General features: G+C 56.2%; 48 protein-coding genes and 1 pseudogene (1 of these 49 running past the window's edge). 19 read left to right on the forward strand and 30 right to left on the reverse strand.

What is annotated here, in order from left to right; genetic code table 11:
* Both QP503_RS07930 and QP503_RS07935 read left to right on the forward strand, forming a co-directional pair.
* Nucleotides 1-580: hypothetical protein (locus tag QP503_RS07930; RefSeq protein WP_285101514.1), on the forward strand; the 580-nt coding region annotated here is incomplete at its 5' end.
* Nucleotides 577-1773 (forward strand): hypothetical protein, encoded by a 1197-nt coding sequence (locus QP503_RS07935; protein ID WP_285101516.1) that lies wholly within the window; start codon nt 577-579, stop codon nt 1771-1773. The genes QP503_RS07930 and QP503_RS07935, both read left to right, overlap by 4 nt.
* On the opposite strand, the gene QP503_RS07940 is transcribed toward QP503_RS07935, so the two are convergent.
* Nucleotides 1763-1987 carry a hypothetical protein gene (locus QP503_RS07940; protein WP_285101518.1) on the reverse strand — a complete coding sequence of 75 codons (225 nt, stop codon included), beginning with the start codon at nt 1985-1987 and terminating at the stop codon, nt 1763-1765. The genes QP503_RS07935 and QP503_RS07940 overlap by 11 nt on opposite strands.
* On the reverse strand, nt 1977-2264 hold the full coding sequence (locus QP503_RS07945) for a hypothetical protein (protein WP_285084264.1): 288 nt from the start codon (nt 2262-2264) through the stop codon (nt 1977-1979). Before QP503_RS07945 ends, QP503_RS07940 begins: the two co-directional genes overlap by 11 nt.
* A gap of 119 nt (nt 2265-2383) precedes the next feature.
* Here QP503_RS07945 and QP503_RS07950 point away from each other — a divergent pair, with 119 nt between their 5' ends.
* The 9 genes from QP503_RS07950 to QP503_RS07990 are packed head-to-tail and all read left to right on the forward strand — an operon-like array spanning nt 2384 to nt 11603.
* Nucleotides 2384-2977 (forward strand): DUF6668 family protein, encoded by a 594-nt coding sequence (locus QP503_RS07950; protein ID WP_195226026.1) that lies wholly within the window; start codon nt 2384-2386, stop codon nt 2975-2977.
* A 2-nt stretch (nt 2978-2979) separates the two neighbouring features.
* A complete protein-coding gene (locus tag QP503_RS07955) occupies nt 2980-3261 on the forward strand; it encodes a hypothetical protein (protein ID WP_195226025.1) in 282 nt (93 codons plus the stop codon).
* A 2-nt stretch (nt 3262-3263) separates the two neighbouring features.
* The gene (locus tag QP503_RS07960) at nt 3264-4037 is read left to right on the forward strand and encodes a DUF8175 domain-containg protein (RefSeq protein WP_195226024.1); all 774 of its coding nucleotides are present in this window, start codon (nt 3264-3266) and stop codon (nt 4035-4037) included.
* 15 nt (nt 4038-4052) lie between these two features.
* Complete coding sequence (locus QP503_RS07965) at nt 4053-5306, forward strand: TrbL/VirB6 family protein (protein WP_285101520.1); 1254 nt, start codon at nt 4053-4055, stop codon at nt 5304-5306.
* Nucleotides 5303-6796, forward strand: a complete 1494-nt coding sequence (locus QP503_RS07970; RefSeq protein WP_285101522.1) for an SCO6880 family protein — start codon at nt 5303-5305, stop codon at nt 6794-6796. The genes QP503_RS07965 and QP503_RS07970 overlap by 4 nt, the downstream gene beginning before the upstream one ends.
* On the forward strand, nt 6796-8259 hold the full coding sequence (locus QP503_RS07975; RefSeq protein ID WP_285101524.1) for a putative type IV secretion/conjugal transfer ATPase: 1464 nt from the start codon (nt 6796-6798) through the stop codon (nt 8257-8259). The genes QP503_RS07970 and QP503_RS07975 overlap by 1 nt, the downstream gene beginning before the upstream one ends.
* Complete coding sequence (locus QP503_RS07980) at nt 8256-9956, forward strand: type IV secretory system conjugative DNA transfer family protein (protein ID WP_285101599.1); 1701 nt, start codon at nt 8256-8258, stop codon at nt 9954-9956. Before QP503_RS07975 ends, QP503_RS07980 begins: the two co-directional genes overlap by 4 nt.
* Nucleotides 9957-9995: 39 nt before the next feature.
* On the forward strand, nt 9996-11171 hold the full coding sequence (locus QP503_RS07985; RefSeq protein WP_285101526.1) for a hypothetical protein: 1176 nt from the start codon (nt 9996-9998) through the stop codon (nt 11169-11171).
* Between the two features lie 18 nt (nt 11172-11189).
* Nucleotides 11190-11603, forward strand: coding sequence for a DUF4913 domain-containing protein (locus QP503_RS07990; RefSeq protein WP_285084270.1), 414 nt, complete (start codon nt 11190-11192; stop codon nt 11601-11603).
* Between the two features lie 13 nt (nt 11604-11616).
* On the opposite strand, the gene QP503_RS07995 is transcribed toward QP503_RS07990, so the two are convergent.
* From QP503_RS07995 to QP503_RS08010, 4 genes are all read right to left on the reverse strand, one after another.
* Nucleotides 11617-13347 (reverse strand): ATP-binding protein, encoded by a 1731-nt coding sequence (locus QP503_RS07995; RefSeq protein WP_285101527.1) that lies wholly within the window; start codon nt 13345-13347, stop codon nt 11617-11619.
* Nucleotides 13348-13356: 9 nt separating this feature from the next.
* Nucleotides 13357-14409 carry a DNA cytosine methyltransferase gene (locus tag QP503_RS08000; protein WP_285101530.1) on the reverse strand — a complete coding sequence of 351 codons (1053 nt, stop codon included), beginning with the start codon at nt 14407-14409 and terminating at the stop codon, nt 13357-13359.
* A gap of 79 nt (nt 14410-14488) precedes the next feature.
* The gene (locus QP503_RS08005) at nt 14489-16246 is read right to left on the reverse strand and encodes a relaxase/mobilization nuclease domain-containing protein (RefSeq protein WP_285101532.1); all 1758 of its coding nucleotides are present in this window, start codon (nt 16244-16246) and stop codon (nt 14489-14491) included.
* The gene (locus tag QP503_RS08010; protein ID WP_285101534.1) at nt 16246-16647 is read right to left on the reverse strand and encodes a MobC family plasmid mobilization relaxosome protein; all 402 of its coding nucleotides are present in this window, start codon (nt 16645-16647) and stop codon (nt 16246-16248) included. Before QP503_RS08010 ends, QP503_RS08005 begins: the two co-directional genes overlap by 1 nt.
* Before the next feature lie 262 nt (nt 16648-16909).
* Between QP503_RS08010 and QP503_RS08015 the strand changes: the two genes are divergently transcribed.
* A complete protein-coding gene (locus QP503_RS08015) occupies nt 16910-17191 on the forward strand; it encodes a hypothetical protein (protein ID WP_285101536.1) in 282 nt (93 codons plus the stop codon).
* 72 nt (nt 17192-17263) lie between these two features.
* On the opposite strand, the gene QP503_RS08020 is transcribed toward QP503_RS08015, so the two are convergent.
* Nucleotides 17264-18601 (reverse strand): glutaredoxin family protein, encoded by a 1338-nt coding sequence (locus tag QP503_RS08020; protein ID WP_285101538.1) that lies wholly within the window; start codon nt 18599-18601, stop codon nt 17264-17266.
* 240 nt (nt 18602-18841) lie between these two features.
* Here QP503_RS08020 and relB point away from each other — a divergent pair, with 240 nt between their 5' ends.
* The 3 genes from relB to QP503_RS08035 all read left to right on the forward strand — a co-directional run bounded on the left by relB (nt 18842) and on the right by QP503_RS08035 (nt 19784).
* The gene (gene relB, locus QP503_RS08025) at nt 18842-19078 is read left to right on the forward strand and encodes a type II toxin-antitoxin system RelB family antitoxin (protein ID WP_285101540.1); all 237 of its coding nucleotides are present in this window, start codon (nt 18842-18844) and stop codon (nt 19076-19078) included.
* Nucleotides 19044-19334, forward strand: a complete 291-nt coding sequence (locus tag QP503_RS08030; RefSeq protein WP_350338044.1) for a type II toxin-antitoxin system RelE family toxin — start codon at nt 19044-19046, stop codon at nt 19332-19334. Before relB ends, QP503_RS08030 begins: the two co-directional genes overlap by 35 nt.
* Before the next feature lie 192 nt (nt 19335-19526).
* Complete coding sequence (locus tag QP503_RS08035) at nt 19527-19784, forward strand: hypothetical protein (RefSeq protein WP_285101544.1); 258 nt, start codon at nt 19527-19529, stop codon at nt 19782-19784.
* Between the two features lie 199 nt (nt 19785-19983).
* On the opposite strand, the gene QP503_RS08040 is transcribed toward QP503_RS08035, so the two are convergent.
* Entirely contained in the window at nt 19984-26412 is a 6429-nt protein-coding gene (locus QP503_RS08040; RefSeq protein WP_285101546.1) for a helicase-like domain-containing protein, read from the reverse strand.
* Nucleotides 26334-26999 carry a hypothetical protein gene (locus tag QP503_RS08045; RefSeq protein ID WP_285101548.1) on the reverse strand — a complete coding sequence of 222 codons (666 nt, stop codon included), beginning with the start codon at nt 26997-26999 and terminating at the stop codon, nt 26334-26336. The genes QP503_RS08040 and QP503_RS08045 overlap by 79 nt, the downstream gene beginning before the upstream one ends.
* Before the next feature lie 296 nt (nt 27000-27295).
* Between QP503_RS08045 and QP503_RS08050 the strand changes: the two genes are divergently transcribed.
* Together QP503_RS08050 and QP503_RS08055 are read left to right on the forward strand one after the other, a co-directional pair.
* Nucleotides 27296-29464 (forward strand): coiled-coil domain-containing protein, encoded by a 2169-nt coding sequence (locus tag QP503_RS08050; RefSeq protein WP_285101550.1) that lies wholly within the window; start codon nt 27296-27298, stop codon nt 29462-29464.
* A gap of 7 nt (nt 29465-29471) precedes the next feature.
* Nucleotides 29472-30548, forward strand: coding sequence for a lytic transglycosylase domain-containing protein (locus QP503_RS08055; RefSeq protein ID WP_285101552.1), 1077 nt, complete (start codon nt 29472-29474; stop codon nt 30546-30548).
* 203 nt (nt 30549-30751) lie between these two features.
* Here QP503_RS08055 and QP503_RS08060 read toward each other — a convergent pair whose 3' ends face one another.
* The 20 genes from QP503_RS08060 to QP503_RS08155 all read right to left on the reverse strand — a co-directional run bounded on the left by QP503_RS08060 (nt 30752) and on the right by QP503_RS08155 (nt 50650).
* Nucleotides 30752-31138, reverse strand: coding sequence for a hypothetical protein (locus QP503_RS08060; RefSeq protein WP_285101554.1), 387 nt, complete (start codon nt 31136-31138; stop codon nt 30752-30754).
* Nucleotides 31139-31140: 2 nt separating this feature from the next.
* The gene (locus QP503_RS08065; RefSeq protein ID WP_285084285.1) at nt 31141-31917 is read right to left on the reverse strand and encodes a ParA family protein; all 777 of its coding nucleotides are present in this window, start codon (nt 31915-31917) and stop codon (nt 31141-31143) included.
* Nucleotides 31914-32345: a hypothetical protein gene (locus QP503_RS08070; RefSeq protein WP_285101556.1), complete on the reverse strand. Its 432-nt coding sequence runs from the start codon at nt 32343-32345 to the stop codon at nt 31914-31916. The genes QP503_RS08065 and QP503_RS08070 overlap by 4 nt, the downstream gene beginning before the upstream one ends.
* Nucleotides 32336-32962 (reverse strand): hypothetical protein, encoded by a 627-nt coding sequence (locus QP503_RS08075; protein WP_285101558.1) that lies wholly within the window; start codon nt 32960-32962, stop codon nt 32336-32338. The genes QP503_RS08070 and QP503_RS08075 overlap by 10 nt, the downstream gene beginning before the upstream one ends.
* 248 nt (nt 32963-33210) lie before the next feature.
* A complete protein-coding gene (locus QP503_RS08080) occupies nt 33211-33582 on the reverse strand; it encodes a single-stranded DNA-binding protein (protein ID WP_285101560.1) in 372 nt (123 codons plus the stop codon).
* A 13-nt stretch (nt 33583-33595) separates the two neighbouring features.
* Nucleotides 33596-34369, reverse strand: a complete 774-nt coding sequence (locus tag QP503_RS08085) for a tyrosine-type recombinase/integrase (protein ID WP_285101562.1) — start codon at nt 34367-34369, stop codon at nt 33596-33598.
* Nucleotides 34370-34385: 16 nt separating this feature from the next.
* Nucleotides 34386-34694: a hypothetical protein gene (locus QP503_RS08090; RefSeq protein ID WP_285101564.1), complete on the reverse strand. Its 309-nt coding sequence runs from the start codon at nt 34692-34694 to the stop codon at nt 34386-34388.
* Between the two features lie 42 nt (nt 34695-34736).
* Nucleotides 34737-36461: an ABC transporter ATP-binding protein gene (locus tag QP503_RS08095; RefSeq protein ID WP_179370194.1), complete on the reverse strand. Its 1725-nt coding sequence runs from the start codon at nt 36459-36461 to the stop codon at nt 34737-34739.
* The gene (locus QP503_RS08100; protein ID WP_218840363.1) at nt 36458-39877 is read right to left on the reverse strand and encodes an energy-coupling factor transporter ATPase; all 3420 of its coding nucleotides are present in this window, start codon (nt 39875-39877) and stop codon (nt 36458-36460) included. The genes QP503_RS08095 and QP503_RS08100 overlap by 4 nt, the downstream gene beginning before the upstream one ends.
* Nucleotides 39874-40689 carry an energy-coupling factor transporter transmembrane component T family protein gene (locus tag QP503_RS08105; RefSeq protein ID WP_179370195.1) on the reverse strand — a complete coding sequence of 272 codons (816 nt, stop codon included), beginning with the start codon at nt 40687-40689 and terminating at the stop codon, nt 39874-39876. Before QP503_RS08105 ends, QP503_RS08100 begins: the two co-directional genes overlap by 4 nt.
* A gap of 81 nt (nt 40690-40770) precedes the next feature.
* On the reverse strand, nt 40771-41493 hold the full coding sequence (locus QP503_RS08110; protein ID WP_179370196.1) for an MptD family putative ECF transporter S component: 723 nt from the start codon (nt 41491-41493) through the stop codon (nt 40771-40773).
* A gap of 129 nt (nt 41494-41622) precedes the next feature.
* Nucleotides 41623-42177: a hypothetical protein gene (locus QP503_RS08115; protein ID WP_257878479.1), complete on the reverse strand. Its 555-nt coding sequence runs from the start codon at nt 42175-42177 to the stop codon at nt 41623-41625.
* 88 nt (nt 42178-42265) lie between these two features.
* Nucleotides 42266-43729: a Na+/H+ antiporter NhaC gene (nhaC, locus tag QP503_RS08120; protein ID WP_103632077.1), complete on the reverse strand. Its 1464-nt coding sequence runs from the start codon at nt 43727-43729 to the stop codon at nt 42266-42268.
* Nucleotides 43730-43752: 23 nt separating this feature from the next.
* Nucleotides 43753-44940, reverse strand: coding sequence for a MalY/PatB family protein (locus tag QP503_RS08125; RefSeq protein WP_103632076.1), 1188 nt, complete (start codon nt 44938-44940; stop codon nt 43753-43755).
* Nucleotides 44940-45608, reverse strand: a complete 669-nt coding sequence (locus QP503_RS08130) for a helix-turn-helix transcriptional regulator (RefSeq protein WP_103632075.1) — start codon at nt 45606-45608, stop codon at nt 44940-44942. Before QP503_RS08130 ends, QP503_RS08125 begins: the two co-directional genes overlap by 1 nt.
* A gap of 36 nt (nt 45609-45644) precedes the next feature.
* Nucleotides 45645-45800 carry a hypothetical protein gene (locus QP503_RS08135; RefSeq protein WP_285067902.1) on the reverse strand — a complete coding sequence of 52 codons (156 nt, stop codon included), beginning with the start codon at nt 45798-45800 and terminating at the stop codon, nt 45645-45647.
* Nucleotides 45801-46056: 256 nt separating this feature from the next.
* Nucleotides 46057-47430 (reverse strand): GntP family transporter, encoded by a 1374-nt coding sequence (locus QP503_RS08140; RefSeq protein WP_285101569.1) that lies wholly within the window; start codon nt 47428-47430, stop codon nt 46057-46059.
* A gap of 7 nt (nt 47431-47437) precedes the next feature.
* Entirely contained in the window at nt 47438-48319 is an 882-nt protein-coding gene (locus tag QP503_RS08145; RefSeq protein ID WP_103632072.1) for an NAD(P)-dependent oxidoreductase, read from the reverse strand.
* Nucleotides 48320-48386: 67 nt separating this feature from the next.
* Nucleotides 48387-49826 (reverse strand): four-carbon acid sugar kinase family protein, encoded by a 1440-nt coding sequence (locus tag QP503_RS08150; RefSeq protein WP_285069503.1) that lies wholly within the window; start codon nt 49824-49826, stop codon nt 48387-48389.
* Nucleotides 49827-49954: 128 nt separating this feature from the next.
* Nucleotides 49955-50650 carry a FadR/GntR family transcriptional regulator gene (locus tag QP503_RS08155; RefSeq protein WP_103631546.1) on the reverse strand — a complete coding sequence of 232 codons (696 nt, stop codon included), beginning with the start codon at nt 50648-50650 and terminating at the stop codon, nt 49955-49957.
* Nucleotides 50651-50896: 246 nt separating this feature from the next.
* On the opposite strand from QP503_RS08155, the gene QP503_RS08160 reads away from it, so the two are divergent.
* A complete protein-coding gene (locus QP503_RS08160) occupies nt 50897-55642 on the forward strand; it encodes an InlB B-repeat-containing protein (RefSeq protein WP_285101571.1) in 4746 nt (1581 codons plus the stop codon).
* Nucleotides 55643-55775: 133 nt separating this feature from the next.
* A pseudogene (locus QP503_RS08165) lies at nt 55776-57072 on the forward strand (IS3 family transposase).
* 272 nt (nt 57073-57344) lie between these two features.
* Here the strand turns inward: QP503_RS08165 and QP503_RS08170 are convergent.
* Nucleotides 57345-57671, reverse strand: the end of a protein-coding gene (locus QP503_RS08170) for a choice-of-anchor M domain-containing protein (protein WP_103631549.1). 2742 nt of this gene lie beyond the right edge of the window; 327 of the gene's 3069 nt are visible here — the last part of the coding sequence; the start codon falls outside the window, past its right edge; it ends in the stop codon at nt 57345-57347.

The following is a 57671-nucleotide window of genomic DNA, read 5'->3' on the forward strand; positions in this document are numbered from 1 at the left end:
AGCGCCTGTGGGGTGCGAGGGTGAGTTTTTTGGTTCGGTTGGGTCTGGTGTGGAAGTCGAGATTGATTCGCCGTTGGTGGAGGCGGATGCGGAGTGCCTGCCACCGCCCTTGAGGGTGTTGGATTCGGGTGGCGCGGATTGGGCGTTTTTAGCGACGGTCTTGCCTGAATCGTGGCTTGACTGGCTCTCTGGCGCTGGCGTGCGTCAGCTTCAGACCCTTGCGGAAAACGCGTGTGCTGGAAGCGGGTGGACTCCCAGTGGCCTGCGCGAGGTGCTGGCTTCGAACCCCTTGCCCCCGTTGTCGGATGTTCGCAATCCAACGGGCTTTCTGATCGCCAGGGTGCGTGATGTTCTCGCTGTTGGAAAGCCTCCAAGTGCCAGCGCAAGGCGCGCCGAAGCCAAGCGCGAAAAGCGTGTTTTCCTCGAAGATGTTGCCTCACAACGCCTAGCCCTCGACTGGGAAGTCTTCAAGCGCATCAATGCGATTGCCCAGCGCGGTTACGATGATGACCCTGACCTGTTTGACCGAGTGCGGGACATGGCTCAAGCCTGGTATGACGAGCAGGAAAAGCGCGCATGACGGCCGTCATGTACGCCTCCTTGGGTGCGTTGAATCTGAGGCTCGCAACGCCTAGCGAAGCGATGGTTTTAGCTCGCCTGGTCTGGCACGCTGACCAAAGCGGGGGTGTGATTATCACCTACGGTGAGCTTGCCGAACAGGCGATGATGAGTCCGCAGGCTGCGCGCGAGTGCGTCGCGAACCTGATTGGCGAATCGGTGTGCGTGTGTGATGAGCCTGTTCGAGGGGCGAGTGAGCTGGGGGCGCGCCAGATTCAGATCGCGCAACACATCGTTGCCAGGCTTGCTCTGACCCGAGTTCCTGTCGTGAACAGCGTATCGACGTCCACGTTGAACACTGATGAGTCTGCCGACAATACCGGCAATGCCGTCTTTACCGGATTTGCCGGTAAAGACGGTAATGCTGGTATTGGGATTGACCCTTTATCTGCCAGGGGCTTGCTTGCACTCCTTGAGGCGTGTGTGAAGTCAGGGTGGGGGGATAACGCGTCTCGTGCTCTTGCTGTTGCCTGTGAGGTTGAGGTTGATGCTCGGCTGGGGTGGATTGTGCGTAGGCGTTCGCATATGTCGAGCGTGGAGGCGCGCCAAGATCTGATTTCTCGGTTGTGGAGCGTGCTCAGAGAGCATACGCAGCAGGTGTTGTCGGCTGAATCGAACCCGTGGGGTTTAGCGGTTTCGATTGTGGTCAGGCAAGTGGGTCACGCGGACGAGATGTTCCTGCGTGAGCTTGCGGTAGACACGATCGGTGAACACAGCGATTTTCGACAGGTGGGCACCGATGACGTGCGTCCTGTTGACCAGGTGTCTTTTGTTGATCTGACTGAACTGTTTTCGCGGGGACATCATCATCTGATCGCTGAGCTGGCCTCGCGCGGGGTGGAGCAAGGCCTGGCCTGGCAGGCGACGAGGCGCATGGTTGAGATCGCAGCGACCACGGATAGGTCACGCCAAATCAAAGTGGCTCGCTCTGATGAGTATCTTGCCTCGCTCGCACTTCCACCGCATGTGATTTCAGCGTGGATGTCCCTTATTTGTGGGACAAGGCGCGGTGGGGTGGACTCATCGTTTGTTCTACGCATTATGCGTGGAGGAACAGGGGTTGAACCTCATGAGGACAAGTGGCTTGCCACGATCGAAAACTGGGCGTTTGAACAAGGACTGCGAGGCGGTGAGAGTAAAGCTGTTAGCGCGTAAGCTCGGTTTTCTCCCAGTTGGTTGTCGTGGTTGTTGAGAGTACGCGCGCACTCCAGAGTGTCATGTTCTCTGATGCTCCGGCGAGTGCTTCTTCGACTGCCTGCCAGGTCGCATAGTAGGTTGCTTCGCTGCTGTATCCAGGGGGCAGTGAGCCTGGAGTGAGTGCATACAGGGTTGCTTCAGTGGTGTCGATTGTGCGAGGTTCACCGCGCATGACGGCTCCTTTTACGAGCGAAGAATGATCGTTTGACTGTAGGTAGGCCACTGACTGTCCCGTCGGGTGCGACTTTGATTGTCCATTTTCCTTCAGGGTCACTCACTTTCACTGTCAGTGTGCGCCCCAGTTTTGTTGCGTATTGGCCGATATAGGCGCTGGCTTTCTGGCGTGCTTCAGCGAGCGTGGGGGCTTCCAGGTAGGTGGTGAGTCCGCTGATGATTGTCTTAATCGTGTGTGATTGGTCGATTTCGACGCTGATGTGTGGCCAACTCACGGTTTCCTGCCTTTGTGGTTGAAAGTGTTGCGTCTCGAATGTGAGCTAAGTGCGCACGTGGCGCACATTCACAGCAGAGAGACACTGCAATTTTTTTCGCATTGGAGAAGCCGGTCAAAATGAGTGAACCGTTTAACCCGTGGGCGACCCCAGATGAGGATAGCCACCAAGAGGCTGAGGTTGCCCCGGCGTGCCCTCATTCGGTTGCGGTTTCTTCTTGGGGAGTGCAAGCGGGTGTTCCTGTGCCCGAAACGGCGTTGTTGGAGTCCCATTATTGTGAGCCTTTGGGGCGTGTGGGTGTTGTTGGTTTGCATGGTGGGGCGGGTACGACCACGTTGGCGAACCTGACCGGCCTTGTTGATTGCGGGCACGTGTGGCCTACGTCGTTTCCTGACGCTAATACGGTCATCTGCGTTGCCAGAACCCACATGAGTGGCTTGCACGCAGCCAGGCGCGCTGCTGCGGAAGTATTCTCTGGCGCTGTTAGTGGCATCCATGTTCTCGGGTGCGTTTTGATCGCTGATGCCCCAGGTAAACGCTTGCCACGCCCGTTGGCTGAAGCCTGCCGTCTTGTGCGAGGCGCTTTCCCGCGCGTATGGACGCTGGAGTTTTCGAGTGCGCTTCGCGTGGGCGAAACACCCTCTAGGTTCCCACGCACATTTGCTCACACCATCACTGAGCTATCAGAGCTCACCGTTGAAAGGAAACACTGATTATGAACACTGCGCTGCACGCCCTGAGCGCGCTTCTTCCGCTCGTGGACACGACTCCTGCTGCTCCTCCGGGTGCAGATTCTTTGCTCACCGTGGTCAAGTGGGTTGCCTGGATTGCCTCGATCATGGGCGTGCTCGGCCTCATCATCGTTGGTGGCATGATGGCAATCAAAAACCGTCGTGGCGAGGGCATGGAAGCAGCCAGCTCGCTGGGCTGGGTAATCGCAGGCCTGATTATCGTCTCTTCCGCTGGCGCGATCGTTGGCACGTTCTTGAGTATCTGACGATGAAGAAACATGACGCTAACGTGACGGGCGAATCCGATACAAAGCCTCTATACGCGCGCGTGGGACGCTTTATGGTTCTGGGCTTGTTGATTGTCGGAATCGCAGGCACCTCCTTTTACGCGATCAACCATAAGAGTGATGCCACCCAGACTGCTCAGAGCGCGTCGTCTGTTCCAATGAGTGTGCCGAGCGGATCTACTGATTCGCCTCCAGAAGCTGGCTCGTATGATGATGCCTGCTCGTGGCTTACTGAATCTGAACTCATCCCTGATTCGACGCTTGAAGTAACGCCTTTCGTCACCAGGTCGCGCGTGACTTTAGCGGTGACAAACGCCGGACCGTGCTCTCTTGAACCATTCCCCACCACATATGCTCATTCCCCAACAGGTGCTCTGAGTGCGGCGGTGAACTACAGCCTGCTTTTAGCCTCAGGTGGCACGGATATACCGGACGTGCTGGAGGCTCTGCTGGTTCCAGGCGCTGACGCGGACGCAATGATCGAGCGCGCAAAAGCGTCCCCGAGTCCTCGCTATGCCAGCTCGTCAGTGAACGGGTTTTTAATCCAACCGATTTCAAAGAATGAATATGAGATCGGCGTTGCTCTTGGTCTGCCAGACAGGTGGGCTTCTATCGAGCTGTGGAACCGCCTGGTGTGGACTGACAACGATTGGAAGATCGTTCCGGTCGCACAAGGAAGCGACATTGATATGCGTGACGCGAATGCGAAGATTCCGAACGGGTTTACCGCCTGGGATCTCCGGCCTGGGCAGTAAAGGACTCGTGCGACTATGACGATGCCACTGCTACCAATGGTGGACAACTCAGACATTGGCCTTGAGGACTGTGGGTTTATCGACCTGGCCTGTAAAGCAAAGACCGGCATTTTGCGTGCTCTGTTCGACGGAATATCCCAAGGTCTTGAAAAGATGCTCGTCCTGGTGGGCGACATGGTGATTTCGCCTCCGTCTTTTACGAGCGAACACCAGTCGAACGCGCAATGGCTCGCCGGTCAGACAGAGTATCTGACAGCCATCCTTGCGGTCGTCTCTGTGATGATCGGTGGGATGATGCTGATGTGGCAACGTAAAGCAGAACCACTCAAAGATATTCTCGCGATGCTGATTCGCCTCATTCTGATTTCGGCGGGAGGCGTGACCCTTGTTGCAACCCTGTCCCAAGCCTCAGATGAATGGTCAGCGTGGATGCTTGACGAGGCAACAGCTGGTAGCTTCAACGACACCCTCATCGCATTATTCGCACTCAACCCGTTCAGCAGGCACTCAGGCATTCTCATGGCGATCCTTTTCGGTTTGCTCGCCATCATCGCCGGAGCCATTCAAGTCGTTCTCTTTATGATTCGCCAACCGTTCCTCATCCTCATGGTTGGACTCTGGCCTTTGAGCGCAGCAGCTACGAATACTGACTGGGGACGCCAGTGGTTCTCCAAACTCACGGGGTGGATTGCAGCATTCCTCCTCTACAAGCCCGCCGTGGCGATCATTTTCGCGTTGGGATTAAAAATGATGAAGCCAAACACGTCAGATACCGCTGATGGAATGTTGAACTTCATTCAAGGTCTTTTGCTCATCGGAATGTCGATGGTAGCCCTGCCAGCGCTCGTGAAATTCATCGTTCCCTCAACCGCTTCGCTTGGCTCTGGAGGCGGGGGAGGTGCTGCTGCCGCAGTCGGTGGCATGGCAGCGATGAAGGTCGCGTCTGGTTCTGGTGGGGGAGGCGCGCGAGGCGCGTCTGGTGGCTCCCAAGGAACCTCACCGTCCGGAGCTGCTGGGGCAACTGGAAGCGCTGGTAGTAGCGGTGGCGCGTCGAGCGCGGGCGGACAAGTCGGCGCAGGTGCTTCAACGGGTGCGAGTGCATCTGCTGGAGCAGCTGGAAGCGCCGGAGGCGCTGCTGCAAGTGGTGGCGCTGCAGCAGCTGCAGGGCCCGCAGCCCCAGTTGTTCTCGCAGCAGGTGCCGTCGCTCAAACTGCTGCCTCAATGGCGCAAGGCGCTGCAGATTCAGCCACTGATGGAGGCCAATCATGAGTACCCCTAGCGTTCAAACCCCAGTTAAAGGGCCGCGTACCTACGGTAATTGGCGTAAGCCAGCCTCCGCTGGTCTAGGGAAGCTGTCTGGTGCTGCAACAGTCACCCTCTTCGTTGGCCTCGTGGCCACATTCCTGACTCAAACAATTATCGGCCCGCTGTATGCAGTCGCGGTCGCAGCATTCTTTGGCCTAGTCATGCTCGGCCTGATGACCCGCGACCGAGACGGGCTGACCATCGTCGATCGGATTGGAGAACGCATGATGTTCATGAAAGCCCGTCGAAAGAAAACCAACATCTACCGCGCGGGAACAACAGGCAAAACCCCTCTGGGCTCCTGCCAGCTACCGGGCATCGCTAGCCAGTTGCGTGCAATGGAGTATCAAGACTCCCTGATGCGTACGTTCGTCGTCGTCGAATCACGCTCAACGTTCGCACTCGTTTTCCACGCCTCACCGGACGGGCAGGCGTTGGTCGATGAAGAAACCATTGATACGTGGGTGTCACGCTTCGGCTTCTGGCTGGCCACACTCGGCCAAGAAGCAGACCTTGCGGGCGCGCAAGTCGTCATCGACTCAGCCCCTGATACTGGTAGTCGTCTGCGTCAAGAAATCCAAACGCGCATGAAAGATGATGCTCCAGATCTTGCTCGCGAGGTGATGAATGAAGTGCAGATCGCCTACCCGACGGGGTCAGCAAACCTGAGAGTATTCATCACACTGACCTACCGCAAAGCCGGGCGCACGCGAGATGAGTTCGGTCGCCAAATGCAGACCCGCCTTGCCAACCTGACAGGCAACCTCGCGGGCACGGGCGCAGGCGTTGTCCACCCCTGTAGCCTTTTTGACCTTGCACAATTCGTTCGAACCTCCTACGACCCGGCTGCTGGCGAACTCTTTGATGAAGCAGCAGTACGCGGACAATCCATTGACCTAGAGTGGAACGATGTCGGGCCGATCGGAGCTGAAGCTCAATGGGACTACTACACGCACGATTCGGGAGTGTCCGTCACCTGGGCGATGACGGGCGCACCCAAAGGTATTGTCCAATCGCATGTCTTAAATGCGTTGCTCGCACCCCACGCGAGGATTACTCGCAAGCGGGTCGCGCTCATGTATCGGCCTGTCGACGTGTCGAAAACCGCTGATGTTGCCGAAGCAGATTTGAACCAAGCTTTGGCGCGCGCGAACAACCAGTCGCGCCCCACTGCGCGTGCGCAGATTGAGATTGCTCAGGCACAAAAGACCGCGCAAGAAGAAGCCTCGGGCGCAGGCTTGGTGAACTTCGGTGTGGTGGTCAGCGCAACGGGAACATCAAGGGCAGAACTTGACCAGATCCGATCAACCGTGACCGGCCTGGCTGCTTCGTCGCGTTTGCGTATCCGCCCTGTCTACGGAGCCCAGGACGCGGGGTTTGCGATCTCTTTGCCACTGGGGCTCATTCCCGTCCAACACGCAGCTGTTGCGTCGATGATGGCAGGGAAGATGTGATGGGCAAGCGAACCTCAAAGAAACCCGCACGCACTACGGCTCCTACCCCCTCACGGCTTGGTTTTACCATGCCTGGCGGAGGCGCGTGGGCGCGTATGCCCGTCCACCCTGAATGGCGTGGAACCAGTATGCAAGTGTGTGGCCTCTGGCCGTTTGGCATTGGAGCTGGCGCACCGATGATCGGCGTCCCGCTGGGAACAAACCTGTTATCGGGGTCAACCGTGTGTTTTGACCCCATCAGCTGGTTTCAGCGCGCCTCGCTGATCTCTAACCCGAGCGCTTTCGTTCTTGGTCTGCCTGGTCTTGGCAAGTCCACGATCGTGCGCAGAATGATTACTGGCCTAGAAGCATTCGGAACACACACGATGGTGCTCGGAGATTTAAAGCCTGACCACGTCAGCCTGATCGCAGCCCTGGGCGGGCAGGTGATTTCCGTTGGCCACGGATATGGAGCCTTGAACCCACTCGACCTGACGAGTGTGCGTCACGCGTGCGCTCAGCTACCTAAGAATGTGGCGACTAGCCTCATGTCGGAAGCAAAGGCGCGTCAGCTTGACCTGCTCATGGGGCTCGTCCAGCTTGTGCGCCGTAGCCGCCCTTCTGAACGCGACCACTTGATCGTCTCGCGTGCGCTGAGTGTGTTGAATGACCGATCGGAGAGTCAGATCGTTATTTCTGACGTTCTCGATGTGATCCGCGAGGCTCCCGACGAAATACGGGAAGTCGCAATGGATCGCGGGGACATGAGTCGTTATCGGCAGGTAACTGAAGATATTGAAATCTCTTTGATGACCCTGTCTTCGGGAGTATTCGGAGAAGTGTTTGGTCGAAAGACCACAACCGCGATGCGTCTGGACCGTAGCGTCGTCTTTGATATTTCCTCCATGAATGACCTCGACACTGGTTTGAAGGCTGCAACCCTTTTGGTGTGCTGGTCATACGGTTTCGCCCAGGTCGATCTCGCCCACACGTTGAGCGAGCACGGACTAGCACCCAGACGCCAATACCTACTGGTGATGGATGAAGCCTGGCAGGTCATGAGAGCAGGCGACGGAATGGTCGATCGTATCGACGCTCTGACACGCCTGAACCGCGCAAAAGGCGTTGGCAACATCATGATTACCCACACTATGAAAGACCTTGAATCACTCCCGCTACCTGAAGATCGCATGAAAGCGAAAGGTTTTATCGAGCGCGCCGGAGCAGTCATTATGGGAGGACTACCAGGCTCAGACCTCGCGAGCTTCGAAGAAGTCATGAGCCTTTCAGGCAAAGAACGTGAAATGGTTGCCAGCTGGTCATCCCCGCCATCATGGGACTCTAAACGTGGGGAAGTGGCAGCGCCTCCAGGGCAAGGAAAATTCCTCATCAAAGTCGGTGGCAGACCAGGTATTCCAACCCAAGTGCGCCTGACGCACTATGAACGCGAAGTCAATGATACGAACCTGCGGTGGCACCCATGAGAGGCGACCGGTATGTGCTCTGGGCTCTTGGGGCGCTGGCACTGATAACGATTCCTCTCACCCTAGCTTCTCACCTTACCTTTGCCGTATTAGGACAAGGAAAAGGGTCATGGAACCCCGTGGTTCTCGCCCTCCAACTCGCCCAAGGTGGAACAGGGCTGAGTGGGAGAGGTCTCATCGTCCTTGCCGTGGTCACGCTCAGCTTCTATGCGCTCGCCTTCGCTATCGGCTTAGGAGTCTACGTTGCACGTACACCTCGGCAACGAGGCGACGAAGCTGCACGCCTGGCGGGCACGAAAGCAACGACCCAAGCCATTAGAGAAAAGAAAGTTCGAGCCAAAGCAGACAAGTTCGGGCTCGACTCTACCCACCGGCCAGGCTATCCGATTGGGCGGGCAGTCGCAGACGGCGGAGCAATCTTCGCAGACTTCGAAGCAGTCGCAACAGTCATTGCCGGACCGCGTACCGGTAAGACCACTGCAATCGCAGTCCCCATCATCTTGTCTACTCGTGGCCCCGTGCTTGCAACATCGAACAAGCGAGACATCGTGGACGCCACGATGTTCGTGCGCTTAGAGCGCACGCGTGAACCAGTATGGGTGTTCGACCCCTCATCAATCCGCAAACAGGCGGCCACCTGCTTTTGGAACCCACTAGAGTTCGTCCGCGATCAAGACCATTACGACGGGTCAATCGTTTCCCGTGCCAGCCGTCTGAGCGCAATCATGGGAGACGCAGCACGGTCTACGGACGGCAAAGGCACCTACAGTGCCTTTTGGGACGGTGGTGGCGATCGTATCCGTGGCCAGCTTATCGCAGCAGCAGCTCTAGGCGGATACACGATGAGTGACGTGTACGCTTGGGCATCAGCAGAAGTAGACACGCGCCCCGTTGAGATTCTCCACGATGCCGGTCTAGCAATCATGGCTAAATCGTTGGAATCAGCGATCAATCTTCCCCATGAAACACGTGGAGGAATGTGGGCGTGCGCCAGGCAAGGGCTCGAATGGGTTGAAGATCCATCATTTAATCAATGGTGGCAACCAGATGGCAGGCGAACCGAGTTCAAGCCTCACGAGTTCGTCACTACCTGCCAAACCCTCTACTCGCTCTCACGAGATGAAAGCCAAGCCACTCCGTTAGTCGCAGCACTGACGGCCGTCACTTGCCTTGCAGCAGAATTCCAAGCAGAGGCGCGTGGAGGCAGGCTCGCGCTTCCTATGATGGTCGTCCTCGATGAGGCAGCAAACGTGTGTCCGTGGCGGGATCTTCCCAAGCTCTACTCACACTTTGGCTCAAAAGGCATTTGCCTGGTCACAATCTTGCAGTCTTGGTCGCAAGGGTCTGACGTGTGGGGCGAGACCGGAATGGCCAAGCTCTGGTCAGCCTCAAACATTGCGCTGTACGCAGGAGGCGTGAAAGAGACAAGTGCGCTGGAAAACTTCTCGAAAATGATTGGCGTTCACTACGTCGATCAACACTCCACTTCGACAACCCAAGGCGTGACCTCATACTCGAATGCCGTCGAATCCCAGGAACGCCCGATCGCGAGAGTCGATGAGTTGGCAGCCCTACCTGAGTGGCGCGCCTGGCTGTTCGCCACTCACGCGCGCCCACTCATGATCGAGCTTGTCCCGTGGTTTAAAACATCTGACCAAGAAGCGGTCGCACAGTCCCTTAAACGCGCACTCGCATAACACCGTTAATCCACCCCACCACACCTTTAGGAGTAGCTCATGCAAGACGATACCGTTCTCGAAGAAATCAGCCAGAAAGCGCAAACAATGATGCGCCTGGCACAAGACATTGCCCAAGCGCGACGATTTCGCCTCCAGCAAGAAGCAATGAGTGCATCGCAAGAATCAAACATTCGTTGGCAGCAATACCGCATGGAAATTGATACTGCCAAGAGCTACATTACGAACGCTTCAAAATCGAGTTGGTGGACTTCTGCTAGTGACGATGATGTCGCGCGAATGATCTCCTACGTGGAAAAGTACCGTGGCCACGACCCCATGATTGATGAAGCCTACGAGCGAGTCCACCGCGAGGTTTATGAGCGATATCAGGTCAACCTCGACGAGCCTCACGCGCACGGTGCCCACACCACTGTCTCCGATGATGTGCTCGTCGATGCTGACAAACGCACCGTTATTGAGCCAGCCAAAACCGCCGTAGAGATTCGTCAAGAACTCCACGACCTTGACTCCAGGCTCGCTCAACCCATCGCCCACGCAACACAAACACTGGACTCAATCGAGCAGACGTGGGCTAATGACGCTCTCAGCGCAACAATCAAAAACACTCTCACCCGCCAGCTGACAGGCAACCTCAGCATCGTGACGGACGAATCTGAGAAGACAGAACTCCAAGAACGCCTGAACAACTCGACGCTGCCCAGTCAAGTCAAAGAAACCCTGAGCCTGGTCATTGAATCTGCCCAGACGCTCGAAGAAACGCGCGCCCACCTCGCCCAAGCCCAACGTGAAACCAACGACGCCAACGCCAAGCTTGACCAGATGCTTCACCTGGAATCAGTAGCCCGCGATGAAGAAACCTTCGCACGCACCCAGAGCGAACAAACCGACCTGGAAGCGTCACGAGGACTTGCCAGCCAGGACGAAAAGGACGCAATGCGCGCCCGCGCCGATATGGCCACCGCTGCTGCTCAGGACGCGACCCGCGATGTTGGCGACGCGCGAGCACAAGTAAGTCACGCCACCACCCGTGAGGCCCAAGCGCAAGCACACTACGTTGGGACAGCCCAAACGCAAACATCTGTGCGCGTCGCGAAAGAATCATTCCCCACCTCAGCCCTCAAAGGCCTGCGTGCTCGCTTCGGTAAAAAGACTACGGTATCTGCTACGCCACGGCCTCGCCCGCGCACCCAATCCACCGGACGTAGCCGATAAAACCCTTGGGAGCCTCTCATGAACGATGACCTTGAAGAAGTTGAACAAGAAGAAGCAGACACGGCTACCCCCGAACTGCTCTACTCCGATGCGCCCACCTGGTTCGAGGACTACCTGTCCTACCTATACAGGCGCGACCTAGGCCGATCAACCACGCTCTGGTGCGAACGCTGGTTTGACCACCCCGAAGCCCTGACCCGCATCCAGATTCTATGGCGATCATGGGAAGCAGCCCGCCAAGATGACACAATGAGTGGTCTAGCCACATGGTTTGTCAATATCGCTGACCCGATGATGCGCGAACTCTTCAGCCCCGAGGGCACATTCAAGCGCTGTATCGACCGCCACGAAGTACGCACCCCCGACAAAGAACACCTGCCATTCCAGCCCTACTATGAAGAACTCCGCCAAGACTTTCATATGAACACGTGAATATCATGATCGGCTATGAGTCAAGAGGGGAGTCCTGGGCTACCTCATCGTCATTGAAGATTGACAACGCCTTCTCGAGAAGAATAGGCAGGAGACGATAGAACTCGCGAACACCTGCGTCGTTCAGCTCAGAGGTGTGCATGACGATGTTACGCAAATATGCGCTGACTCGAAGCTCTTTCTCGTCAATCTTGTAGGAATCGGGGATCACCGTCAGATCAGGATCATCAAAGTAGCTGTTCAATGAAGATAGGAGATATCGAATACCTATGTAGGCGGGATCATCAGTCTGTCTGCGAAAACTCGGCTTTACCTTGTCATTGGCAAACAATTGCTCCTCTGAGCGTTTCCCGCGTGTCACCTCCGCGCGTGCTTTCCCTGTTAAAGGGAGGTGGCGTTCTCGAATTGCTATGCGAGCGAGATTTTCAAGCGTGAACAGAAACTGATACTGGATACTCGCTTGCGTGCTTCCTTGACCAGCATCGTTAAGCCATTTCTTACCGATTGTGGCGATCTGAGGATCGTTTACATTGCGCGAAATGTCATCAATCCACCTAGCGACCTTATCTTCAACTGCATGAGCGAGATCTTCAGATGCACGTTCGATAGGACGGATACTCTCATTTTCAGCATCACCTGTCTGCTTCGATTCACGTCTCCACGAATCCCATTGTGAGGCAATCGTGCCAAGAGCTTTTGTGAGCCCGTCAAGCATTGTGTCAAACTGCTTGTTCCCATCAACGACGCCTTCTCGTGACGACGTAAAAGGATCTGCATCAATTGTGGCGTCAAGTTCATCAAAATGGATCTGCCCATAGAGGTACTGCGTGAAAAGACGAGCATCGGGGCAACGACGCAGAATATCTTTTTCACGTAAACGCCCGTTCACGTACAGATCCACCGTTAGGTGTTCCCCTGTGCCTCGAATTTGTCGATGTGATGGCTTGTGAACAGACGCGATAAAACCGTGAACTCCTGGAGCAAACACGATCTCCTGCATTCGTGTTGTTGACGGACACAACGCAAGATAAGGGTCATCGGGTGTGTCTTGTGCCCATATAAACTGAGTATGTTCTGCAAGGTCTGCAAGATCATTGACGGTGATTGGAACGTCATTGAACCGAATCTCAAAACTCTCATCACGGATCGTGTGAGTGAAGAAAAGGGCGATGAGTCTTCGAAGCGTTTCACACGTGTTGTTTTGTACTCGAACGTTTTCAAGATAGAGCGCAGTCCCGTGTTGTTTCGTGCTCAATGCATCAAGCGCTTGCTGAGCGGGTGCGCCAAGTTGCACATCATGAGGATTACCGTCATTCGTGATTTGAGCGTCCAGAACGGAGTTATCGATCAGGCAGCCAACCACTGTCGACCTGTTTTTGCACGACGCAACGCTTACCGTATCGGCGCACGACAACAATGCCAGCTTGCCGATGCCTTTCGCTCCGATAAAAGCTCTGTTAAGGCGTGCAGAACGAGTCGTCTTGCGGTCTTTACGTTTGGAATAACCGATTCGTAAGAAATGATGCTGCAGGTCGGTAGCATCCATGCCTTCACCGTCATCAACAATCAACATTGATTGTGACTTACGGTCGTACGTGATCTCAACGTGTTCAGCGTCAGCATCCCAAGCGTTGGAGATAGCTTCACCAAGAATAGTGATGAAATTGCGATACAGCTGACGTCCGAGGTGATTGAGTACCGTCAACGAAATTTCAAACGAGAAACTGGTGTTTGGAGTACTCATGTGAATCCTTTAGTGTTCGGCTGCCTCATCGTTGATGACACAACTCATCATAAGCGTTCCAACGTGCTTACCGAATGGTGGGGGAACTGCATTGCCAATGAGTTTTCCTAAACGTGCCAGCCTCGGCTTCTCCCATGGAGCAATGAACTCAAAGTCACGAGGAAACCCCTGCAAGAGCGCAGCCTCGCGTGGAGTGAGCGTGCGTGGCTGTGATGGATGCCCAAAACGTCCTGAGCCGTAGTTATAAAACTCAGTGGTGATCGTTGGTCCTAGCTTCGTCCCATCTATTACTCCGTAAAACGATTGAAACGATGCTCCGCTGGCCTTGCGATGGCATGGTGCACGCAACTCTTCAGGCCAGTCCCGCCATGTTCCCCCAGGAATAGATGCACGAATACGTGCGAGATTGATCGGAGTCAAAGCCCGAGCATAATGCAAACGATCATGCGGATCTGCCTGCCCAGCGACAAGAGCAGGTAGTCCGCGCAGAACATCATTCACACTAGGAGCCTCAACGCCACTGTCCTCGGGAATCTCAATCGAACCGAGAGTAGAAGCTACGAGCACAAGACGACGACGTGTTTGAGCAAGACCATGCTTTTCACCTTTCAGCACCGTGTAATCCACCCAATACCCGCACTCGCGTAGCGTGAGCAGGAAACGCTCAAAAATAGGCTGAAAACGCAATGGCGCAACATTTTCCATCGTGACAAATTCTGGTTGACTCTGACGAACCAAACGACCAAACTCATCAAGCAGATCCCACGCCTCTTCCTCACTGGTGTCCCTACCACGTCGTTGCTGAGAAAACGGCTGACACGGCGCACAACCTGCGAGCAACCGGTAACGCGCATCCGCCCACACCTTATTGAGATCCTTCGCCTCAACATCCCGAACGGACGCTTCAAGGAAAGGAGCGTGAATGTTATGTTCATACGCCCACTTGCACGCCGGATTATTATCAATCCCTAAAACGATGTTGATACCAGCTTGTTGAAGCCCAAGGGAGAGCCCACCAGCTCCACAAAAAAGATCAATCCCCCGAATCAGTGGCTCAGTCATGTAAACTCCTGCCCTCCTTCAATTCAAAACTCACTTCGCACTCGTCATCGCCCACGAACCTGCGCACTTTCTCGATTCTTTATCTCGCGCGCCCTTGAGGGGGTTGGGGGCGGGGACGAGGACGTGTACCCATCGGCGGGGGAGTGGGCGTACCTTGCCTCTTACCTTTACTTCCCAGCACGCTCAAGAAGCGGTTGGTCGCTAAGAGCTCTTGCTTCGTCATGCGTCTGGTATCCCCATCAGTATTCACCTCATCAGCCTCTGGCTTGGGCGTGACAGTGTCAATGGGTGCATCAGTTTCCAAAATAACGGGGCGCTCCAAGACGCCAACATTCGACTGTTCACGCCCCTGAGTCGCCTGCGAGCGACGCTCGGCAATGTAGGTGCGAAACTCATCGGCAGCACTCAGGTCGTGCATATCCCACGCGCTTTGAACGTTCGAAATCTCGCCAATGATACGCAACGCAGTATCACGTTGTTTTTGGTAGCGCACCGCTTCACTCAGTGCCATAGAAATCTCAATCATGGACGCAGCAATAGCCACACCACGATTGTGTTTACCGAACGCTCGGCTTGCGCGCAGAGCGCGCACACCATTACGAACTGCCAGTGATGAAACCCGATGTTGACGAGGGTCATCTTTGAGTTGAGCAAGACGCCCAAACGCGCGCGCAGTCGCAGCGATATGGGGGTGAGTGTTGCCCATATCAAAGGCAAGCGCAGCATACGCGCCTGCTAGATCGCTTGCGACATTCGCTAAACCAACTCTGTCTCCAGGGGTGAGCGCACGCAATCGTTCAATCGTCTCAACCGTCAAATCAGCAATCGCTCGATCATAATTGCCACCATGCTCCGGGCGATCAGGCGGCGTAGCGCGCTCGGTATGGTGCCATAATTCCAGCGCCTCACGGCGAGTATGAGAGTAGTCATGCCAGTTCTGCCTCATGCGAGGCAACGTCAAATCGTAAGCAAGACTCGACCCGCCATACCACTTTGGCTCACCGCCACTCCTGGGACGCAACGCAACAGAATAGCCGACCACAACGTTGGTATCACCACGAGCAAAACGGGGACGGAAGATAACATCTTGACCACGCAACTCGCGCAAAAATTCTGCTTCAGTCGTTGCAACAACAAGCGCTGCGCGCACGCGAACTTCTAAAGCTTCACGATCCGTTAAGTCTTTACCCTCACGCAACGCAGCCGCTTGCTCAGCCGGTTGAATACCTTTACTTCCACGACCATGCTCGCGCGAATCAAGAATCTCCAACCCATACTTATGCTCAAGCACATTAGCAGTGTGCTGAGCACGAGAGTAGTCATTCCACGTGCGTGAAGGACGACCATCTTCACGCACCAAGTTGAGCGCAATATGAATATGATCGCCACCATTCTTCGTCACACCGTGGCGTACAGCGACCCACCTACACGGATTATCATTCGGATCATCAGGGTCAGCAAAACCCATCTCACGAACAAAATCAGTCGCAATACGTGCCCACGTTTCATCACTCAAAGGACGCTCATCAGGACGCAACGACAAGGACACGTGCCACACGTGATTAGGACCCTCACCATCGTCACGATACTGCTCATTCTCATAATCCCAAGACGTACGCTTACCCATCATCGACGTACCATGAACACGCCTATCAAGATCTAAAAGAGCTCCAGCATGCAATGCTTCTTCATGGGTTAAAGTCCTATTCCCAAACTGAAACATCAACGAACTTGAACCAGCAATAATGTGCTGATCTTTGTGCTCGTTCGCCCGCCCCTCACCCAAAAGATAAGCCAACAAACCAACCGTGTTACCGCCACGAGTAATGTTAGGCATCATAGAAGATCACTAATCCGCAAACACAGCTGCTCAACCTTCGTCACTTGCTTACGCACCTGACGAATAAGCGAATGAGCCTCACCCGGAAATGCGTGCTCAGCATTAGCCCAATGAGCAATCTGATTAAGATTCGTCGCCTCACCCTGCAACTGACGATTAAGCTTCAACAACTCACTCATCAACTCTCGTAAAAGCTCACCATCAACTTGCGTTACAGGTGGACGCAAACACTCCAACAGATAGCGCGTCATCGTGCGCCCCGCTTTACGTGCACTCACACGCAACAAAAGATAATCATCAATCGGCATATTCAGCCGAAACGTCTTTATTCCCTTTGCGTTCGTTGCCTTCGAAACCTTACGCACCGGAGGCAAACGACGCTCACGCGAATCACTCATTCGCCCTCCAACCAATAAGCCAGCGCAGCGACCCGAACGGGACACCAAAACGGCCAGCGGAGCAAGCCCGCCGTTTTCAAGCATAATCTTAGCATAAGATTGTATAGCTTGCTCCTTAATCGGCTACGATTAAGGATAGGCTCTGTGAATGTACAAGTGTGCATTCACAGGAAAATACAGTGGTGCGCACCCGGTGTGTGCACCTCCTTATTTCGCGCGAGTTTTTAGCGCATACCATGCGCGTGCACCTATACTGGCGTGTATGGATATGAATGAACGCGCACAACGCATTAAAGACACTCTTACTGCTGGCCTTGAGGCCAGGCACCGTAGCCTAGACACACTCGCCTATGCGGCAGCTGCCTTGGAACACGCCAGGGAAGAATATGCACATGCCTGGGCGGATGCGACAGCGGTTGGTTGGCAGGAAAACGAACTCAATAAAGCTGGACTGACCCCGCCTGTGAAACCTAAAACACGACGCACCTCAAAGCGCCAAACCCGCGCATCAAAACCGGATACTCCCGAGGTTCCCGAGCAGTAACACATGCTCGCGCACGCAACACAAAGAGGGTCGAACACCATGGTGTTCGACCCTCTTTATATCGCGGGAGTGTTAGCGTCCCCGAGCTTGCCCTCGCGCACTCTGAGTGACCTTGAAGCCACTCAGGTGAGCGCTCGCTTGGTGAAACGAACTAGGGCGCGAAGTACCCGCACCCTGCTCCAGCATCGTGACAAAACGCTGCGCATCACGCTCCTTGACCTCAACAACCGGTTTTGCTCGTCGCAACTCCAACTCATCTGCGGCACCAATGAAGCGTTCAACACGTGCTCGTTCAGGCACCCCCTTATCGGTGCGCACATGCCAGTCACCGGGATATCCGCACCGCTTCAACGTCATTTGGCTTTCGATCTTCATACTCATCGTGCCTTTCAACCGAACCCCGCCAAAATGCCCAGTCCGTGAATTACCGAGCGCAACATGTGGATCTGTAAACGTCACCGTCTTGGCGTGGAAATAATCTGGAATGAACTCTTGAAACTTGCCATGCCAAACAACATCAAGATAGACACCTTCACCCACTCCACTCAACGCGCTTCTCTCAATCAACTTCGCCACAGCATCATTGTTCAACTCAACATCAATACCAGCTGAAGCCAAATACTCACTGAGAGCTGCAAACAAGAACTCGTCGCGACCTTCTGTCCGTTCAACCAAGCCGTTCGAAGCGGAGGCATTGACGTCGCTAGCATCTTTAATGTCGTCATAAATGTCTTCAAGGCTTCTTCCAGGAAAACCTTGAACTGGCATACGCAACAACGTTGCACCAGCGTGACGAGTAAGGTCATCAAAGTGCACGTACTCACCATTGTCCATTAACGCAGTACCGATCAGCTCTAACTGCCCCTCCGTGAGCGCGTCAACACCAACTCCCGCCTGCTCGACGAGAGATTCCACTTCACGCTCTCGCTTAAACTCCTCGCTCTCCCATATCCAGTTAAAGGCTGGTGCATCGTATGGGTTCACACCAGATAAAAGAATGTTGATCTGCTCATCCGACAGCTGTGCACTGTCATCAACAAAACCGTATTGGTGTGGCTCGCTCGCGTTCACTAGCGACTCAACAATCCCATCAACTAACGCCGCTATCCGCACCTCCTCCTCATCCACATCGTCCCCAGCTTCAACACTGAGCGCCACCAATCGATTGAACTCATCAATCACTGCTTTCATACGGTCAGGCCTAAAACCATCCCACCGCACATCAAAACCCTCACCGCGCACCTCAATCACCGGCACCCGCTGGTATCCCCACTCATCACGCACCCTCATAAACGCGCGTCTATCTTCAGTGACATCAACCTCCCTAAAAGCAACGCCCTCCTTCGTAAACTTCCGCTTCGTCGCCTCACACTGTGGACAATTCGGCTTTGAATAAATGGTGACGTCCATCGGACTCCAACCCCGCTTTCACATAGGTGTCAAACACTGTCGCCTACATGTGGAATGTGCGCGCAAACAGTTCACTCACACGCAACAAAAGACACCCGACCACCACGACACACATCCCCGGTGCCCGACTCATAATGAGAATCTCCAGGCAATACTCTTTCCCCGAAAATGATCGCCAGAGATTGAAGAAGGCGCGGGAACCAACTAAGATGTTTACACGTAAACACTTGGGGAGGGGTTATGACAACATCAGTCGCAGCACTGCGTATTCCGCAAGACCTTGCAGGTCGATATGACCGCCTTGCGTCGATGACAGGCAGAACGAAAACCTACTACCTCACTCAAGCTCTCGCAGAGTCGATTGATCGCCTTGAATACGAGTATAGCCTCATGCAAAAGGTTGAAGATTGGCGTGCTGGCAGACTTGAAACTGTAAGCCTCGATGAGCTGGAGGCTGACCTTGGCGTGGAAGGTTGAGATCGATAAAGACGCCCAACGCTATTTGGCGAAGCTGGATAAGCCAATAGCTCGACGCATCGTCGCTAAACTTCGACAGATTTCCAAGCTCGATGACCCTCGGATGCAGGGGAAGGGGCTGACTGGAAACCTAGCAGGTCTTTGGCGTTACCGAGTTGGAGATTATCGGCTTGTGTGCCTCATTGAAGATGATGTGATGGTAGTTCTTGTGGTTGATGTCAATCATCGTTCACAGGTATATAAGGGGCGTTCGTAAATGAACGGTTTGACCGCTGTCACGCCCACTCTGGCCAGAAACAAGCCAGTGTGCGATGGCTGTACAAAGCTGGTGAAAGTATCTCCGCAATCGCTCTCATGCTCAACGTCTTGCGTTCAACAACCCACCGGACGTTAACTATAAACTAAAGCCAGACGCGTAAAACAGGGAAAGGGACGCACAAGGATTGAAATGAAGCAGGCTTTCGATCCTATGGTCTACGACGCCCTCTTGGAACTGACTACCCGCATTGGTGGTCAATATGTCGAGTGGGAGCGTCAAGCTACGGCTTTGGAAGAACAAGAACATTGGAAACAAGCCGGAATTGCGTTGCGCGCTCAGGTTCGTGCTATCGACCCCGATGATGTTGCGCTAATTGACGCCAAGCGCTTAGAACTCCGTGAACTCTTCCGATCTCTGCCTGAAACGCCTCCCGCAGTTGCCGTGTAATGAGCGTAGAATTACCAGCAGATGAGCTGAGGAAAGTTTTTGAATCGTAGATTCTTCCCGACTATGGGACACAACATTAAGCATTCTGGTCGCGATACCCAGCGACCTATCCTATGAACTCGGATAAAGACAATGTTCCCCATGCACATCGCGCATGGGGAACATTCTTTTTTTTTGGAGGCACGCCACCTAGCGAGTATTAGCGGAATGTTCCACGGCTAACGTCGCTGGCTTGTGGGCGCAGACTCGTAGGGGGCGTGGCCACATGTCCGATGCTTCTGGTGTGTTTGCCAGCTGCCTGGCAAGTAATATCCAAGATTCGCGCTGAGGGTGAGGTTCTGGGTTGGTTTCGTTGAAGAGTACGCAAATATGAATGCTCTTTGCGGAAAACTCGTGGGTTGAGATAGCCAAGTACAGCTGTCCCGTTTCCACCAGTGGGAGTATCAGAACCAATCGCATTGAGTGGATACTCTTTGTACCAGTAGCGCGCAACAGCGCTCACGCTTGATGGTGCGCGCCAACTGCTCGCAACCATGTACGCTGGCTCACTGGTTTTCAGCTCATCAGGCAAACTGTCATGCTGTTCTTGGGTAAGTAAAACGAACGATAGACCGCCACCGAACGTTACTGATTCAATCCCGTTCTTCGCTCCGTAAATGCTTTCTCCGCGATTAGCCCACATCAAAGGCGTTGCTTTCGATAGATCTTCGCCACCAATTCGGACGTTCGAAGCGTTAGCTTCTTCGACCGGTGTAGCCAAGGACCCTGTCGGCGCTACGCGGGGAGTAGTCAGATCAACAACCCCGAATTGAATGTTGTCATCAGAATAGGCGTCGAGCGCCTTTTCTCTTCGAGAAACGTAGTTAGCGTCGCTACTAAAGGTTTGCGCATCAAGGACAAACCGAGCAATTCGAGCATTCGCGCTAATATCCCACTCGTCTTGTCCTGGTTCGCGGTACATGAAGTGCCCAGTCCCCGTAGCGACTGCTCCCTCAGTGGCATGAGAATATGAGCTGAAGGCCACCTGCTGATGTTGGTCTGGAGAAAGCACTGTCCACTTAGACCCGTCCTCATAAGTAGCTAGGACAACAGAGTCTCCGTTCACCCCGTATGGCACCAGTGTCGAGGATTCGATGGGACTGTCCCTCCATGTTCGAGGAACTCGATCATCAGAACTGCCAACAGTGCGTGTTAGCGTGGTAGTCGTTTCAATGACCTGTACAGCATCATCGGAGGCTCGCGCGTCAGTTGCGGGGGTATTCACGCGTGTGAAGAATGCTCCGTTGAACAACCCATTGTCGACCGTTTCGAGGTCGCTGGTGCGCTCTTCAAGATCTTTGAGGTCAAGAATCGTTGGAATGCTATGTCCTTGATGGGTTTGAAGCGCAAGTACCCGAGTCGATGGTAGTGGGCCAATGATCGCATGAACATCGACCCTCCATGTGTCGCCACCAACGTATGAAGCACTCACAGGGGGAACATTGAGATTCTCAGCTAAGGCAGAGTTAGTGATAATCGCCTCCGCGTCCTCCACCCCCCAGACCGGCCACGTGCTCATGCCCGTGTAGAAGCCCTCGTGGCCGTCGCTAAAACGGAGTTGATTGTTCAGATCGTGTTCAAGATCAGCCTGAGCAGTATTCGACCGTTGAGACTGGTAGTTGGCCTCATACTCATCAACGAGCCTGGTCAGGCGCGCGAGCTCTGTCTCAGCATCTTCGAGTTGCTTTGCTTTAGAGAACGGAGTCGCAATAAAAGCCTGGCGCTTGTCGATCTCTCGTGTGAGTTGATCGCGTTTTTCCTCTAGCGAAGAAAGCTTTTGAGGCAACGACCCAACATGGTGTTCAAGGCGAGTAATCAACCCGATATTGTTGCCTTCTAGCACTCCGTTTAAGTCAATGGTGACGCTAAAAATCTTCTCGCGTACGCCTTGAATCGTAAATTCAAGACAGGCTGGTTGGGTGGGGCTCTTGCCAAGCGCGCGTTCGCATTCAAGCGTGATCCCACCGAGGGTAAGACTCATCGGGGTGCGCAAAAATGCGTGCATTTGGTGACCGTTGCGTAGAGCTTCAATTACCCAAGTGTTTAAGCCTGTAGTGAGCTGAGCATTCAGATACGCAACCGCGCTCTTACGATCACGGATGAGTTCGCCTGCGCGCCCTACCATCGCGAATGCGTCACCGCTTGTGGGTCGAAGTTTTCCTACCAGTTCTTTCGCTAGGGGCAGGGCGCGGTCGATGTTACTCAACAGCGTCTGATCGCGAGCTAGGCCAGCTCGCTGGTTCATCACCATGCGACGATGCGAGGCTTTGTCGCGTTTGAAGCGAGCAACATCTGCTTCAACCTTGGTGCGCTCAATAATGTGCGGATTACCGGTTGCCACTGCCTTAGTTTGCGCGAACCCCATTTCATCGGTGAACTCATCATCAAACACTCGCTCGCCAGCTTTTCCGCGCATAACCTGAGAGATCATTTTTTGCTTACGCTCTAGGGTCTGCCACATCACCGCGTCATACGATTTTTCGGCAACGTAGCGGAAAATTGACACCTGGCTGTTCTGGTTACCAGCACGGATAATACGTCCCTCACGCTGGGTAATATCAGCAGGCCTCCACGGGGCATCGACATGATGAAGTGCAACCGCGCGAAGCTGAATGTTCGTCCCCGTGCCCATCTTGTCTGTCGAGCCGATGATGACCCTGACTTGCCCCTCACGACAGCGCATAAACAGATCTTCTTTTTGCTCATCCGTATTCGCTTCGTGAATGAACGCAATCTCATCACTCGGTATCCCCATTTCAACAAGGTTGTCTTTAATCTCCTGATACACGTTCCACTCGCCGTTGCCTTTAGGGGTGGACCGGTCAGAGAAGATCAGTTGAAGACCACCGGGCAGACTCATGTGCTCGCCAGATTTATCAACGTAGACACGATCACTGGTTTCGTTATAAATGCGCACAACGTTTGCTGCAATCGTTGAGGCTTTCGTGATGCTCCCAGGATCGTAATCAACCAGACGCAAGTCAATTGCTGCTTGCCGACCATCATTAGACAGCTTGAGCCAGTTATCTTCACTCGGTTCGACGCTACCAGAATGAATCTTGTCTGCCCGATCAGACAGAGTCTGGGAGAACGCTTCCATCTCAGCGCCTGCGGGGATTGAAGTGATTTCTGGGGCGTGTTTCCCCTCAGAATTAACGTGCACAATAGGGCGCGCGAGGTTGAGGTCTTCACTCATTTTTACGTCAGCTACTTGCCCCCAGATGCTCATAAACTCGGGGAGATTCTGAAAACGGGCAATACGAGTGCGAGCTTTTAACTTACCGGTCGCCGTGATCTCCATGTCGCGCGTCTCCTGAGTAAAAGCTCCAGCAAACGCATCAAACTTAGCGATTCCTGCGTCCCGGAGAAGATCAGGCGAGAGATAACGCAACATCGTGTGTGACTCAGCAATCGAGTTCGCGATCGGAGTACCCGTGGCCAGGGTCAGGTAATGATCGGGATTGACCGAGCGCAAATACTCAATCTTCATATGCAGATCGCGTGCCCGCCCTGAGTCTTTAGAACTCATGCCAGAAAGGCTCGTCACCACACCAAGATTCTTGAAGTGGTGAGCTTCATCAACCATCAGATAGTCAATACCAAGTTCTTCAAAGAACAAGCCTGTGTCCTTGACCTTGTTCACTTCTTTTTCAAGATCAGACTGGAGAGTCTTAAGACGTTGCGTCAGCTGGCTCACCGAGTAATTGCGCTCAGTAGCGTTTTCTAACGCTTCTTCAATCTCTTCGATTTCAGCGGACATATACGCTCTGACGCTACTCGGCTTCATGCCGATGTGCTTAAACTGAGATTGAGTAATCACCACACCGTCTAGGTCATGCGTAGAGACTCTCGCGAGGAACTCTCGCCGTGCCCCCGCAGTCTTCAAATCTTCCTTGTCAGTAATCATCACGCGCGCGCTTGGATACGCCTGCTGCCATTCATTCGCGAACTGCAAGAGCATATGGTTTGGCACCACGATCATGGGCTTTGATGCCAACCCCAAACGTTTGAGCTCCATTGCCCCCATAATCATTTCGAGGGTTTTGCCTGCACCGACTTCGTGGAACAAGCCGACGGTCGGTTCAGACACGATTCGTGCAACGGCGCTGCGCTGATGTGAATATGGTGTGATGTCAGTATTCAAGCCTGGGAGTTGAAGGGCTTGCCCAGCACGCTCATAGCTGCGTTGAACGAAACTATTGAACGTATCGTTGTAGCGTCGAGTGAGGTCTTCGACGCGCTCAGGTGTAGACCAACAGAATTCGATGAAAGCCTCGCGCATTTCCTCCAGTTTTGAGTTTGCTTCAGCCGTCGCAGTGACATCAACATACGTGGTGCCGTCAGAATCCTTTGCCGTGATAGTAACGTCTGTATGGTTAAGCAAAGCTTCAAAAATGCGGTCTGCGTTTCCACGGTTCGACACTGACCAGCGTTCAAACGCGCCCGTCCATGCGCGCCGTTTACTAATACTCCAATGAGCATTACTCGGGTTGAAAGTCACGGCATCGTCATTGCGATATGGCAGATCGCAGATAACACTGTGGTAGAACTCGACGTGAACAGCTCGCCCAAGCCACGGTGCCCCAGGAGTGATCTGAATATCCTCCAATGGAATATCGGCAGGCAGAGCCTGTTTTAACGCTTCGACATTGGCTTCAAACGCACTATCTAGAGCGCTTGCCTCATTTGCGCGAGCGAGTTTGGCACGAACGTTGCCTGCCAGATATTCTTCGCGAGCAACAAGCTCATCGGGGCACCCTGGCGTTCTAAAAGCAAGTCGTTGTTCCAGCAAATCAGCAAGAACAGCATCACGATCAGAATCTAAAAGATACGCAATCCGATTGACATCGACTTTACCGGTCTGATTGAGCGACAGTGCAAGAGCATCAGAGAGACTATCCGCGCCAAGAATCTGCGGAGTAACACCGATAGTGCGCTTGGTCAGAATGTCAGCAGGAGAAGCCTTCTTTTCTTCAATGTCATAGTCCTCGATCGCGAGCGTCACCGCAGCGTAAGGGTCTTTGCGGAACGCAGCAATGACCCTTCGCACTTGCTCAGTTGTCGTGATGATGGGGTTGCCGTCCTCATCTTTCTTCCTCGTGCGACGCGAGACGTACTTTCGTTCGTTAATAGGGCCGAAGCGATCAACGTGGGCAAGGTAGGACTCCTTGAGAGCCTTTCGTTGAGCCTCAAGCTCAGGCGTATCGACCGTGCTGGTGGCATCAGCATTCACCAATTCAACGGTCTGATCGCGTAGAGCTAACAGCGAAGCCATCTCAGCACGATCTTTTTTCGCTACCTTGTGCACCTGGAGCCCATGCGTGGTCTGGATTGAGAAAGACCCATCTTCATTCTGGCTAATATGTCCGAGCTGACGGCCGTCAATGACGTTGCTGGCCTGCGGGGCGGTGGTTGTGGGGCGAGTAAAGGTCAAACCTCGCTCTACAGCGCGTGCAACAACAGTCTCTAACGCACGAGAAAGCTCGTTACCTACTTCAGAAAGCGAAGGCGAGGTGACAGTCAGATTCACCGTAGAATTCATACCCAATTGGGCTGACAGCTCACCGAGAACACGCTCAGGGTAACGATCAAAATACGTATTCATCATCACGGAATGCTCACCAAAAAAGTGCGCAGTCGAGCTCTCCCACTCAAAAGGCTGGGGTTCTTCCCCGTCCATGCGCCGACGGAAAATCAATACGTCAGTCAAAGCCTGCGTATCAGCTGCCTCATCATGAGCGCCGGTGGGCAGTCGCACCGCTCCAACCAGATCTGCACTCTGATACAGGTATCGTCTGAAAGCAGGGTTTTTAGCGTCGAGCGTCCAATGTGAAGAGATGACCGCTACAAGACCACCAGGGTGCGTTAGAGCAACAGACTTAGCAATAAAGTGATTATGAATCGGAAAATGCGACGGATTGTATGTATCGTCGCGCACCTGAAAATTACCGAACGGCACATTACCGATCGACACGTCGAACCAGTAGCCGTCAGGGCGAGTATCCCCGAAAGACTCATTGAGAATCTTCGCATCAGGGTAGAGCTTGCTTGCGATCCTTGCTGTCGTAGAGTCAATCTCAACACCCACCATGTCAAAGCCTTCAGGGGCTCCGCCAATGAAATTGCCAGACCCGCACCCAGGCTCCAACACTCGCCCGCCATCGACCCCAAGTCCGCGTACCGCATTCCACATCGGTGCAACAAAAGCAGGGTTCGTGTAGTGCGCGCTCAGAACACCCTCGCGCGCCAACCGGTACTCCTCTTGACCCAAAAGAAGACGCAAGCTCTGACGTTCAGCCTGCCAATCCTGACGTTTTGGATCGAAGATGGAGCCCAGTCCTCCCCACCCTGAATACTTCGCGAGCGTTTCCTGCTCACGCTCATCAGCTTCCCGATCACCGAGCTCATCGAGCAAACGAATTGCCTCAATGTTCGCGCGCGCACGCGCTTTCGCGCCTTGGGGGACAACAAGATGAGTTGCCCGCCAGCGTGGAGGGGTCGTGCGTGCTTTTACGTCAGCGGGAACAGTGCCTTGTCCGCTTCGGTTTCGATCAGCGTCAGGTTCTTGTCCAAGACTTCGCCCACCCACACCGGCTCGTGCATTGAGCTCGGAATGTTCTTCCGATTGTCCTGAGCCCAATCTTTCAGGAAATGAAGAAGATGAGCCCAGGGAAGAACTGGCTCCCATTCGGGACTGCGCAGGTCCAACAACTGTTGCTTCACGTCCCTGAGAGTCATTTGCCAATACTTCATTGGCCTGCGCTCCCACCACGTCTCCTCGTTGATATCCATCAACGGAATCTCTTTGTCGATCGCTTCGATCAGCAGTTCGCTCGCCAGATTCAACACGAGCCTCTCGTAGAACGGCTGCATCTGTTCGATTGTTTCGAGTAGATCCTGCAGGGTGTCCTTCTCGTCGATCGTCAATCGTGCCTGCCAGTAGGCTTCGCCCTCTTCCTCCCACGCGCTCTCGCCGATCAGGTCGATGATTTCCTGGGCGTCGCACCCCTCCATCGGGTCGATGCTCAGATCCTCCCCGAGCGCTGTCGCCTCCCAAGTCTGTTGATTCTCGCAGATCGTTTTCAACGGCTCGGGTAGAGGGCACTTCAGTAACTCGAGTCTCGCCAGCTCGCCACCGTTGATCGCTTGATACACGTCGAAGTCTTCGATGTTCATGTTTTGCTCCTTCAAAGAGAAAATCTAGATCAAACAAGGCTGGCTGAGGCTCGAATGAGCTTTTTCGTTGTGAAGCCACTGGTCACTCCTTATAAACGGCGGATTTATAAGGAATGTGACCAGTGCGCGCACGCGCGCACTCTCACCAACCAGTCGCTTCAGCCTGAAATTATCCAACCTTTTACAATAACACGCACACGAAGCTACGCATAGTCAAGTTTTTTCGTTGTGAGCAACGTGAGCGCTCATTCCACATATCAGTATTCAGCCTCGTATTAAGTACTTGTGGAGCTCTCGTGAACCCGTCAGATGAAGCCAAGATCCGCCAGATCATCTCCGCTCATCCGCGCCAGCCGATCATGTTCTCGTTAAACGACGGTCAGAGCGCACGTATCAATCCTGACGGCACTGTCACGATTGACGGACAAGACATAACGCTTGACCCTCCACGTCCAGCCGGTGTTAAACCAGCTCGCTCAAGCCAACCAGAAGAGTCAGACTCACACGAGGATATGGGCGCACGTATTCGCCAGCTCGAACAACGCAACGGCGAGTTAGAAGCAGCTCTCGCATCAGCATTAAGCATTCGCCGCAGCGATACTGACGCTCAGATTCAAACTCTGACCCGCCGGTGCGATGAAGCGCATACCACGCTCGCGCATGAGCGTGACCAATGGCATGAGCAGGAAACAACATTTCAAGCTCTGATCGCTGATCTTACCTCCCAGGTTGAAACCCTCACTTCTGAACGCGCCTCCACCGAATCAGAGCTGAGGCGAGTACGCACGGCGTATGAGCAAAAAGAAACAGATGACGCCACAACAACCCAGCTTAAAGCTGAGCTTGCCCAACTCAGGGAGGCGCTCACTGCTGAGAAAACCGAGCGCGCCCACCTCGCCCACGACCTCGACATCGCTCAGAGCGAAACCGAGAAAACCCGAGCACTCCTGGCGAGCGTCGATCAGGAAAAGCAGGCTCTCACACTGTCGCTCAAAGAAGAACAGGCACGTATTTTCGACCTCGAAAACACAATCACTCGCCTGAATGCCGACATCGTCGCAAAGACTGCCGAGATTGCGACCCTAGACGAACACGCCGGTGAATTACTCCAACAAAACGAGCAGTCTGAGCAACAAATCGCAACACTGAGAAGCGAAAACACCCAGTTCGCAGGCGAACTATCACAAGCAAAACATGACTTACGCCAAGCCCTTAGCGCAGCTGAACAGACCAATGTCGAAGCCGAGCGCGCACGCTTCGCCCTTGAAGCCCAGCTTAAAGACTCAACTGATGAGCGCGACCAGCTCGCCAAAAAGATCGATGATCTGACACACCAGCTTGACGCTCGCCCAAGCCGAGCCGACCTCGAAGAACTCCACGCCAACATCAGCGAACACGAGGCCGAGATCGCGCGCCTACGCACCCAGCGTGACACGCTCACCGAGCGCGTTGAAACCCTGTCTCAGAACGTTGAAAGCCGGAAGAGAGAATGCGATGCACTCATGCGCCAACGTGACGCTCTCAAATCTCAACTCAAAGCCCAAGACGCTCAGACCCAGACCCTGCCAGCCCACCACACGCCTGAAGCTTTTACTCCCAAATCCGCACCAGCATCAGATGATGACCAGGAGGGCGATAGACGCCCTAGACAACTAGCCCGACGCATACTCATCGTCGTGTTTGCTCTGCTCTTTCTTGCTGGCGCAACATGTGCTGGCATATACATGGCAACCACTCCAAGCGGAAAAGATAAGCCAAACAGCGGGCAAACAGTGCAACCTCACAGCGCACAATCCGCCCAATCAGCAGGATTGAGCTCACAAGAAACCCAAGAGTGGCAAACGGAGATTACCCGCGCCCATTCGCTTATCAGCGAAAGCGAAACACTGCTCGCTGACACTGAAGGAAAAGTATCGGACGAAGCAACACGTCAGACGCTCCGTTTGGCAATCGACGCTCTCTCCCAACTCGCCTCCCAGCCCGCGCCTGAAACATCGGCTTCATACAGTCAGGCATTAGACAAACTCAAGAATGCAACAGAGGCGCTCAACACTGCTAAGCAAGCGGTTCTTGACTCAAATGCGAGCTATCAGCAAACCGCTCCCCCCACCGAGCCGACCCAGACAGAACCAACGCCCACGCCCTCAGAGCCGTCTACTCCTCAACCGGCTCCTACACCTGCCTCGCCCGCGCAAGGCGCAGACGTTGGAGGCTACATCGCAGACATGAACACGTCTGTCTCTTCCTCGTCAGGAACAGTCAGCTTCAGCGTCACCGTCTCGTCGGTTGGCTCCGCCCCCGTCACTGTCACTGCAAATGTCGGAGGAAATGTTGTGACCCTCGGGCAAGGAACAGTCTCAGGCGCGCGCACGTTTAGTGGTTCAATCTCAGTTCCTACGGGAACCTATTCGTGGAGCACAAGCGCTGATGGACTCATCAACTCTGGCTCTATCACGGTGAACTGACACGACTATGAAACTACTGGCTGCACTCATGTCGTTGCTACTGACGATTGCAACATTTCCACTGACCCTCGCAATCCTCGGCGGAGGTGGCGATGATGAAACCCAAGCAGCCGGACTCAACGAATCAAACGTGCCCGCAGAATACGTCCAATGGATACTCAAAGCAGGCCAGATTTGTGAAGAAATCACCGCGCCACTGCTCGCAGCACAGATCGAAACAGAATCAGGCTGGAACCCGCGCGCCCTCTCACCGGCAGGCGCAGCCGGACTTACTCAATTCATGCCGGGCACCTGGGCGGCAGCCGGAGTCGATGGAGACGGCGACGGTAAAGCCGATATCTACAATCCAGCCGACGCGATCATGAGCCAAGGCACCTACATGTGCAATCAAGTCAGCGCATTGAAGAACTACATTCAACAAGGCCGAGTCTCAGGCGACCTCGTTGAACTCGCCCTCGCAGCCTACAACGCAGGTATCGGAAACGTCCTCCGATATGGTGGAGTCCCACCCTTTGGTGAAACACAAAACTACGTGAAGAAAATTCCAGCTCTCGCAGCCTCAAAATACGCGCAAGTAGGAATGCCTCTAGGCGTTGGAGCAGCAGGCGGGCCGATGGGCAACGATTACCCATATGCCAACGGGCCCTACGGTGAGATCAACTGGAACACTCGCTACGCCTATGGCAACTGCACAGACTTCGCCTTCTGGCGAGTCAATCGCGACATGGGCGTCAAGTTCGCAGGCGCAAACACCCAGTGGAAATACACATGGGCAACACTCACCCCGCTAGGCGGTCACGGCGGACAATGGGGACTCGACGGCAATATGCCAGGGTGGATCAAAGTCCCCTCAATGCGACAAGTCCGACCGGGGGACATCATCTCCTACCGTCCAGGCGCGTTCGGATATCACCCCTCCTACGGCCACGTCGCCTACATCGCAGCCGTGGACGCGAGCGGAAACATCACCATCGAAAACTACGGCACCAACGAATACTTCGTTACGACCATGCTCGCCACCGTCGGAGACGCAGCAATCCAAAACGGCAGCATCGTCATTAAGCACAACCCTGCCCTCGGATGACAAGACATCTACTCTTTTCTTTCCCATCCGGCGTGCTTTAATTAAAGCGGTGGCGGTGACGCTACCTCCAAGTGCCGGGGGTGTCCCCCGGCTTTCGCTTTTAAACGAAAATCTTGAGTTCTTTCAAACCCAATTCCACCGGCTTTGCCGTCTTTACCGGTAATGGCGGTAAAGACGGCAATTATGGTGGCTTTAGGCTGAACTTATACTGATCGCCCAGGTCGTAGGACGCCTGTTTGAACAGGGATAAAAGGCTGGCCATGATTATGCGTCGCCTCAACCTGGTTGACAGCTTGCAAGAGATAATCTGAAGCCCACTGAGAAAGAGATGAGAGCTCAGGTTTGTCGGCAAGCTCTGCGCGGTAGGCTGCTCTGATCCGACCAACCAGATCCGCATCAAGCGTCAAAGTGAGCTTCGACTTTCGAGGGACACCAACACTACGTACTGATTCTTTACCGGCTTTACCGCCATTACCGGCAATGTCGTATTTACCGGCTTTGCCGGTAATTGTTGAGTCGCCCGCAATGATGGGATCAAGAATTTCTGCCTTACGCAAAGCGGTAAGGGCGCTAGCATCAGGGGTTTTCACAATCATTCCTTATGAGTCGAAGAGATGAGTTTGTCGGCAATGAGTTCAAAAGCTTTCATGCTGTCAATGTCTCGGATTGGCTCATGATCGCTACCTGCACGTGCGATTGCCTCACGTTCAGGAATAATCGCGTCCAACAACACGAGGTCTTCATACGTGTCACTGAGCGCATTTTTCCACGTTCTCCGATCAACTCGGTCGTTCCTGTAGGCGTTGATAGCAATCCCCGACAAGCTCAGCTTCGGGTTATAGCAACTACGTACAGTTGCTAGGGTCGTAATCATTTCAGCTACACCGTCCGCCGAAGACTCACGAGCCGTTGAAACAACCAAGGCTCGGTCAGCAGCCACCAAAGCGTTCGTTGTGAGCATTCCAAGCGACGGAGGGCAATCAACCACAATATGCGCGTACTCATGCTTGATGACACTCAACGCTGACGCCAAGCGTTGCTCACGGCCTAATGAAACGTCGTTTTCTCTACTGGCTAAAAGACGATCAGCGGGCAGAACCTCAATGTTGCCCCACACTTCGCTAGCAGGATAAACGGCATGAGAGGTCACTTCAGGAGACCCACCTGTTGCAATCGCGCTCATCACATCATTGAGCGTCAGCGTTGATGAATCAACATCAATACTCATCATCGTTGTGGCATTACCTTGAGGATCAGCGTCAACAAGTAAAACCGGCTTTTCAGACCTCAGCCCAAGCTGATAGGCGATGTTCGTTGCGAGCGTCGTCTTACCAACGCCACCTTTTTGATTACAGATCGCAATAATCATTTCGTGTCCTCATTATGTTGCAAGTGCGTTTCTGCTAAATCGAGCGCATCAGAAATCAAAGCCTTTGACTTCACATAGGCGAATGTTTTTGATGTGCACGCTTCGTACTGCAACTTCGCCCACGCCCACGTTTCTTCCCAATCGATCATTGACGATTCCTTCTGCTCACGACGCTTATCCATCAGCGCTAAGAACGTCTGTGCATCATGCTCGGTGTCATCAGCCCTAGCGGATAACTCCCCAAGCACGTACCGCGCAAACACCCGAATGCCCATCAGGGCTGTCTTGCCCTCATCTGGAGGCATCGCCTGCCAGCCCTCAACAAACTCATCGATTCTCATATGCATGTTCCTCTCAAAAGCCTTTACCGGCTTTACCGGCATCGCCGTGTTTACCGTCTTTACCGTCATTGCCGTATTTACCGGCATTCCTTGTCTCTATCCATATCCAGTGCATTAAGCCAGTGGAATGTTGCAGTCTGGTAGCCGTCCTCATCGCTATGAACAATTCGTTCCACTATCACCGGGCGCGTGTGCCTTTTGCCTTTCACGCTCACATCTACGCGCGCTCCCTCAACGAGGTTCTTTCCTCGCACATAGAAAATCTGGCCATGTTTAACAAAGACAACGCGCTCTTTGAAACCTGCCTTTGTGGGAGCCCAATCGAATGACGCTGTTGAAGTGCCATCAGAGTGCTCAGTCACTCTCCGTACGATCACCCTTCGTGCGTGTCCACTCTTGGCATGGACAGTTAAAACACTTCCTTCAACAAGCCCCACACCTTTCAAAACGAACGTTCCATCGTCTAAACGCGCAAAGACTGCATCACGCGCGTCTGCCAAAATCGATTCCTCGACCTGATCGAGCGGGGCAGGAGCAAGCCCCCAGACAGTCTCAGAATTGCCAGCTTGATTCTTACGACGCTCACTCGTCGCGTAAATCTTTCCCTCGGCTTTAAGATCTGACCTCCGCCTGCGGTAATAGGTACTACCTGCGTGTGGCCAGTTTTCAGCCGTAGCAAGGCTCTCTAACTCGGAGTCAGTCATATCGCCCACTTCAAGAAACGCTGAAAGAATGCGACGCTTTTCCCTCGTTCGATCTTTTAAACGCGCTTCTGCCTCATGTGAAGTGGCCGGGTCGCTTCTGCGTGTACTCGACATTGCAATCAGAGCCTTCCTTTGCCGTCATTGCCGTATTTACCGTTATTACCGCCGTTACCGTCTTTGCCGTATTTGCCGGTAATAGGCGAGTGGAATAGGGCTACTGCATTGAGTAGCCCTAGAAAACAAACGAATTACTCGTCGTTTTCTTGCACGCTCCAGGGGTCAGAATTCGAATCAGTGTGAGCCGAAAGTGAAACCGATTCAATGAAAGAAGGGGAGGACAGTTCTAGGTTCGTGCGTCCCTCATACTCTTTTCGCACCAGAATGCCCTCGACACACACTTTTGAGCCCTTACGCAAAACACCAGCAAGGCGCTCTGCTTTCTCGTCCCAAAAAGAGACGTTGATCCATAGCTCTTCGCCAACGTCGTTCCATTCTCCAGAGTTCTGATCTTTCTTTCGATGGGTCGCTCCGATACCGAAATTGAGAACAACCGACCCTGAATCAAGCTGACGCAATATCGGTTGAGAGATGTTTCCAGTCACGCGACACGTAACGGACATGGTGATTTCCTTTCTAGGGGTGTGACACATTGAGATGAGTCGATTCGGCTACCAAACGCAGAGCGTCATCGGCAGGGGCTGTATAACGTTGCGTCGTTGCAACCGAGGAATGACCAAGAAGCCGTTGAACAGCAATAAGGTCATGGCTATTCCTGTAGGCAGTAGTGGCAAAGCGATGCCGAAGAGTATGTAAAGTCCACGGTGAAGCCAGAGCACAAGAGCCGAGCTTCGACACGTAACGCGGTGAAAGATGCCCATGATCTTTACCAGGGAAAAGCCACCCATTATTGCCTCGGGCGCATTCCATGAGCTCTTCAGCAAAACCCCTATCAATCGGAACGAACCGAGAGACCCCGCCTTTGCCGACAACGTGCAAGGAATATCCATGCAGATCATGAAAGAAGTCGTCGATATGTACGCGCGCGATTTCGCTTGCACGCAGACCAACACACGCTCCAAGCAGAAGAATCTGGCGAGTGCGAGGCGATGCGCTATTCAGCGCCTCTATCAGCTGAGTATCAGGAACTGGACGAGGAAGAGCATTCGGGCGGTGAATATGAGGCAACGCCAACGCAGGACTATTAACGCCTTTTATAAAGCCAAAAAACGATCGAAGCGATGAATAATACGCGTGGCGTGTTTCAAGCTGCCAAGAGCGCTCAGACACCCAGCCTAAAAGCTCGACGGATGTCACTTCTCGCGGATCCGGCTTAAGCGCTCGCGCAGCTTGCCGTACATGACGCAAGCGTGTGCCGATTGTCCGCTCACGCAATCCTGAAACGGTCATTTCCTGCTCCCACGAATCAAGAGCAGATTGCCAAAGGGGTGGAACTTTGAGTACTAAAGGGTGATTCGTATTCATGCGATTCATCGTGCCTGTCGTCACCATGAATCGGAACATCAACAGTGCTTAATACCCCAATAGACGAAAGATGAATAGCGACTCTGACAAAGGCGATAATCCAACAGCAAATCAATAACCCGTCGGTCGTCGGTTCAAGCCCGACTTGGGGCACTGCTTCAATAAACTCAGGTGCCTGATCCGAAAGGGTCGGGTGCTTTGCTTTTTCGATGGCTTCAGCTGGAACAAGCACTTCGACAGGAACATCCAAGAAGCCGGCTACGCACGCCAAAAGGGGAGTGGACCCCCGCCCTTATCGGACCTTCCAGTCTTGCGCTTGCTGGCGATCCGACCAGAAACTGCGATAGCGCCCCTCTTGGGCGAGTAGTGCCTTGTGGGTTCCCAGTTGCGTGATGTGCCCGTCTTCGAGCATGGCGATCTGGTCAGCCTCAGCGATAGTCGACAAGCGATGCGCAATCACGATGACGGTCTTGTCCTTGGCCAGTGAATGCATGGCGTCCACAATCGCTGCCTCGTTCTCAGCATCGAGTGCCGCGGTGGCCTCGTCGAAGAGGACGATCGGCGCATTCTTGAGTAACGCACGCGCAATTGACACGCGCTGACGTTCGCCACCAGATAGTCGTCCACCACCTTCGCCGACGCGGGTTTCCCACCCATCTTCGAGGTGCTCCGCAACCTCGTCGAGCCGGGCGATGCGTGCTGCTCGGCGCACATCTTGGTCGCTGGCGTCCGGCTGTCCGAAGCGGATATTGTCCTCGATCGTGCCGTCAAACAGGTACACGTCTTGGAAGACCAGCGACACCATCGACAGCAAGTCGTCGACTGCCATGTCTCGAACGTCGACGCCACCGATTCGGACGGAGCCTTCTGTGACGTCCCAGAAGCGAGCGATCAGCCTGGTCAACGTCGTTTTGCCGGAACCGGACGGGCCGACAAGCGCGGTCATCTGTCCGGCTGGACACTCCAAGGTGACATCGTTGATGATCTGGCGCGTGCCATCGTAGGAGAAATGCACGTGGTCGAAGGAAATCGAGGCGTCCGCGGGGTTCTTCGGTGAATCTGTCTCCGGCAGTGGGGAGGTGGCGAGGATCTTCTCGGACGCATTGATCGCGTTCTGGCAGACGTTGAAGGACATGGCTTGGCTACCTGCCTTCAGGAGCGCGTCGACCGATCGCAGGGCTAAAACGATGACGAACAGGTACTCAACCGCGGTTAGCGTTCCATAGGCAAGAAGCGCGGTCGTGCACAGGAATGTCAGGCCGAATGACAGGTACACCAACAGGGTGTACATGGTCATCGGCTTCTGGGTCTGATTGAGAGTGCGAACCGTTGTTTCGTGGTCGCGTTGAATGTCGTCTTCGAGAGCTTTCCAACCGGTTTGAGCCGTGCCCGTTGCGCGCAGGATCGGCTGAGCATGAACGAATTCGAGCATTCGGCTAGCCAGCTGTGCGTTCGACTTTTCTTCTTCAGCGTGTCCGGTTCCGGCTGCTTCGCCCATCTTCTGCGCCCACGTGTACAGCAGTGGCATTGTGATCACGTAGGCGATGAAAATTCGCCAATCGACATATACGTAGAGCAGGGCAATGCACGCGGGGATGGTCATTGCGGTGATCAGTTGTTTTAAGAAAATGCCGGGTAGGTTCATGATCATCTGCAGGTCGCGTTCCAAAAGGGACGCGAGTTCGCCGGCTCGCCCAGCGGTGAACCAGCCGAGAGGGAGCTTCACAACGTGGTCGCCCAAACGTTCTTGGATCGATCGCAAAACGATGACGTCGCCGATCATGTACCCGTGCGTTTCCGCGAAATAGTTCGCAAGCGCGCAGACGACGCCGAGCCCGACGGCAACCATCGACCACGTGAACGCTGTGTGTCCGTCGCCATCAAAAAGGGCGTGAAGCAAGGGGAGGAGGGATGTGTAGACGGCTCCCTCGAGCACTCCGCAGATCGCGAAGTAGACGGCCTGAGCTTTGACTCCAGTCGAGCGGCCAGCGAGCTTATCAATCTTGTTGACGATCATTGCGCGCCTTCCTGCGAATCGTGAGCGAGTGCCGGTGTGGGATTCGTGGTGTATTCAGGGGTAGCGGGTGTGTGCCTATTGGGATTGACGAGGCTCCCCACGAAGTCTTCTTTTTCGTCGCGACCATGGAATGCCTGGACTTGTTGCGTGTTCCAGAGCTGCGCATACCGGCCATTGGCGGCCAAGAGCTTATCGTGCTGGCCGGCCTCGAGCACGCGACCGTCTTCGAGGACGAGCGTCATGTCCGCTCCGGAAACCGTGTTGAGCCGGTGCGCGATGACGATGGTCGTGCGACCGTGCGACAGGTGATTCAGAGCAGTCTGGATCGCAGTTTCGTTTTCGGGGTCGGTGTGTGCGGTGGCCTCGTCGAGGACCAGAATCGGCGCATTCTGCAGAATTGCGCGGGCGATGGCAATCCTCTGAGCTTCGCCTCCCGACAGGTTGCAGTCGGCTGAGCCGATGACGGAATCGTAGCCAGCGGGGAATTCGCAGATGCGATCGTGGATTTGTGCCGCGCGTGTGGCTTCGATCATCTGCTCGTCCGTGGCGGAAGGGCAGGCGAGTTTGATGTTGTCACGAATGGGGAGTGACAGCATCATGGCCTCTTGGAAAACGATGGCTACCTGCGACAACAGGGACTGTGTGGAGATATTCCGCAGGTCGTGTCCGCCAAGGCTGACGCTCCCGCTGGTCGGATCCCAGAAGCGTGGGATCAAGCGCGCGAATGTTGTCTTGCCACTGCCCGAATCGCCAACCAGTGCGCAGACGCTCCCGGCTTCGATGTGCGCGTCTACGTGGTCGAGCGCGAACTTTCCGTCCTGCGTGTAGGCGAACGAGGCGTCGTCGAACGCGATATCCACGTCAGTCGCTGGCAGAGGCTCTGGCTTGTCGGGTTCAGGTAGCTGGTCGGTGGAAAGTACCTGCCCGATGTGTTCGAGATTGTGCAATGCCGTCTGCAAGAATCCCATGGACGATGCCACGGTCACCAGGCCCGACGGGATTGAGGGCCCTAAGACAAGGAAGGGGACAGCGGACGCGAAGTCGAACCAGCCCTTCGAGATGAAGAGGCTGGAGCCCAGGCCGAGGCACGCCAGGACCGTGCCCGGCGAGATGAATGCGCTGAGCATCGAGAACGGTCCGGCAGTTAGTTTCGTCCACTCGAAGGTGACTTCCGTCAGGCGTTCGACCGCCTCGCGATAGCGTGAACCGGCTTTGCGTGTGCTACCGAAGGTCTTCACAACTTCGATGCCCTCAGCGATTTCGACGATCGACGAAGAAAGCTCGATCTTTGCGGCGTTGTATTGCTCGGACAGCGTCGCGTAGTCGCGGGACATGAACATCCCTGAAATGCCGATGAAGACGATGATGTAGGCAAGGAATGCCAGTGCCATTCGCCAGTCGGCAATAAACAGGATGACCAATGGGATTAGTGGGGAAAGGACCGCGCGCACGATCTCGGTGGGAGCATGCCCGATGGTCTGGTGCATACCTAGAACATCGTCGGAAACAGCCTGCGTCGCCTCCGAAGAACTGCGGTCATTGAACCAACCGAGCGGTAGCTTCGAGAAGTGATCGATCAAAATGTGGCGGGCATGGACTCTGAAATCAGCATCCGCAACGTGGCAGACGCCAGTGCCTGCGCCGAACAACATACGGTCGACGGCAGCGCACACGATGGCAACCACGGACATGATGACCAGAGTCGACGCTGGTGGCAGTTGGCCACGTAACGCGTCCTGCGCAATGAGGATCGCGATGACATACGGCACGAAGCCGACGGCAACTGACAAAGCGGACATGACCATGCCACGGATAATCATTCCGTGTGCCGGCTTCGTCAGTCGAAGATACAGCTCTTTCAAGCCAGCGGTCTTTTCTTTCTTCGCCTGGGGGTCATCTTTCGCCGAGGGGCCATTGAGGCTGTCCGTGGAACCATCTGCCTTCATGGACTGTCCTTCTTTCATGTTGAGGACGTAGGAGTGCGTGCAACAACGGCGCAGGAACTCGTTGTCGTGTGTGACGACGATGATCGCTTTGCCTGCCTCGGCCGCGCATTCGAGGGCGCGCGACACGAGCTCCATATTGAGAGCGTCAAGCCCGCTTGTTGGTTCGTCGAGGACCAGAACGGGTCGGTCGGACATGATTGCGCAGGCGATGGACAGTCGCTGTTTTTGTCCGCCCGACAGGGTTACGGGGTGCTGCTTGCGCATCTCCCACAGGCCAAGGTTGCGCAGGACTGAGCGCGCTTTCTCTTTATGCTCCTCGTCAGTGCGCACTTGAAGCATAATTTCTTCTTCGACGCTGGGGGTGAAGAATTCCGCTTTGACGTCGTTGGGGCTGAACCAGACACGCCGGAGGAGATCGCGTCGTTTGCAGGCTTTTCCGTTGACGATAACACTGCCCCCGGACGCTTTCTTCAAGCCCGCCAAAATGCGTGCAAGGGTCGTCTTGCCAGCCCCGTTATCACCGGTCAGAGCAACAATCATTCCCTCGTTGGCGCTGAATGACACGTTGGTGAAGATACTGCGTGAACCGTAGGCAGCACCGAGTTCGCGGATCTGAAGCGTCGGCTGATTCCAGGCTTGCGAAGTGGAGTCGTGCGCCGACGTGCCCGTTGGGTGCTGGTGAGGTCGGGGGAGGGTGGGACGTGAGGTCCAGCGTGGATCGCGGAGCCCCCACTCAAGGCGGATTTCCTCTGGAAGGTCCATTACCTGGTTATGCGTCAGCTCGCGCTCAATTCGGCCACCACGCACCAGCAGGAAACGGTCAGCGACGTCCATCAGATATGCCAGGCGATGCTCGGCGATGACCATCGCGAAGCCCTGCTGCTTCAACTTTTTGAGGGTGCGCCCGAGGTGTGCCGACGCGTCCTCGTCCAAGTTGGACGATGGCTCATCCATGGCGAGCAAAGAGGGACGAGGTCCCAGTGCGGACGCGATAGCGACCTTCTGCTTTTGCCCTGATGAAAGTGAATCGTTCGGGATGGAACGCAGGTTATCCAAAGAGAAAGAAGAGATTGCCTGGTCGGTAAGGGACACGACGCGTTCGTGGCCGTAGCCTAGGTTCTCGCAGGTAAAAGCTATTTCTCCTGCTAATTGGCTAGAGAAGAATTGCGATGACGGGTCCTGGAAAACACTGCCGACTTTTTCGGCTCGCTCCCACTGAGCAAGGCTCGCTGCATCTTGATCGCCCAAAGACACGCTACCGGTAGTTGTTCCCTTATAGAAACCGCCGGCAAGCCCGTTAATCAGGCGGATCAGAGTGGTTTTCCCGCCACCCGAAGGGCCACATAACACCACACACTCACCGGCATTGACGCTGAAGGTGGCCTCGTGAATTGTTTGCGGAGCATCCTTGTATGAGAACGAAACTCCGCGTAAGCACGCCAGGGGCACATCGACGCTGGTCGGGTTCATGCGACGAGGCCGTTCGCGTAGTAAACGGAGGCGCAGACGATGCCAGCGATGACGACGCAGACAACGTCTTTCGTGCGCACTGGAATGTTGTAGTAGCTGGTGCGCGCGTGAGGGGCCTCGGCCGCGCGCGTGACTGCCGACGACGACAACTGATCAGCGGAATCAACCAGAGCAAGCAGAGATGGAACCATGACGTATTCGTAGGTGTCGAGCGGATTGGTGATCATCTGGGTGGGGCGACTGAGGCCTCGTTTGCGCAGAGCGTCGCGAAGCAGGCGCCAGCTGGCCGTGAAAGTCGGGAAGAATCGCAGAAACACCAGTACGCCCAGAATGATCTTCTTTGGGCAGTGGATGCGGGCGAGCGAGGCGCTGATCATCCCGGGTGGCGTCATGAAGACAATCCACGCTGCTGCCAGAACGGGGAACGTGTTCCACGCTTGGTAGATCTGAATGGGGGACAGGAAGACTGGGCGCATCCCGTACGCCATGTACCCCACGTAAATCGGACCGAGGACCGCCAAGTAGATCAGCATACTGAAAGCGGCGCGCGCCTGGCGGGCAACGATCATGTAGACCAGCGACGCGAGGCTCAATGCGAGCATCGGGAACAGTTTCAGATCGCAATCCGCCGTGACCATGACAAGCGCCAAGACGATCACTTCCGTTGCCACGGTGAACCCGGGGAAGTGGGACTCGTACGTGGGGCGGGCGTCGGCGGGTTTGGCCTGTGTACTCGCGCCTTCGAGTGTCGGCGTGGAGGCTGGCGTGGGGGTAGTGGACGCGGTCGGCTCGGATGTCAGGATGGGGCTCATCGGGCTTACGGTGTGGGGTTGCAGTGAAGGTTTGAGCGCGGATTTACAACGCAGGTTGAGGCGCAGATTGACAACGCAGATTTACAGTGCGCCGGCGCGCGAGAAATGCTTCGCCATCAGCTTCCGGCCGATCAAACTGCCCAGGAAGCCGGCGATCATCGTCGCGATGAAGATGCCGAAAACCCACGCGGGGTTGGAGTAGTACTTCAGGAACGTGTCGACCCATTCTTGGGTGAAGCCACGGGCTGCGACTACGTCGTCGATGTACTTCTGCAGATTGCCCATGAAGGGGATCATCGTTGACAGCAGGTACAGGCCGGAGAAAACGGTCCATGTGGCGGTGATCCACCAGGAGTTCTGGCGATGTTCAGGAGTGCGCAGGAAGATCAGGTCCAGGATGATGCCACCAACGACATAGAAGGGTATCAGGTACAGGTAGTTTCCGAGGACGGTGAAGAGGATCGACGCGATCGTCGTGAAAATGAAGGTTGTGCCGAGGCGGTTGACGCGCAGGGTCATCAGCATGAAGACGGGGGCGGCAAGGAAAACGCCGAGGCCACCGGATGCAAGCATCTGCAGATCCAAGCCGAACATTGTGAGTGATGCGCCGATGAACATGACGATGACGGTCAGGGCGCTCAGCAGGATTGCGGTCACGACTTCGCGGACTCCCCATTCCTTCAGGGGGTTGGTCTTTGGAGGCTGAGGCGCGGTGGCCTGCTGAGCTGTGGGGAGGTCTGCGGTCTTGTGTGCGTCTGCGTCTAGGGTGACGGTCTGGTCTGTCGTTGCTGTCTGATTCTCCATATTCGGACTCCATTATCTAAGTTAGGTAGAGCTAATAAAGATTAATGATACTACCTTCAGAACTTGGGGTGAGCGGGTGGAGTGGGCGGGTGGAGTGGGCGAGGGTGAACTGTGCTCAGCTATTGTCGGTCAGTGCGTAAGGCGATAGTGTGAAATTGTCGTACGAAAGAGGTTCGTATGTCGTCGGTGACTGTTCGAGTGAGTGCGCTGCTCGGGCCCATCGAATGAAGGTGGAGTCGGGTGGGCTGCGAGGATGTGGATGATCGTGCCGTCGATATCGATGGGGAGATCAGCGTGTGTCTTTGAGGACAACGAGAGGTGGGCGATCTGCTCATCGGAGTACCACTGTGTTGCGTCCGGATTGGTTGACAGGAGCGCTCTGGGCATGTTCTTCCGCAGGAAGTGTTGGAAGGTGCGGATCGTGTCGGTCTTGATCGGGTATTTCGAGTAGACGATGAAACCGTATTGGCCGGGGAACTTTCCGAACCCCCAGGCGTCTGACGGCCCGTCCGTCTTTCCGTCGTGGTTAAGATCGCGCTCGCTGGCAACGCCGGTGTTTACAGGGCCTGGCCAGGCGTAAGGATAGGTGACGGGCGTGGCATCGTTGTGAGCGACCTCGAGGTAGTTCGTGCGGAACAGGTCGACCGCCCTGCCATCAGCCGCGTATCGACGCGAGAGGCTCAAACGCCGACGAGCGGAGCCCGAAACCGAAGCTCCGGACCCCGCTCGATTGCGCAACTCCCGTCCACGAGGAGTGGCGTGTGATGGAGGCTCAGGCCTCCTGGAGAGCTGCCTTCTCTTCCTCGCTCAGGCGCGCGATGCCGATGCCGGTCGCGCCCCACAGGAGGGCGAAGCCGATGGCGATCCAGTTGCACACCGCCCACGGCAGGTACGAGAGCGTCGCGACGCCGAGCGTGCCCGCCATGTAGGCGCCAGCAGACGTCCAGGGGAGGATCGGCTCCCACAGGGTCGCCGAGTCCTCGATCGTGCGCGAGAGGTTCTTCGGGTCGAGGCCGCGCTTCACGTACTCGCCGCGGAGCATCTCGCCCGGGATAAGGAGGGAGACCTGGCCGTTCGAGGTGATGCCGATCGTCGCGAGGCCCGTGACGATCGTCGCCGCGATGAGGCCGAAGGTCGAGCGCACCGGCTTGAGGAGCTTCGAGATGAGGACGTCGAGCGAACCGGAGACCGAGACGACGCCGGCGAAGGTGATCGCGCAGAAACAGATGAGCAGGACCGACATCATCGAGTTCATGCCGCCGCGGTTGAGGAGGCGCGTGACGTCCTCGATGACGGACGAGGCATCGAATCCGGCTTTCCCGACCATCTCGACGTCGAAGCCGTTGACGCCTGCGACGACCGTGTCCTTGAAGGAGATGCCCTGGAAGACCACGGCGTTGAACATCGCGACCGCGCTGGACACGAGGATCACGGGGATCGTCGGCTTCTTCCACATCGAACCGCCCAGGACGATGATCACCGGCAGCAGGAGCAGGAGGTTCCAGTTGAATGCCGAATCGAGGGTGCCGAGGATCGTGCCGACCTTCTCGGGGACCTGGCCGCCGGACAGGCCGAGGCCGAAGAGGAGATAGACGACGGCCGCCGTGAGGAAGGACGGAAGCGTCGTCCACAGGAGGTGGCGGATGTGCGTGAAGAGGTTGACGCCGGTCGCCATCGAGGCGATGTTCGTCGTGTCCGACAGGGGGGAGAGCTTGTCTCCGAAGTAGGCGCCCGACACGACTGCGCCGGCGACCATCGCGAGGTTCGCGTCCATGCCGACCGCGACGCCCATGAAGGCGACGCCGACCGTGCCAGCGGAGCCCCAGGAGGTGCCCGTGCACAGGGAGACGATCGCGGTGACGACGAGGGCGATCACGGCGAGGTACTGCGGGTCAATGATCTTCAGGCCGTAGTAGATGAGCATCGGGATCGTGCCGCCCGCCATCCACGTGCCGATGAGGAGGCCGACCGAGATGAGGATGAGGATCGCGGGCATCGTCTTCGCGATCTTCTCCGCGACCGAGTCCATGATCTCGTTCCATGAGTACCCGAGACGCCAGGCGACCAGGCCAGCGACGACAGCCGAGGCGATGAGGAGGGGCTCGACCGGGAGTTCAGCGAAGATGTAGCCACCTCCCAACAGGACGATCAGCGTGATGACCGGGACTGCAGCGAGGAGCAGGCTCGGAGTCCTGCGCTCGGCCTTCGCCGGGGCGGTGGGGGTTGTAGGAGACATCGTTGTCCTTTCGATGTGGATCGTCAGTTCCTCGTGAGCGCCCCGGCGAGCCGGGTGATCCCCTCGAGGAGTTCTTGACGGGGGAGTGCTGTGTTGATACGGAAGAATCGATCGTATGCGGGACCGAAATCGGGTCCCGGGCTGACCGTGACGGAGGCGGCGCGCTCGGCGCGCACGAGGTCGGCTTCGGAGCCGATGTACGCGGAGGCGTCGATCCACAGGAGATAGGTGCCGTCCGGGTCCGAAACCCTCGCCTCCGGCAGGAGGCGCGCGAGGAGGGACCTCGCGGCTTCGAGGTTGGCGTCGATCTCCTTCGCGAGGGCGTCGACCCACGCGTCGCCCTTCGTCCACGCGGCGATGGCCGCCGGGATGGCGAAGTAATTCGGGTTGTGCAGACCCATGCGCCTCTTCGCTGCCTCGAGCTCGGCGCCGAGGGGCCCGTGGACGCAGATCGCCGTCGCTTCGAGGCCCGCGATGTTGAAGGTCTTGCCGGGAGAGGCGCAGTGGACGATCCGTCCGCTCATCCACAGGTCCTTCGCGACGCGGGCGAGGGCCGAGTAGCGCTGCCCGCCGGGGCGCTCGAAGTCGCAGTGAATGTCGTCGGAGAGGACGAGGGCGCGGCATTCGCGCAGCAGCTCGGCGAGTCGGCGCTGCTCGTCGGCGCTCCAGATCCTGCCCGTCGGATTGTGGGGGTTCGTCCACAGCAGCAGGTCCGCGTCGGCGAGCGCCTCCTCGAGGGCCTCCCAGTCGATCGAGGCGGAGGCCGCGGTGTCGCGCATGGGCACGCGGACGAGATCGGTGCCCGCGCGTTCGCACACCTCGAGGAGGGGCGAGTAGGCCGGATCGAGCGTGACGACGCGGACCGGTCGATCGTCTCGCGGCAGGACGTGATCGACGAGGGCGGCGACGCACTGGACGACTCGGGGGAAGAAGTGGACGTCCTCGACCTCGCAGGACCATCCGTGGCGGCGGGTCATCCACGCGGTCGCGGCTTCGGCGAAGTCGTCGAAGACCTCGGTGTAGCCGTAGGCGCCGAGGGCGGCGGCGTCGGCGATCGCCTCTCGGACCTCGGGGCAGGAGACGAACTCCATGTCCGCGACGGACAGGGCGATCGCGTTCTCGCCGAGGTCCTTGGCGAGCAGATCCCATTTCGCCGAATGCGTGCCCCAGCGCGACAGGTGCCGGCTGAAGTCCTCGTCAGTAGTGGTCATCATTCCCCCTCGGTCTCGTTAAGGTAGTTGTAAATGGAGAATCGCGTGCAGTGGAGGGCTTCGGCGGCCATTTCCGCTGCATCCCGCAGGAGGAAGAAGCCCCTCGCTTTGAGGAGTCGGACGACCTCGACCTTGTGTTCTTTTCTCATCTCGTCGACGGGAACCCCCGACTCTGCAACGGCCCGTGAGAGGAGGAGCGTCGCGAGTTCGTCGACGTCTCTAACGAAGACTTCGGTCGTCGCCTGCTCCTCTTCGGCGGAAATTGGGAGCGAGAGGCCCGCGAGCGCGCCTGTGAGGGAATGAAGGATCTCCCAGCTGGAGATGTCGCGGTTGATGCACAGGGCGGCGACGGGCTGGTTGGTCGAGTCGCGGATGATGGCGGTTGTTGAGAGAAGCTCCTTACCGCTCGGAGACGTTGTCCGGTATCCGATGCTGGTGCGCAGATTTCCGGAGGCGACGGCGTCAAGGAGCTTGTCGGTCGCCGGATCGCCGATCGATCGACCGGTGACATCGCCGCCAATCGCGACGATTGAATTCGGGAGCCGAGTGAGATCGTGAACGATGACCTCGGCGGGTCCGACAAGTGTTGCTTTCATTGGTTCAACCAGCTGTTGAAGGGTGGAGATAATCTGATCGTGCTCGTTTAGCTTCGACGGTGAAGCAGTCATGCAGAACCTCCGGCTTTGACGCTTTAATCGTTTATCTTAGTGACTCAATAGGTTCGCGTCAACAAACTGTTGAAAAAATTGTGTCTGTGCTTCGTTGCCCGAATCGGTGATGTCCGGAGCGGCCTCCGGCTCGACGGCGACGGGGACGATGTCGCCGAGTCGGACGACTCTGACGGAGTACTCGACGGGCACCGCTGTGGGGGTCGTCTCGATGGCCTGGTCCTTCTCGGGCGCGGCCGCACCCTCGTGAGTCGTGTCGGTTACGATCCGCCTTGTTTCCCGGGACTCCCGGGCTCTCCCGGTCTCTGACGGGGATGGGTGGCAGTCGATCGCGCATGTCGAGGCGCGGAGCGCGCGCGGATAGTGTTCGAGCGACCGATCAGCCGTGGTCGCCTCCGATTGTACGGGGGCGACCACGGCTGACCGAGGGGGAGGGACGTCGAACGGATCACCCGACGAGGGCGAAGACTCCCCACGTGAGGAGGAAGCCCGTGAGGCCGAGGACCGTCGAGAGGAGCGTCCAGGTCTTGAGGCCGTCCTTGACGGACAGACCGAGGTACTTCGTGACGATCCAGAATCCGGAGTCATTGATGTGCGAGAGTCCCAGAGCGCCGAAGCCGATGGCGAGGGTGACGAGCATCGTCTGGAGGGGCGAGTAGCCCGCATCGGCGATCGGCTGGGCGAGGAGGCCCGCGGTGGTGAGGATCGCGACGGTCGCCGAGCCCTGCGAGGCGCGGAGCGCGGCGCTGATGAGGAATCCCGCGAGGATCAACGGCATGCGCATCGCGACGAGCGAGGTCGACAGAGCATCGCCGATGCCCGAGGCAACGAGGACCGAGGCGAAGACGCCGCCCGCGCCGGTGACGAAGACGATGACGGCGACGTCCGGGAGCGCCGAGTCGAGGACGGAGCCCCACGCTTCTCGAGCGTTACACCCCTGGTGGTGCCCAACCGCGATGGACGCGACGATGACGGCGACGAGGAGGGCCACGAGGGAGGAGCCGATGAGGCCCATCCACTTCCGGGTGGGTCCGTCGGCGAGGAGCATGTTCGAGACGGTGCCACCCATGATCTGCACGATCGGCAGGAGGATGAGCAGGACGACGAGCCCGGCGGGGATCGCCTTCCTGCCGACGGCGAGCGCACCCTCGAAGCCCGCGGAGCCGACGGAGCCGATGTGGGCGGAGGCGGGGGAGTCACCGAGCTCGTACTTCTCGACGTCGATGAGCTTCGCCGCGAAGTGGCCGATGAACGCGGTCGCTGCGCAGATCGGCAGGCCGACGAGGATCATCATGCCGGTGTCCGCGCCGGTGATGCCGGCGGCCGCGACGGGGCCGGGGTGGGGAGGCATAGCGACGTGCACGGTGAGGAGGACCCCTGCGACCGGAAGCCCGATCCTCATCGGGTTGATGCCCGCGATGCGCGCGAAGCCGAAGACGATCGGCGCAAGGATGATGAAGGCCACGTCGAAGAAGACGGGGATGCCGAGGACGAAGGCGGCGGCGACGACCGCGCCGATCACGCGCTTCGCGCCGAGCTTCTTCGTGAAGGCGAGCGCGAGGGCGTCCGCGCCCCCGGCGGTCTCGATGATCCGGCCGAGCATAGCGCCTAGGCCGACGACGATCATCACGGAGCCGAGGGTGTTGCCCATGCCCTTCTGGAGTGTGCCGACGACCTCCTCCGGCGCGATGCCGGTGACGAGGGCGGTGCCGAGCGACACGAGGAGCATCGCCACGAAGGCGGACATCTTCAGCTGGATGACGAGCAGGAGGAGGACGAGGATCGCGCCCACGGCGATCCCGAGGAGGATTCCGGTGCTCATGTGAACCTCACCTGGCGGAGACGACGCGGATGACGGTGGAGTCGTCGTCCCCGCCGCGCCCCTGCGCATTGCCGAGGATGTAGAGCTGTTCGGCGGCGGCGGCCACGGGAACGGCGATGCCCGCGCGCTTCGCGGCGGAGGTGACGATGCCCATGTCCTTGACGAAGATATCGAGTCGCGAGCACACCTCGGGTTCGACGCCCTCCCACGCCTCGATCGCGCGGGGCCCGCGGTTGCCGAGCATGAAGGACTGGGCGGCGCCGGCCATGAGCGCGTCGAGGACCATCCTCTGATCGAGCCCGAGCTTCCCCGCGAGGGCGAGCGCCTCTCCGGCGGCGGCGATGTGGACGCCACACAGGAGCTGGTTGACGGTCTTCATCGACTGCCCCTTGCCTGGGGCGTCGCCGACGAGGACGAGAGTTCCCGCCATCTCGTCGAGGACGGGCCTCGCGACTTCCCAGACCTCGGGGGTCGCGCCGCAGGTGACGAGGAGGTCGCCCTCCCCGGCTCGGACGGGGCCACCGGAGACGGGTGCGTCGACGAGGCCGATGCCCGTTTCGGCGAGGCGATCGGCCTCGGCCTCGACGGCCTCGGCGCCGACGGTGGAGGTGAGGATGATCGCGGCTCCGGGTTCGAGGACCGGGACGACGCCGGAGGGCCCGTGGAGGACCTCCTCGAGCTGGGCGGCGTTGCGCACGGCGATGAGGACGAAGTCCGCGCCGGAGGCGGCCGTGGGGGCGGAGTCGGCGACGGCGACGCCGTGCTCGGCGGCGAGGGCGCGGCGCTCCTCGAAGGGGTCGAATCCGGTGACCTCGAAGGTCTTGGCGAGATGGGAGGCCATGGGCAGTCCCATCGCTCCGAGACCGAGGACGGCGATTCGCTTCGACATGGGTGTTCTCTCCTTGAAGTTGGGGGCCGCAGACCTCGTCGTCCGCGGCCGGACGGGGATGAAGGTGCTACTTCTCGAGCTTCTCGACGACATCCGCGAGGGATTCGTCGGTGCCGACGTTGCCCGCGAAGACGATGTAGGGGACGCCGGCGGCGATCCCGTCGACGGAGGACCAGAGGGAGACGATGCCGGGGAGCATCGGTCCGATGACTCGGGCGCGCCGGATCTCGAGGCCCTTCGAGGCGACGTCGGAGGAGGTGATCCCGCCCTTCGCGACGACGAATCGGGGAGTGACCCGCTCGACGACGCCGTGAACGACGGCGACGATCGCCGCGGAGATCGCGCGCGCCTGGGCGAGGGCGGTGTCCGCATCGAATCCGGAGAGCATCGCGCGCGAGGTGCGCAGGATGATCGTGTTCGTCTCGAGGGCGGCGGCGGCCTTCTCCACGAGCTCGCGGATGTGCTCCTCCGCGCGGTCGCCGGTGATGATCCGCGCAGAATCGAGGACGAGCACCTCGGCCTCGGACCTCGCGGTGAGCCGGTCGAGCTGGCGGGCGGTGACGCCGACGTGCGAGCCAACGACGACGAGGCCACCGGCGCTCGGGATCCTCCCGGAGCGCGACTGCGCGATCTCCTCGGAGGTGAGCGGCTCGTGGGCGATCTGCCCGATGCGCTCGCGGACGAAGGGCGGGCCGACGCGGTAGACGAAGCGCGAGCCGGCCTCCTCGGCGCGGATGAGGGCGAGGGCGAGGGCTCGCAGGTCCGAGGCCTCGACGACGTCGACCGCGATGGGCTGCGAATCCCGTGCGCTCCTCAGGATCTCGACCGTCCGATCGGGGTCGGTGCGCAGGGTCTCGATGTCGATGAGGAGGACCCGCCCGGCCGGGGTGCGGCCGCCTGTCTTTTCCTCCACCCAGTCCGCGATCGTCGAATGGGCGTACCCGAAGGTGTTGTCCTTCGCGAACTCGGACTCGGCGGCGGGGACGTAGCCCGCTTCGGCGGATCCGGCGTAGTGGATCCCGCGCAGGGTGATCCTCCCGGCCTCGGGGAAGGCGGGGACGAGGACGACCCCGTCGACTCCGCGTTCGCCGTTCTCCTCGAGGGCGGCGGCGATCGTGTCGGGCTCGAGGGGGAAGTGGCCGCGGAGCGTCGAGTCGGAGCGGGAGACGAAATCGACCTCGATGCCGAGGCGTTTCGCTGAGGCGAGGGCGGAGGCGACGACCTCGCGATTGACGCGCTCCGCGTCGGCGGGGGCGAGGGAGCGCGAGTTCGTCATCACGTAGACGGCGGGGGAGCCCGTCGCGAGGGCCCAGTCGAAGTCAGCCTCCTCCCATGCGGTGAGGACGGGCAGATCTGCGACGGACTGGGTGCCCGTCGGGTCGTCGTCGAGGACGACGAGGACGGGGCGCCGGGCGGCGGAGGCGCGGGCGGCGTCGACGTCGGTGGGGGAGACGGGGGCTTGCGGGGGGAGCCCTGCGACGAGTTCGTCGCGACTGATGAGCGGCATGACACTCCTTCGGGATTCGGGCCCTCTCATCCGAGCACCATTGCTCAGACCTCTGAGGACTGGTGTCACTATACGCCACGCATCGGCGTGCGCGCAAGTAGTCCTCTGAGGACTTGCGGATTCCGTTCCTACTCGGCCGTGTTCGCGAGAAGATCGAGCCGCGTCTGCGTCATGTGCGAGCGCATCGCGTCCTTCGCCGCCTCCTCGTCCTTCGAACGGATCGCGTCGAGGATCGCCCGGTGGTGGTCTTGGGCCCGCCTGCGCACTTCGGGCTGCGAGGCCGTGACGAAGCGGGACTCGTGAAGCGCCTGGGTGAGGGGGGCGAGCACGACCGGCATGAAGGGATTCGCGCTCGCCAGGAGGATGCGCCTGTGGAAATCGAGGTCCGCATCGACGTTCGCCTCGATGTCCCCGGCCGCCGTGGCCTCGTCGATCCGCTCGAGCAGGGACTCGAGGGCCTCGAGGTCCTCCTCCGTGCGGTTGCGCGCGGCGAGACCTGCGGCCCCGACCTCGATCATCCGTCGCAGTTCGACGAGTCGGAGTCCGGCGTCGCGCGGCGAGGACTCGCGCATCGTCAGCGCAATGACCGTCGACAGATCGGTCCACCGGGTCCGCGGCGCGAGGAAGGTGCCGCGTCCCTGCTGCACCTCGAGGACCCCCCGATCCTTGAGGACCTTCACGGCCTCGCGGACGGTGAGGCGGGAGACGTCGAGCTCCTTCGCCAGGTCGACCTCGCCGGGCAGGGCGTCGCCCTCGCGGTACGCGCCCTCGACGATCCTGTCGATCACGGTGTCGACGACCTGTTCGACCAAGTCCTTGCGCATGTCCCCTCCTTCGCTCATTAGGATTCTCCCATAGATGAGGAGGGGCCTCTGAGCCTTCTGGGGCGAACGTCCGTCCCGCCCTCGCCGAGCGCCCGACGATTTGAGGTGTCAGGGCGAGCTGGCACTCTTACCCGCCTTAAAAGGTTGTAAGACAGTGTTTTAATGGTGTTAAACTAATCAATAGTCAGAAATCCAATATTTGCCTTCAAAAATAAATTATGGCATCAGAGACGGAAAGTCCCCCCCATGAAAGTTTCGTTCAAACAAACCCTGTCTCTACTACTGGCGCTGGCATTGATACTTCCGGCGGCAGTGATATTTTCTCGGCTGCTGACAGCTGACGCCGCGGAAACCAGCAAATACCAAAATTCTATGGAACTGGAACCGGTGAAGCTTCCTGATGGCAAAACAACGGAAGAGTTCGTCAAGAATCCGGAGCAGCCAGATATCTACACCCTCCGTAGCGATTATCGGGTTGAGAGAGAGGGAGACTATGCCATCAACTACCAGCCCTATGTGGCGACCGTAGGGGCAGGTGCTAGTCAAAAAGAAAAAGACAAGGTAAATAAGACTATTAACCTCCCGGATTTCCTGGGTTACGTCAAGCCTCAAGATAATTTCCGTATTGACTACGACACGGTGGTTAACGAAGCTAAAAATGGCGAACAGAGTGGCGATGATGAATACGGAAAGACCTATCAGAAAACTCGATCCTTTGACTACCCGGCTGTAAAAAATAGCGTCAAGATCAAGCATGTTTTCCAAGACATCAATGATTTTGACGAATATGGTACAAAACCCGGGGAAACAGAAATAACTGAAACTACTGAGGAAGGTAGCGTCGGTTCCGATCTAGAAGTTAAGCCTTTAGATGAAGCTCAAATAGCGGGTTTTATTCCAGAGGCTGATTCTATTACGGTGCAGGTTCCCCAAGACACGAAGAATTTTTCCGTGGAATACCGTTACAACCGTAACCACTATGACGTCACTTTCGACACCGATGGGGGTGCGGAACTTCCTTCCCGCACTCTGTACTACGGGCAGGTCATCCCCACTCTCGAGAAAAAAGATATTCCCGAAAAAGTGGGAGCTACCTTCCAAGGTTGGAAGCCTTCGATTGACCTAAAAGATGAATCTGGCGAGAAGACGTTTAAGGCCGGCGAAGTTATTAAAGACGACAGCGGTAATGCGATTAAAGATCTAAACGCCAAGCTGATTATGCCCGCTGAAAACGTCAACTTCACTGCGATTTGGGAAGATAACGAGAAGGCAGACTATGCAATCCAATTTTGGACGGAAAAGGCCGACTACCCCGAGGGGGCTTCTCTTTTAGAAAAGTACGACTTCGTGGGTACCCATGTGTATAAGGATCAGGCCACCGGTACTCGTCCAGACCTTGCAAATGAGACGGTAAAAGGGGTGGAGTTTCCGGATCTAGATCAGGCACGGTTAGATAAAATATGGAACAACCAAAGATTTTACCGCAATACCTTCCTTTACCTTAATAAATTTTATAAATACAATAAAGATTTAACCGATAAAGAAAACGCTGATCCAAATAGCCCAGACGTAGTAAAGGCGGTTTCTTCCACCGGCAAAACCGTCTATAACATCTATTATGATCGCCAGGTGTATGACCTTTACTTTACGAAGTCGAATGCTAGGACAGGTGATGCAGCTGAGTCGACCTTCTATCCGGAAATTTGGAGACACGGCGAAAAGTTAGGCGAGCCAGGAAACCCCTACCACTTTAAGGCCCGGTTTAACCAGTTGATGACAGAGTGGCCAGATGACGCCCAAGAAACCAAGGGGTTTTCCGAGGGGAAGCAAAGTTTTGGCTGGGGACCAAACTTCGTTATTCCAAATTGGCAATACCGCGATACTCCTCCCTACCGGCTCTCGGCTGAAGAGTTTCTCGATATGGCAGAGTACGAGAGGCTGGGTGGTTACACTAACGAGATTGATGCCGGAAATGGCGTCACTCTGAAGGTCAACTGGCTTGCTAACCCGAAAACTTTCACTACTCTTTCCTTTGGTATCGACCAACAGGGTGGTTCCAAAGAATCAGGCCAGTCAATACCTCACCACATGGACTTTTGGATGGATGGGTTTGAGTCCGGAGAGACCATCGTTGACTACAATCTCTATCGAACCAAAGCGGATACCGACAGTTCAGCCTATCTTCACCCGTACCCAACGGTGCAGGGTTTTACCCCTTACGGCCTAAACGAACCCTCCCAGAAGCTTACCGAGGATGAGCTTGCTGCTATGAACGATGAGCGGGAAGACAAAACTCCCCTTCCTGACGAAACGGTAATAGACCCCTATGGCAACGAAAAAACCAAGGGCGACATGCAGTTTATGCGCACGTTCTTTAACCGTGCTGATGAATTCGGGGATCCGCGGGAAGAGGAAGGTGACCCGTTTGATAAAAATGGCTATATTCGCTTCCAGTACCACCGGAATAAGTACAAGTTGCGGTTCAACAATGACCCCGCAAACCTCAAGGACGACAGCGAGTACAACGAGACCAATCAGACAGACGTCTTCTACCAAAAACCCTTAAAGGATTTAGAACTAGATAACCCGCAGACCTTAATTGATCTAGAGCTGACGGATCTGGTGGAAAAAGATGACGAGGGAAATGATCGGATTAAGAGACCTGAGGGCCTCGCACCCCAAATGGTATTTAAGGGTTGGGCGCTAGACCCGGCCGGGCAGAAACTGGTTTGGGAAAACAAGGAAACTATGCCTGTGCACAACCTGGTGCTCTACGCCAAATGGGGGGAACCAGACTATAAGTGGAAGGTAACCTTCGATCCCAATGGGGGCAAGCTAGATCCCATTGAGGAGAAGAATGTTACCACCGCACCTAAGACCATTAAGGAAGGCGATGTCTCTGACCAAAAAGAAGTCACCTACGCGAAAAAGGGTGAAAACGAAGGGGATAAGCAAGTCTTTACTGTAGTGCAGCGGCAAAAACTGGTAGAACCGAATAAACCAACCCGAAAAGGCTATAGCTTCATGGGTTGGGAGGTGCTGCGCTATCAGAAGGATGCCAATACCGGCGAAGACACCGACAAAGTGGATACCTCTTATCGGGACACCTATAAAGTTCCGGAGGTTTACTCCTACGGTAACGACGTAGTAAGTTCCATTTACCTGAAAGCCATTTGGGTAAAAAATGATATGCAGGATGTAAAGGTTTTCCACCACTTCTTGGATGACAATCTCGCAATTGATAAGACCGTGACGGATAATCCGGCTATAGAAACTAAAGGAAACCAGCGTGCCGAAACATACGTGGCCGCCATTGGTTCTAAGCAAGATGCCAAATGGATTTTGGCTTCCGATGAAGAATTGCGGAACACCAAAGACGAAGAAACTAAAAAACTCTATGAGGGTTATCAAAAGCTGGCTGGTGAGCATCGGGCAACGAAAGATAACACCTATTTCCAGACGCTTAGGGTAGAACCGAAACAGATTCTAGAAGACGGGAAGTTAGTTGATAATCCGAAAGCCAAGGACAATGAGTTCCACTTCTTCTATCGCCCCTTCCGGACCCATGATTACAAGGTTAACTATGTGGACCAAAGAGCTAAGGCAGAGCTGGAGAAAGCCACTACCGATGCGGAAAAGAAAAACATTATAGAGAAGTACCGTATTCTAGACCAGGAAACAGTGACTAGCCTCTGTCGACATTACGATGCCAGAAACTACAAGCCGATAAACGGCTGGAGGCTAACGTCTGCTCCCCAGCAGCAGCTCTTCTACGATGTAGATGAAAAGACTAATGAATTCAAAGGAATCAACGGTACCGGTTCCGATGAGATTACCTTCTACTATCAGGATGTCAGGGTTATTGAGGTGCCCTCAAATAGTCCTACTCCTCCAGACGGGTACGTCCGGGTAACCTTTAAGGCCAGTGAGGGCGGCTCCTTCGGTGCCGGCACAGATGGGAACCCCATCAAAGAAATTAATTACGATGTACTGAAGGGGCTTAAGTCTGATCTGCTTCCAGTTCCCCAAGAATTGGAGAATGGAAAAAAGCCGGACGAGAACAAGCACTATGTCACGCCGGAAGAAGGCAAGAGCTTTAAAGAGTGGGATAAGGAACCACTTTTATCGCCGGGCACGGAGATAAACGAAAACCATACCTTTACCGCACAGTTTGATTGGTCAGATCTGATGACTAAAGGGGTGGCGACTACCGAGTCCTTTAAGGCATCCGATGACACCTGGATCAATAATTTTGTGCCCACTCTGGATGAGCTGAGGGCAGCTATTCAGCTACAGAGTAAAGACAAAACCAAGATAACGAAACTGCCTGATGACGCGACGGTAGAGTTCGTAGATGAAAACGGTACCCCTGTAGCCACCCAGAATGATCTTTACGCGCTGGTAAAAGAAGAACCGGATTCAAACGAACTTGTTCGTACCGTGAAACTCAAAGCGAAAGTTAAGTTTGCGGGCCGAGAAAAGATTGAAGAGATAGAGCTGCCGATAAGGGTTTATAAGAACCGGTACGATGCGCCCCCTACGGGACCCATGCCAGACTTCTTGAAGCAGGCAACCGATCCTCATGGCGATTTGGCGAAACTCTTGGATGGAAAAACCTATGTAAAGGTGACGGTGGAGCCCTCCAGTCGACTGGGCAAGCTGCCTCCTCAGAGCTATTGGGTTAACCCCAAGGCTTGGGTAGAGATTCCCGAGATTGCAGTCAGCGATAAAGATAAGGCCGCAACCGGGTTGAAGCATTGGTCAGCTGATAAAGCTGCCCAAAATGAGGGGCAAGCTAAACTGGGAGTTTATGACTTCACGAAACGGCATAAGTTCAGTGAGGACACGGAGATCACCCCGGTATTTGCAGAAAAAGTGGTGCCCCCCGTACCGGTAACCGGAGCTAATGTGCTGGTTTATCTCTATGCGGCAGCCTTGTTTACTGTAGCTGGCATTGCGCTGGTGATCAGCAGGACCAGGAGGAAAGCGTAGCGGGCATAACCCGCGGGGCTGCTGAAGTGAACTGCTCCCCTTTAGTTGGACTGAGAAATCAGACACCGACTAAAGGGGAGTGTTTCTATGAGAGCACGAAGTTCTCTGTCAGAGGAACAACGAGAACAGCTCGTTGGCCTATTTGAGCAAGACTTGGGTTTTAAGGCTGCGGCAAGTCGGATTGGGGTCCGGCACGACCCGGCTCGTAGCCTGTACCGTCGCTGGCTTCTACATGGCAGGCTATGTCTTGCGGAGAAACCAACTAAGAAGTAATACTCCTTCGAGGTCAAGAAGGAAGTGGTCGACCGTTTCCTCGCTGGCGAAACACGCATGGACCTGGCGAAGGAATTTGAGCTGTCCTCACCTCAACAGGTCAAAAACTGGGTGAGTAAGTGGCGCAAAGGCGGTGATGAGGCGCTCAGGCCCAAACCGAAGGGACGACCGAAAGGCTCTGTAGAGCCTGCACTGTTGACCGAGGAAGACAGGCTTGTCCGTGAAGTGGAGAAACTTCGGGCGGAAAATGCATACCTAAAAAAATTGCGGGACTTGAGGAACCAACGGCGAGGCTAAAGACCAGAGCCATCGTCATCCTCAAGTCAGAGCATCGACTCGATGATCTTTTGGAAGCCGCGGGCCTGGCCAGGTCGACGTACTTCTACCACCAGCAACGCCTGGAGTGGCCAGACGTACATGCCACGCTTAAGGACGTCATCAAGGCCATCTTTGAGCAGATGAAGCACCGCTATGGCTACCGTCGGGTCCACAGTGAACTACGTAAACGAGGCTGGGAGGTTAACCACAAGCTCGTCTACAAACTCATGGACCAGATGGGCTTGAAATCCAAGGTCAGGTCACGTAAGAAGTACAACTCGTACCAAGGCCAGACTAGCCACATTGCCGACAACCTCCTGAACCGCAACTTCACGCCAGAACAACCCAACACTGTGTGGGTGTGTGATGTCACCGAGTTTCGGGTGGCTGGCACGAAGGTCTATCTCTCACCGATCATGGATCTGAGCGACCGGAGCATTCTGGCACACGAGTTGTCGACATCCCCGTCAACAAAGTTCACCTCTACCTCGTTAAAGAATGCGATCACGTGGCATGAACCTGGTGAAGGGTTGATGGTACACACTGACCAAGGGATCCAGTACCAGCACTCCAGTTGGCGCCAGTTCATTGAGTCCGTTGGCGGCATCCAGTCGATGTCGCGAAAGGGCAACTGCTACGACAACGCGGTGATGGAGAACTTCTTCGGTCACCTGAAGACCGAAATGTACTACGGCGAGCACTTCGCCAGTGTTGATGAGCTTTACCGGGCCGTAGATGATTACATCTTCTGGTGCAACAACACCCGGCTTCAAAAACGATTCAAGGGCCTGACCCCGATGCAATATCGGAATCAAACCCTTGAAACCCTAACCACCTAGAATTAAACCAGTCCAACTTCCGGGGGCTAGTTCAAAGCTTTGGTGGAGGCTTTGCCAGCGCCAAAGTCAGCGCCAGCGCCAAAGTCAGACTCAAAGTCGAAGTTAGCGCCAGCGTCAAGTTCGCCAGCGGCTCGTTCGGATGAAGAAGTAGGCGGAGGCGCAAGCGAAGAAGTAGATGACGAAGCGGCGGCTCGAACCGGGAAGGTCCGGGCCGCCGCTCGGCGTTCACATTTCACTCAGTCACGGGCTGGGTAGCTGATCCGGGAGACGTGTCAGCGAACTCTACGTGCGCGGCCGTTTACGCGCTTGCGCAGGAGAAGTGCCCAGGCGCCCGCCCCGACGAGTCCGCTACCAGCGATCCCTACGAGGATCCACTGCCACCAGTTCGAGCCGCTCCCGTACGAGGCGGAACCGCGCTCAGGATTGAGCAGGGCGCTCACGGGGGTAGCAGGCTTGGTGAGCGCCCGCGTCGTGGACTCTCCTGACTGTGAGGAGTCCGCGAAGTCCAGCCCCTCGACGCCGCTCGACTGGGATTCGTCGGCGCTGGAAGCGTCCGATGCGTCGGAGTCGGAGGTCGTTGACTCCGCGCCAGTTGCCGA

The sequence above is a fragment of the Pauljensenia sp. UMB0895 genome, from assembly GCF_030218905.1.
Taxonomy (GTDB): Bacteria; Actinomycetota; Actinomycetes; order Actinomycetales; family Actinomycetaceae; genus Pauljensenia; species Pauljensenia turicensis_A.

Bases quoted from the DNA above. Each gene is read 5' to 3' on its own strand.
- QP503_RS08055 (WP_285101552.1), top strand. From the start codon at position 29,472: ATGAAACTACTGGCTGCACTCATGTCGTTGCTACTGACGATTGCAACA.
- QP503_RS07950 (WP_195226026.1), top strand. From the start codon at position 2,384: ATGAGTGAACCGTTTAACCCGTGGGCGACCCCAGATGAGGATAGCCAC.
- QP503_RS08105 (WP_179370195.1), bottom strand. From the start codon at position 40,689: ATGAGCCCCATCCTGACATCCGAGCCGACCGCGTCCACTACCCCCACG.
- QP503_RS08010 (WP_285101534.1), bottom strand. From the start codon at position 16,647: ATGAGTGATTCGCGTGAGCGTCGTTTGCCTCCGGTGCGTAAGGTTTCG.
- QP503_RS08000 (WP_285101530.1), bottom strand. From the start codon at position 14,409: ATGACTGAGCCACTGATTCGGGGGATTGATCTTTTTTGTGGAGCTGGT.
- QP503_RS08130 (WP_103632075.1), bottom strand. From the start codon at position 45,608: ATGACTGCTTCACCGTCGAAGCTAAACGAGCACGATCAGATTATCTCC.
- QP503_RS08110 (WP_179370196.1), bottom strand. From the start codon at position 41,493: ATGGAGAATCAGACAGCAACGACAGACCAGACCGTCACCCTAGACGCA.
- QP503_RS08160 (WP_285101571.1), top strand. From the start codon at position 50,897: ATGAAAGTTTCGTTCAAACAAACCCTGTCTCTACTACTGGCGCTGGCA.
- QP503_RS07935 (WP_285101516.1), top strand. From the start codon at position 577: ATGACGGCCGTCATGTACGCCTCCTTGGGTGCGTTGAATCTGAGGCTC.
- QP503_RS08075 (WP_285101558.1), bottom strand. From the start codon at position 32,962: ATGACTGACTCCGAGTTAGAGAGCCTTGCTACGGCTGAAAACTGGCCA.
- QP503_RS07980 (WP_285101599.1), top strand. From the start codon at position 8,256: ATGAGAGGCGACCGGTATGTGCTCTGGGCTCTTGGGGCGCTGGCACTG.
- QP503_RS08085 (WP_285101562.1), bottom strand. From the start codon at position 34,369: ATGACCGTTTCAGGATTGCGTGAGCGGACAATCGGCACACGCTTGCGT.
- QP503_RS08150 (WP_285069503.1), bottom strand. From the start codon at position 49,826: ATGCCGCTCATCAGTCGCGACGAACTCGTCGCAGGGCTCCCCCCGCAA.
- QP503_RS08080 (WP_285101560.1), bottom strand. From the start codon at position 33,582: ATGTCCGTTACGTGTCGCGTGACTGGAAACATCTCTCAACCGATATTG.
- QP503_RS07990 (WP_285084270.1), top strand. From the start codon at position 11,190: ATGAACGATGACCTTGAAGAAGTTGAACAAGAAGAAGCAGACACGGCT.
- QP503_RS07960 (WP_195226024.1), top strand. From the start codon at position 3,264: ATGAAGAAACATGACGCTAACGTGACGGGCGAATCCGATACAAAGCCT.
- nhaC (WP_103632077.1), bottom strand. From the start codon at position 43,729: ATGTCTCCTACAACCCCCACCGCCCCGGCGAAGGCCGAGCGCAGGACT.
- QP503_RS08020 (WP_285101538.1), bottom strand. From the start codon at position 18,601: ATGGACGTCACCATTTATTCAAAGCCGAATTGTCCACAGTGTGAGGCG.
- QP503_RS08045 (WP_285101548.1), bottom strand. From the start codon at position 26,999: ATGAACATCGAAGACTTCGACGTGTATCAAGCGATCAACGGTGGCGAG.
- QP503_RS08065 (WP_285084285.1), bottom strand. From the start codon at position 31,917: ATGATTATTGCGATCTGTAATCAAAAAGGTGGCGTTGGTAAGACGACG.
- QP503_RS08100 (WP_218840363.1), bottom strand. From the start codon at position 39,877: ATGAACCCGACCAGCGTCGATGTGCCCCTGGCGTGCTTACGCGGAGTT.
- QP503_RS08125 (WP_103632076.1), bottom strand. From the start codon at position 44,940: ATGACCACTACTGACGAGGACTTCAGCCGGCACCTGTCGCGCTGGGGC.
- QP503_RS07970 (WP_285101522.1), top strand. From the start codon at position 5,303: ATGAGTACCCCTAGCGTTCAAACCCCAGTTAAAGGGCCGCGTACCTAC.
- QP503_RS08140 (WP_285101569.1), bottom strand. From the start codon at position 47,430: ATGAGCACCGGAATCCTCCTCGGGATCGCCGTGGGCGCGATCCTCGTC.
- relB (WP_285101540.1), top strand. From the start codon at position 18,842: ATGACAACATCAGTCGCAGCACTGCGTATTCCGCAAGACCTTGCAGGT.
- QP503_RS07975 (WP_285101524.1), top strand. From the start codon at position 6,796: ATGGGCAAGCGAACCTCAAAGAAACCCGCACGCACTACGGCTCCTACC.
- QP503_RS07965 (WP_285101520.1), top strand. From the start codon at position 4,053: ATGACGATGCCACTGCTACCAATGGTGGACAACTCAGACATTGGCCTT.
- QP503_RS08015 (WP_285101536.1), top strand. From the start codon at position 16,910: ATGGATATGAATGAACGCGCACAACGCATTAAAGACACTCTTACTGCT.
- QP503_RS08030 (WP_350338044.1), top strand. From the start codon at position 19,044: ATGAGCTGGAGGCTGACCTTGGCGTGGAAGGTTGAGATCGATAAAGAC.
- QP503_RS07940 (WP_285101518.1), bottom strand. From the start codon at position 1,987: ATGCGCGGTGAACCTCGCACAATCGACACCACTGAAGCAACCCTGTAT.
- QP503_RS08005 (WP_285101532.1), bottom strand. From the start codon at position 16,246: ATGCCTAACATTACTCGTGGCGGTAACACGGTTGGTTTGTTGGCTTAT.
- QP503_RS08095 (WP_179370194.1), bottom strand. From the start codon at position 36,461: ATGATCGTCAACAAGATTGATAAGCTCGCTGGCCGCTCGACTGGAGTC.
- QP503_RS08145 (WP_103632072.1), bottom strand. From the start codon at position 48,319: ATGTCGAAGCGAATCGCCGTCCTCGGTCTCGGAGCGATGGGACTGCCC.
- QP503_RS08035 (WP_285101544.1), top strand. From the start codon at position 19,527: ATGAAGCAGGCTTTCGATCCTATGGTCTACGACGCCCTCTTGGAACTG.
- QP503_RS08155 (WP_103631546.1), bottom strand. From the start codon at position 50,650: ATGCGCAAGGACTTGGTCGAACAGGTCGTCGACACCGTGATCGACAGG.
- QP503_RS08070 (WP_285101556.1), bottom strand. From the start codon at position 32,345: ATGCCGGTAAATACGGCAATGACGGTAAAGACGGTAAACACGGCGATG.
- QP503_RS07955 (WP_195226025.1), top strand. From the start codon at position 2,980: ATGAACACTGCGCTGCACGCCCTGAGCGCGCTTCTTCCGCTCGTGGAC.
- QP503_RS07995 (WP_285101527.1), bottom strand. From the start codon at position 13,347: ATGAGTACTCCAAACACCAGTTTCTCGTTTGAAATTTCGTTGACGGTA.
- QP503_RS07985 (WP_285101526.1), top strand. From the start codon at position 9,996: ATGCAAGACGATACCGTTCTCGAAGAAATCAGCCAGAAAGCGCAAACA.